General features: G+C 74.9%; 59 protein-coding genes. 37 read left to right on the forward strand and 22 right to left on the reverse strand.

The window, feature by feature from the left end:
• Positions 1-5 precede the first annotated feature (5 nt).
• On the reverse strand, positions 6-353 hold the full coding sequence (locus ACFVSN_RS27005) for a DUF4180 domain-containing protein (protein WP_380443732.1): 348 nt from the start codon (positions 351-353) through the stop codon (positions 6-8).
• Position 354: 1 nt separating this feature from the next.
• Positions 355-774, reverse strand: coding sequence for a helix-turn-helix domain-containing protein (locus ACFVSN_RS27010; protein ID WP_387590951.1), 420 nt, complete (start codon positions 772-774; stop codon positions 355-357).
• A 237-nt stretch (positions 775-1,011) separates the two neighbouring features.
• Between ACFVSN_RS27010 and ACFVSN_RS27015 the strand changes: the two genes are divergently transcribed.
• From ACFVSN_RS27015 to ACFVSN_RS27030, 4 genes are all read left to right on the forward strand, one after another.
• Positions 1,012-1,329 (forward strand): SAV_915 family protein, encoded by a 318-nt coding sequence (locus ACFVSN_RS27015; protein ID WP_387590948.1) that lies wholly within the window; start codon positions 1,012-1,014, stop codon positions 1,327-1,329.
• The gene (locus ACFVSN_RS27020) at positions 1,326-1,652 is read left to right on the forward strand and encodes a hypothetical protein (RefSeq protein WP_380443738.1); all 327 of its coding nucleotides are present in this window, start codon (positions 1,326-1,328) and stop codon (positions 1,650-1,652) included. The genes ACFVSN_RS27015 and ACFVSN_RS27020 overlap by 4 nt, the downstream gene beginning before the upstream one ends.
• Positions 1,653-1,808: 156 nt before the next feature.
• Positions 1,809-2,528, forward strand: a complete 720-nt coding sequence (locus tag ACFVSN_RS27025; RefSeq protein ID WP_387590944.1) for a hypothetical protein — start codon at positions 1,809-1,811, stop codon at positions 2,526-2,528.
• A gap of 17 nt (positions 2,529-2,545) precedes the next feature.
• Positions 2,546-3,115 (forward strand): hypothetical protein, encoded by a 570-nt coding sequence (locus ACFVSN_RS27030; protein WP_387590941.1) that lies wholly within the window; start codon positions 2,546-2,548, stop codon positions 3,113-3,115.
• Between the two features lie 6 nt (positions 3,116-3,121).
• On the opposite strand, the gene ACFVSN_RS27035 is transcribed toward ACFVSN_RS27030, so the two are convergent.
• Positions 3,122-3,979: a DMT family transporter gene (locus ACFVSN_RS27035; protein WP_387590938.1), complete on the reverse strand. Its 858-nt coding sequence runs from the start codon at positions 3,977-3,979 to the stop codon at positions 3,122-3,124.
• 264 nt (positions 3,980-4,243) lie between these two features.
• Here ACFVSN_RS27035 and ACFVSN_RS27040 point away from each other — a divergent pair, with 264 nt between their 5' ends.
• Positions 4,244-5,170, forward strand: a complete 927-nt coding sequence (locus ACFVSN_RS27040) for a serine/threonine dehydratase (RefSeq protein ID WP_387590935.1) — start codon at positions 4,244-4,246, stop codon at positions 5,168-5,170.
• 67 nt (positions 5,171-5,237) lie between these two features.
• On the opposite strand, the gene ACFVSN_RS27045 is transcribed toward ACFVSN_RS27040, so the two are convergent.
• Positions 5,238-6,779, reverse strand: a complete 1,542-nt coding sequence (locus tag ACFVSN_RS27045; RefSeq protein ID WP_387590932.1) for an MFS transporter — start codon at positions 6,777-6,779, stop codon at positions 5,238-5,240.
• A 118-nt stretch (positions 6,780-6,897) separates the two neighbouring features.
• Here ACFVSN_RS27045 and ACFVSN_RS27050 point away from each other — a divergent pair, with 118 nt between their 5' ends.
• Complete coding sequence (locus ACFVSN_RS27050) at positions 6,898-7,755, forward strand: helix-turn-helix transcriptional regulator (protein ID WP_380447727.1); 858 nt, start codon at positions 6,898-6,900, stop codon at positions 7,753-7,755.
• Here the strand turns inward: ACFVSN_RS27050 and ACFVSN_RS27055 are convergent.
• Positions 7,745-8,947 (reverse strand): MFS transporter, encoded by a 1,203-nt coding sequence (locus tag ACFVSN_RS27055; RefSeq protein WP_387590928.1) that lies wholly within the window; start codon positions 8,945-8,947, stop codon positions 7,745-7,747. The two genes, ACFVSN_RS27050 and ACFVSN_RS27055, sit on opposite strands and share 11 nt — an antisense overlap.
• Positions 8,948-9,001: 54 nt before the next feature.
• Between ACFVSN_RS27055 and ACFVSN_RS27060 the strand changes: the two genes are divergently transcribed.
• Positions 9,002-9,760: an AraC family transcriptional regulator gene (locus tag ACFVSN_RS27060; protein WP_387590925.1), complete on the forward strand. Its 759-nt coding sequence runs from the start codon at positions 9,002-9,004 to the stop codon at positions 9,758-9,760.
• A 27-nt stretch (positions 9,761-9,787) separates the two neighbouring features.
• Here the strand turns inward: ACFVSN_RS27060 and ACFVSN_RS27065 are convergent, their stop codons facing one another.
• Positions 9,788-10,393 carry an SGNH/GDSL hydrolase family protein gene (locus ACFVSN_RS27065; protein ID WP_380491677.1) on the reverse strand — a complete coding sequence of 202 codons (606 nt, stop codon included), beginning with the start codon at positions 10,391-10,393 and terminating at the stop codon, positions 9,788-9,790.
• A gap of 378 nt (positions 10,394-10,771) precedes the next feature.
• Between ACFVSN_RS27065 and ACFVSN_RS27070 the strand changes: the two genes are divergently transcribed.
• A complete protein-coding gene (locus tag ACFVSN_RS27070) occupies positions 10,772-12,433 on the forward strand; it encodes an APC family permease (RefSeq protein ID WP_380447719.1) in 1,662 nt (553 codons plus the stop codon).
• Positions 12,434-12,703: 270 nt separating this feature from the next.
• Here ACFVSN_RS27070 and ACFVSN_RS27075 read toward each other — a convergent pair whose 3' ends face one another.
• Complete coding sequence (locus ACFVSN_RS27075; protein WP_387956708.1) at positions 12,704-14,329, reverse strand: FAD-dependent oxidoreductase; 1,626 nt, start codon at positions 14,327-14,329, stop codon at positions 12,704-12,706.
• Between the two features lie 308 nt (positions 14,330-14,637).
• Between ACFVSN_RS27075 and ACFVSN_RS27080 the strand changes: the two genes are divergently transcribed.
• From ACFVSN_RS27080 to ACFVSN_RS27120, 9 genes are all read left to right on the forward strand, one after another.
• Positions 14,638-15,807 carry a SchA/CurD-like domain-containing protein gene (locus tag ACFVSN_RS27080; protein WP_380447715.1) on the forward strand — a complete coding sequence of 390 codons (1,170 nt, stop codon included), beginning with the start codon at positions 14,638-14,640 and terminating at the stop codon, positions 15,805-15,807.
• A gap of 29 nt (positions 15,808-15,836) precedes the next feature.
• The gene (locus ACFVSN_RS27085; protein WP_380447713.1) at positions 15,837-16,280 is read left to right on the forward strand and encodes a cupin domain-containing protein; all 444 of its coding nucleotides are present in this window, start codon (positions 15,837-15,839) and stop codon (positions 16,278-16,280) included.
• A complete protein-coding gene (locus ACFVSN_RS27090) occupies positions 16,277-17,533 on the forward strand; it encodes a beta-ketoacyl-[acyl-carrier-protein] synthase family protein (protein WP_380447711.1) in 1,257 nt (418 codons plus the stop codon). Before ACFVSN_RS27085 ends, ACFVSN_RS27090 begins: the two co-directional genes overlap by 4 nt.
• Before the next feature lie 5 nt (positions 17,534-17,538).
• The gene (locus ACFVSN_RS27095; RefSeq protein ID WP_380447709.1) at positions 17,539-18,780 is read left to right on the forward strand and encodes a beta-ketoacyl synthase N-terminal-like domain-containing protein; all 1,242 of its coding nucleotides are present in this window, start codon (positions 17,539-17,541) and stop codon (positions 18,778-18,780) included.
• A gap of 28 nt (positions 18,781-18,808) precedes the next feature.
• Entirely contained in the window at positions 18,809-19,069 is a 261-nt protein-coding gene (locus ACFVSN_RS27100; protein ID WP_387590913.1) for an acyl carrier protein, read from the forward strand.
• 1 nt (position 19,070) lies between these two features.
• Complete coding sequence (locus ACFVSN_RS27105) at positions 19,071-19,526, forward strand: SRPBCC family protein (RefSeq protein ID WP_380447704.1); 456 nt, start codon at positions 19,071-19,073, stop codon at positions 19,524-19,526.
• Between the two features lie 5 nt (positions 19,527-19,531).
• Positions 19,532-19,852, forward strand: a complete 321-nt coding sequence (locus ACFVSN_RS27110) for a TcmI family type II polyketide cyclase (RefSeq protein WP_380447702.1) — start codon at positions 19,532-19,534, stop codon at positions 19,850-19,852.
• Between the two features lie 320 nt (positions 19,853-20,172).
• Positions 20,173-20,601 carry a hypothetical protein gene (locus tag ACFVSN_RS27115; protein WP_387956709.1) on the forward strand — a complete coding sequence of 143 codons (429 nt, stop codon included), beginning with the start codon at positions 20,173-20,175 and terminating at the stop codon, positions 20,599-20,601.
• 112 nt (positions 20,602-20,713) lie between these two features.
• Positions 20,714-21,427 (forward strand): class F sortase, encoded by a 714-nt coding sequence (locus ACFVSN_RS27120; RefSeq protein WP_387956710.1) that lies wholly within the window; start codon positions 20,714-20,716, stop codon positions 21,425-21,427.
• Positions 21,428-21,503: 76 nt separating this feature from the next.
• On the opposite strand, the gene ACFVSN_RS27125 is transcribed toward ACFVSN_RS27120, so the two are convergent.
• Both ACFVSN_RS27125 and ACFVSN_RS27130 read right to left on the reverse strand, forming a co-directional pair.
• Positions 21,504-22,592, reverse strand: a complete 1,089-nt coding sequence (locus tag ACFVSN_RS27125; protein ID WP_387956711.1) for a methyltransferase — start codon at positions 22,590-22,592, stop codon at positions 21,504-21,506.
• A gap of 30 nt (positions 22,593-22,622) precedes the next feature.
• Positions 22,623-23,702, reverse strand: a complete 1,080-nt coding sequence (locus ACFVSN_RS27130) for a nitrous oxide reductase family maturation protein NosD (RefSeq protein ID WP_387956712.1) — start codon at positions 23,700-23,702, stop codon at positions 22,623-22,625.
• A gap of 249 nt (positions 23,703-23,951) precedes the next feature.
• Between ACFVSN_RS27130 and ACFVSN_RS27135 the strand changes: the two genes are divergently transcribed.
• Positions 23,952-24,896, forward strand: a complete 945-nt coding sequence (locus tag ACFVSN_RS27135; RefSeq protein WP_387956713.1) for a deoxyribonuclease IV — start codon at positions 23,952-23,954, stop codon at positions 24,894-24,896.
• Positions 24,897-25,062: 166 nt separating this feature from the next.
• Positions 25,063-27,195, forward strand: coding sequence for an MMPL family transporter (locus ACFVSN_RS27140; protein ID WP_387956714.1), 2,133 nt, complete (start codon positions 25,063-25,065; stop codon positions 27,193-27,195).
• A 49-nt stretch (positions 27,196-27,244) separates the two neighbouring features.
• Here the strand turns inward: ACFVSN_RS27140 and ACFVSN_RS27145 are convergent, their stop codons facing one another.
• Both ACFVSN_RS27145 and ACFVSN_RS27150 read right to left on the reverse strand, forming a co-directional pair.
• Entirely contained in the window at positions 27,245-27,469 is a 225-nt protein-coding gene (locus ACFVSN_RS27145) for a hypothetical protein (RefSeq protein ID WP_359959138.1), read from the reverse strand.
• A 209-nt stretch (positions 27,470-27,678) separates the two neighbouring features.
• Positions 27,679-28,566 carry a polysaccharide lyase gene (locus ACFVSN_RS27150; protein WP_387956715.1) on the reverse strand — a complete coding sequence of 296 codons (888 nt, stop codon included), beginning with the start codon at positions 28,564-28,566 and terminating at the stop codon, positions 27,679-27,681.
• Positions 28,567-28,722: 156 nt separating this feature from the next.
• Between ACFVSN_RS27150 and ACFVSN_RS27155 the strand changes: the two genes are divergently transcribed.
• From ACFVSN_RS27155 to ACFVSN_RS27180, 6 genes are all read left to right on the forward strand, one after another.
• The gene (locus ACFVSN_RS27155) at positions 28,723-28,908 is read left to right on the forward strand and encodes a YegP family protein (RefSeq protein WP_380445528.1); all 186 of its coding nucleotides are present in this window, start codon (positions 28,723-28,725) and stop codon (positions 28,906-28,908) included.
• 104 nt (positions 28,909-29,012) lie between these two features.
• Entirely contained in the window at positions 29,013-30,245 is a 1,233-nt protein-coding gene (locus ACFVSN_RS27160) for a glycosyltransferase family 4 protein (protein WP_387956716.1), read from the forward strand.
• Entirely contained in the window at positions 30,242-31,477 is a 1,236-nt protein-coding gene (locus ACFVSN_RS27165; RefSeq protein ID WP_387956717.1) for a glycosyltransferase, read from the forward strand. The genes ACFVSN_RS27160 and ACFVSN_RS27165 overlap by 4 nt, the downstream gene beginning before the upstream one ends.
• Positions 31,455-32,336 carry an SGNH/GDSL hydrolase family protein gene (locus ACFVSN_RS27170; RefSeq protein WP_387956718.1) on the forward strand — a complete coding sequence of 294 codons (882 nt, stop codon included), beginning with the start codon at positions 31,455-31,457 and terminating at the stop codon, positions 32,334-32,336. The genes ACFVSN_RS27165 and ACFVSN_RS27170 overlap by 23 nt, the downstream gene beginning before the upstream one ends.
• A 276-nt stretch (positions 32,337-32,612) precedes the next feature.
• Positions 32,613-33,713: an NUDIX domain-containing protein gene (locus ACFVSN_RS27175; protein ID WP_387956719.1), complete on the forward strand. Its 1,101-nt coding sequence runs from the start codon at positions 32,613-32,615 to the stop codon at positions 33,711-33,713.
• 34 nt (positions 33,714-33,747) lie between these two features.
• A complete protein-coding gene (locus tag ACFVSN_RS27180; protein WP_380445523.1) occupies positions 33,748-34,137 on the forward strand; it encodes a DUF6188 family protein in 390 nt (129 codons plus the stop codon).
• A gap of 61 nt (positions 34,138-34,198) precedes the next feature.
• Here the strand turns inward: ACFVSN_RS27180 and ACFVSN_RS27185 are convergent, their stop codons facing one another.
• The 7 genes from ACFVSN_RS27185 to ACFVSN_RS27215 form a co-directional block, all read right to left on the reverse strand.
• Entirely contained in the window at positions 34,199-34,573 is a 375-nt protein-coding gene (locus ACFVSN_RS27185) for a hypothetical protein (protein ID WP_380445522.1), read from the reverse strand.
• A gap of 88 nt (positions 34,574-34,661) precedes the next feature.
• Positions 34,662-35,057 (reverse strand): roadblock/LC7 domain-containing protein, encoded by a 396-nt coding sequence (locus tag ACFVSN_RS27190; protein ID WP_380445521.1) that lies wholly within the window; start codon positions 35,055-35,057, stop codon positions 34,662-34,664.
• Positions 35,058-35,139: 82 nt separating this feature from the next.
• Complete coding sequence (locus ACFVSN_RS27195) at positions 35,140-36,375, reverse strand: hypothetical protein (protein ID WP_387956721.1); 1,236 nt, start codon at positions 36,373-36,375, stop codon at positions 35,140-35,142.
• Positions 36,372-36,755, reverse strand: coding sequence for a hypothetical protein (locus ACFVSN_RS27200; protein ID WP_380445519.1), 384 nt, complete (start codon positions 36,753-36,755; stop codon positions 36,372-36,374). The genes ACFVSN_RS27195 and ACFVSN_RS27200 overlap by 4 nt, the downstream gene beginning before the upstream one ends.
• 669 nt (positions 36,756-37,424) lie before the next feature.
• A complete protein-coding gene (locus tag ACFVSN_RS27205) occupies positions 37,425-38,489 on the reverse strand; it encodes an MsnO8 family LLM class oxidoreductase (protein WP_387956722.1) in 1,065 nt (354 codons plus the stop codon).
• A 46-nt stretch (positions 38,490-38,535) separates the two neighbouring features.
• Positions 38,536-39,168 (reverse strand): DUF2269 domain-containing protein, encoded by a 633-nt coding sequence (locus ACFVSN_RS27210; RefSeq protein ID WP_387956723.1) that lies wholly within the window; start codon positions 39,166-39,168, stop codon positions 38,536-38,538.
• A 137-nt stretch (positions 39,169-39,305) separates the two neighbouring features.
• Positions 39,306-40,499 carry a peptidoglycan-binding protein gene (locus tag ACFVSN_RS27215; RefSeq protein ID WP_387956724.1) on the reverse strand — a complete coding sequence of 398 codons (1,194 nt, stop codon included), beginning with the start codon at positions 40,497-40,499 and terminating at the stop codon, positions 39,306-39,308.
• A 343-nt stretch (positions 40,500-40,842) separates the two neighbouring features.
• Here ACFVSN_RS27215 and ACFVSN_RS27220 point away from each other — a divergent pair, with 343 nt between their 5' ends.
• Both ACFVSN_RS27220 and ACFVSN_RS27225 read left to right on the forward strand, forming a co-directional pair.
• The gene (locus ACFVSN_RS27220; protein ID WP_387956725.1) at positions 40,843-42,315 is read left to right on the forward strand and encodes a DUF6271 family protein; all 1,473 of its coding nucleotides are present in this window, start codon (positions 40,843-40,845) and stop codon (positions 42,313-42,315) included.
• Positions 42,312-42,812, forward strand: a complete 501-nt coding sequence (locus tag ACFVSN_RS27225) for a GNAT family N-acetyltransferase (RefSeq protein ID WP_380445514.1) — start codon at positions 42,312-42,314, stop codon at positions 42,810-42,812. The genes ACFVSN_RS27220 and ACFVSN_RS27225 overlap by 4 nt, the downstream gene beginning before the upstream one ends.
• A gap of 16 nt (positions 42,813-42,828) precedes the next feature.
• Here the strand turns inward: ACFVSN_RS27225 and ACFVSN_RS27230 are convergent, their stop codons facing one another.
• Together ACFVSN_RS27230 and ACFVSN_RS27235 are read right to left on the reverse strand one after the other, a co-directional pair.
• Positions 42,829-43,245, reverse strand: coding sequence for a helix-turn-helix domain-containing protein (locus ACFVSN_RS27230; RefSeq protein ID WP_380445513.1), 417 nt, complete (start codon positions 43,243-43,245; stop codon positions 42,829-42,831).
• Between the two features lie 81 nt (positions 43,246-43,326).
• Positions 43,327-43,737 (reverse strand): VOC family protein, encoded by a 411-nt coding sequence (locus tag ACFVSN_RS27235; RefSeq protein WP_380445512.1) that lies wholly within the window; start codon positions 43,735-43,737, stop codon positions 43,327-43,329.
• 307 nt (positions 43,738-44,044) lie between these two features.
• On the opposite strand from ACFVSN_RS27235, the gene ACFVSN_RS27240 reads away from it, so the two are divergent.
• Positions 44,045-45,067, forward strand: coding sequence for a hypothetical protein (locus ACFVSN_RS27240; protein WP_387956726.1), 1,023 nt, complete (start codon positions 44,045-44,047; stop codon positions 45,065-45,067).
• Between the two features lie 23 nt (positions 45,068-45,090).
• On the opposite strand, the gene ACFVSN_RS27245 is transcribed toward ACFVSN_RS27240, so the two are convergent.
• Entirely contained in the window at positions 45,091-45,960 is an 870-nt protein-coding gene (locus ACFVSN_RS27245; RefSeq protein ID WP_387956727.1) for a polysaccharide deacetylase family protein, read from the reverse strand.
• A gap of 173 nt (positions 45,961-46,133) precedes the next feature.
• Between ACFVSN_RS27245 and ACFVSN_RS27250 the strand changes: the two genes are divergently transcribed.
• The 6 genes from ACFVSN_RS27250 to ACFVSN_RS27275 all read left to right on the forward strand — a co-directional run bounded on the left by ACFVSN_RS27250 (position 46,134) and on the right by ACFVSN_RS27275 (position 50,871).
• Entirely contained in the window at positions 46,134-46,814 is a 681-nt protein-coding gene (locus tag ACFVSN_RS27250; protein ID WP_380491629.1) for a response regulator, read from the forward strand.
• On the forward strand, positions 46,811-48,397 hold the full coding sequence (locus ACFVSN_RS27255; protein WP_380505249.1) for a sensor histidine kinase: 1,587 nt from the start codon (positions 46,811-46,813) through the stop codon (positions 48,395-48,397). The genes ACFVSN_RS27250 and ACFVSN_RS27255 overlap by 4 nt, the downstream gene beginning before the upstream one ends.
• The gene (locus ACFVSN_RS27260; protein ID WP_387956728.1) at positions 48,394-48,924 is read left to right on the forward strand and encodes a GerMN domain-containing protein; all 531 of its coding nucleotides are present in this window, start codon (positions 48,394-48,396) and stop codon (positions 48,922-48,924) included. The genes ACFVSN_RS27255 and ACFVSN_RS27260 overlap by 4 nt, the downstream gene beginning before the upstream one ends.
• 55 nt (positions 48,925-48,979) lie before the next feature.
• Entirely contained in the window at positions 48,980-49,618 is a 639-nt protein-coding gene (locus ACFVSN_RS27265) for an alpha-ketoglutarate-dependent dioxygenase AlkB (protein WP_387956729.1), read from the forward strand.
• Positions 49,619-49,702: 84 nt separating this feature from the next.
• Positions 49,703-50,455, forward strand: a complete 753-nt coding sequence (locus ACFVSN_RS27270; protein WP_387956730.1) for a VOC family protein — start codon at positions 49,703-49,705, stop codon at positions 50,453-50,455.
• Positions 50,456-50,541: 86 nt separating this feature from the next.
• Positions 50,542-50,871, forward strand: coding sequence for a hypothetical protein (locus ACFVSN_RS27275; protein WP_387956731.1), 330 nt, complete (start codon positions 50,542-50,544; stop codon positions 50,869-50,871).
• A 9-nt stretch (positions 50,872-50,880) separates the two neighbouring features.
• Here the strand turns inward: ACFVSN_RS27275 and ACFVSN_RS27280 are convergent, their stop codons facing one another.
• Positions 50,881-51,483: an extracellular solute-binding protein gene (locus ACFVSN_RS27280; protein ID WP_387956732.1), complete on the reverse strand. Its 603-nt coding sequence runs from the start codon at positions 51,481-51,483 to the stop codon at positions 50,881-50,883.
• 274 nt (positions 51,484-51,757) lie between these two features.
• Between ACFVSN_RS27280 and ACFVSN_RS27285 the strand changes: the two genes are divergently transcribed.
• The 3 genes from ACFVSN_RS27285 (at position 51,758) to ACFVSN_RS27295 (ending at position 54,191) form a co-directional block, all read left to right on the forward strand.
• Positions 51,758-52,570 carry an IclR family transcriptional regulator gene (locus ACFVSN_RS27285; RefSeq protein WP_380491612.1) on the forward strand — a complete coding sequence of 271 codons (813 nt, stop codon included), beginning with the start codon at positions 51,758-51,760 and terminating at the stop codon, positions 52,568-52,570.
• 439 nt (positions 52,571-53,009) lie between these two features.
• Positions 53,010-53,729 (forward strand): alpha/beta hydrolase, encoded by a 720-nt coding sequence (locus tag ACFVSN_RS27290; protein ID WP_387590858.1) that lies wholly within the window; start codon positions 53,010-53,012, stop codon positions 53,727-53,729.
• 21 nt (positions 53,730-53,750) lie between these two features.
• Positions 53,751-54,191: an SMI1/KNR4 family protein gene (locus tag ACFVSN_RS27295; protein WP_387590855.1), complete on the forward strand. Its 441-nt coding sequence runs from the start codon at positions 53,751-53,753 to the stop codon at positions 54,189-54,191.
• Positions 54,192-54,472 lie beyond the last annotated feature (281 nt).

Genomic DNA, 54,472 nt, shown 5'->3' on the forward strand with positions numbered 1-54,472 from the left:
GGGGGCTAGCCCGCGGCGAACCTGGCCGCCAGCTCGGTCTCGTCGGCCAGGAACCAGAGCTGGGTGCCGCGGTTGCTCTCCCGGACGAAGTCGCGCAGGGCGTTGCTCCCGGCCACGTGGTGGGCGATGTCGCCGAGGACGACGAGACCCATCCGGTAGTTGACGAACTTCTGGACGATGCCGCCGGCGACGCGGGTGCTCAGCGCGAAGAAGTCCGGGTGCAGCCGGGCCGCGGGCACGATCACCCAGGTCGCCTCCCGGCCCCAGGCGTCGGCGATCGCGTCCATCGCGTCCTGCTCGCTGCGGAGCGGGGCGCCGTCGGCGGCCAGCCGGAGGAACGTCGGGTCGGACATGTCACAACTCCCTGGTCAGCGTGTGGACGATGGTGAGCAGCGCCGCGGTGTCGGCCGGATCGCCGAGGATGACGAGCCGCAGGGTCTGCGCCTCCTCGTCGAGGACGGTCTCCACGTGCAGCGGCCGGCCGCCCTCGCGCGGGCCGGCGATGGCCGCGAGCACGGTGGTGGTCAGCCGGTCCGCCCGCGCGCGGTCGATCTCCTCGATCCGCACGACGGACGAGACCTCGGCGCCGCGCCCCCTGGTGCTCTCCGCGACGACCGGGGCGCCGGTGAGGGCTTCCAGGTCGGCGCGGGCGATCCGGTACTGCTTGCCGATCCTGGTCGCCGCGAGGCGGCCGTCACGGATGTAGCCGCGGACCGTGCGCACATGGAGGCCCAGCAGTTCGGCCACCTGTTCCACCGAGTAGTACTGCGCCACCTGCAACCATCCTTCCCGACTTCCCTATCATCGCGCAAACTATCATTCGATGCGGATGTTTGGGGAAGGATACGGAGTGGTGTAGTCCAGTTGGGTGAGTCGGCCGTCAGGAGTGCGTCAACACGCCACCTCATTCGGTCAACGCTGCGTCAGGACCGGCGACGCGCGGCCGATCCCGGCCTAGCTTCGAAGGGAGCAGTTCCGGCAGGCACCACCACTCCATTGGGGAGCACCCGCATGGCCCGCGTCGTCTGGCACGTTCCGGTCACCGTCAACCACCTCGGTCACGGCACCGGAAGCACGAACGCCCTCCGCCTCTTCCGCCTGCGCGACGGCCGCCGCTGCGCCGTCGGTTTCTCCACCCCCGAGGCGCTCACCGCCCTCCTCGGACCGGACCAGGCCCACACCGAGCTCGGCGAGGCCGCCCTGCGCGAGCTCACCGCCCCGCTCGGCGTCGACGCCCTCGTCCTCGACCCGCGGCTGGTGGCCCCGCCCGTCGCCGTCCCCGCCGCACAGCCCGCCCCGGCCCCGACCGCACAGCTCCAGCACCGGTGACCGCCCTCCAACTGGTCCCGGGCGACGAGGAGCCCGCCGCAGGACGGCCCGAACCGGCCCGGGCCCTGCACGCGATCGCCCGGGTCAGCTTCGGGCCCGTCCCCCTCGACTTCGACCGCCTCGCGGCCGAGCACCCGGCCGTCCAGAGCGGCCTCGCCCTGGCCGGCGACGCCGACCTCGAACTCCGCCTCTCCTGCACCGGACCGGAGGAGCTGCGGGCCGTCGCCGCCGCCCTCCAGCGGGCCGGCGCGGCGCGCGTCCGCATCGACCTGGTCCTGCGCGCCCTCACGCCGGGGCCGCCGACCCTGCGGTCGGTGACCTGAGATCATTGGAGGCGTCAATCCCACTCGGCCGAAGGGAAGTTGGGAGATATTCCAGTAGCGGGCGGCCGTCCACCGCGCATAGTGTGCGTCCGTCCGCCATGGACACAGCCAAGGACCGTCTCCCAAGGCCCCTCTTCCTAGGAAGCTGGTGAGGACTTGTCCCGCTCCGCGCTCCGCCCCGCCCTCGGTACGGCAGCCGTCCTGGCCGCCCTGATCCTGGCCGCTCCCTCCGCTCTCGCCGCTTCCCCGTCCGCACCGGCGCCGGACCGGACCGACGACGCCGGCGTGTCCGTCGCGGTCTTCGGCGACGACACCCTGACCGAGGGCCGGCAGCTGACCGTCGACGAGCTGACCCGCGACCACGGCGTCGCCCCCGGCCTCCTCCAGGCGTACGCCCGGGGCACCGCGCCGGACGACTCCGACGACTCCGCCTCCGACGACTCGGCCTCGGACGATGCCCCGGGCGCCGCCGCCCTCACCCCGCGGCTCGCCGGCGACCCGGCCTACGACCTGGTGGCCAGCTGGACCTCCAAGGACCACCGCACGGTCAACCTCCGCCGGGGCACCGCCACCTGGGGCTACACCAAGATCCAGCAGAAGCACAACCTCACCGTCAGCGCGGTCCGCGCGACCACCCGCTACCCCGAGCCCGGCTGGCCGAAGCAACAGTCGGCGACCACGTGGAACTACCTCACCCTGGTCAACCACGTCCGCTGCTCCGGCTGGGCCTGGTGGCGCACCTGCAAGGTCGTCGACTTCACCCACGTGCAGGTGACGGTGAACTACGGCAACGTCAAGGGCGTCATCACCGCCTACTGCATCGGCTACGCCGACCGCTGCCCGGACTGGGTGAAGAACGCCGTCAACGGCGCCTGACGATCGTTCCCACCGGTATGGAGCGACAACCCCGACTGCGACGCGGCGGCTTCCTGCGCGAGGCCGCCGCGCTCCAGCGCACCAACACCGACGGCACCCGCCGCCTGACCCGGATCGCCTTCCCCGCCGGCGGTGACGTCGCGATCACGACGACGGGCCCGGACCCGGCCGCCCACCTGCCGGTGACCGCCACGCGCGACGACCTCCACGCCGCCCTCGCGCCCGAGGGCGGCTGGGCCGCGCCGGACCCGGGCCCGCTCACCCGGCTCCCGGCCACCGCCCCGGCGCCGCCGCTCCTGGTCTGGGCCGACCTCCTGGACGACCTCGGCGACCTCCTCTTCACCCTCACCGGCTATCCCGCCGACGTCGGCCGCCCCGACCTCGTGCCCCGCCTGGACGCCGTGTGCCTCACCGGCGCGACGACCGCCGTGGTCGAGGTGACCGCCCTCGGCGCCGCCCACCGGGTCCGCATCCCCCTCGACTCCGGCGTCCCCCTGGTGGCCGTCCCCCTGGAGATCGCCGAACACCTGCTGACCGTCGACGGAACGGCCGCGACGGAGTGGGAGTACCCCGTCGCGGCCTCGTAGACCACGTCACTCCCGGGCGAGGGCCGCGATCGCGACGAGGAGCAGGGCCGAGCCAGCCAGCAGGCCCGCGGTGAGCGGCTCGCCGAGGAAGGCCACGCCGATCACCGCCGCCGTCGCCGGTTCGAGCAGCACCAGCACGGCGGCCGTGGTGCCCGGGACGACGGCCAGGCCGGTGAAGTACCAGCGGTAGGCGAACAGCGTGGGCACCGTCCCGAGGAACAGCAGCGCTCCCCCGGTCAGCGCCGGGTCCCCCGCCGTCGGCAGGACGCCCTCGACCGCGGCGAGCGGCAGCAGGCAGAGCAGCCCGGTCGTGAACGCACCGGTGCCAGCCCGCGCCGAGCCGCCGCCGCGCGCCCACAGCGTGAGCCCGCTCTGCCCGGCGCCCGCCAGCAGCGCCAGGCCGACGCCCAGCGCCGGACGCGGCCCCGCCGCCGGCGCGGCCACCAGCAGGGCCAGCCCGCCGAGCGCCGACACGACGGCGACGGCGGCCCGCCGGGTCAGGCGCTCGCCCAGCAGGACGTGCGCGCCGAGGCTCGTCAGCACCGGGCCGGCGCCGATGGTGATCAGGGTGGCGAGACCGAGCCCCGCGAAGCGGACCGAGCCGAAGTAGGCGCACTGGCTGACCGCCAGCCCGATCCCGGTCAGCACGGCGGCCCGGCGGGGTGTCCTCCGGCGTTCACGGCGTGGCAGTACCGCCAGGCAGAGCGCCGCGACGGCGAAGCGCCAGAACGAGACGGCCACCGGGCCCAGCCCGCTGGTGCGCAGCAGCAGGGCTGCAACGGCCCCGCCCACGCCCCAGGCGACGGCGGCGGCCGAGATGGACAGCAGTCCGTGCCGGAACGGCACGGCGGCATGCGAGGTCATGCGTCGTTTCTCCACGATGAGGTGCCGGTCGGATTCCGCGGATGACGCGGGCGGCACCGACCGCCCCGACGGCGAGCAGAAGGCCGCCGGGCGGTGATTCAGTGGAGAGGGCCGCCCGCTAGCGGACGGGCGGCGGGAGGATCACGAGACGCATGGAGCCAAGCCTACGCCTCACCCCGCGTCCGGATGATCGTGATCTTTCCTCCGGCCGCCGCTCCGACGTACGGTCGTCACCGTGGCGGCTGGAGCGAAGGAGCGGGCGCGATGGAGCAGTTGACGTACGACGCGGTGAAGGCGGCCGGGCAGCGGATCGCCGGGCGGGTGCGGCCGGTGGTCGTGGCGCGCGGGGACGAGGGCGAACGGACGTGGCTGGCGCTGGAGTTCCTGCAGCACACCGGGAGCTTCAAGGCGCGCGGCGCGCAGAACTTCCTCCTCGCCCACGCCGAGGCCGGCACCCTCCCCGACGCCGGCGTGACCATCGCGTCGGGCGGCAACGCCGGCCTCGCCTGCGCCTGGGCGGCCTGTGAACTCGGCGTCCGGGCCACGGTGTTCCTGCCCGAGACGGCCTCGCCGGTGAAGCTGGGCCGGCTCCGCTCGTACGGCGCCGAGGTGCGGCTGGTCGGGCGGGAGTACGCGGAGGCGCTCGCCGCGTGCGAGGAGTTCGCGGCGACCGGCGGGGCCCTGGCCTCGCACGCCTACGACCACCCCCTGATCGCCGCCGGCGCCGGGACCGTGCTGGAGGAGATCCGCGCCCAGGTGCCGGGCCTGGACACGGTGGTGGTGTCGGTGGGCGGCGGCGGGCTGTTCGCCGGGGTCGCCGTGGCGGCGCGCGAGCACGGGATCCGCGTGGTGGCGGTGGAGCCGGAGGGCAGCCGGGCGCTCAACGCGGCGCTGGAGGCGGGGCGCCCGGTGGACGTCCCGGTGGCGTCGGTGGCCCAGGACGCGCTGGGCGCCCGCCGGGCGACCGCCCTCGCCGTCGCGGCGGCCGCGCACGAGGGCGTGCGGTCGGTGCTGGTGCCCGACGAGGCGATCGTCCGGGCCCGGCGGCGGCTGTGGGACGAGCGCCGGATCGCCGTCGAGTTCGCGGCCTCCACGGCCTTGGCGGCGCTCGACGGGGTGGCGGGCGAGCGCGTCGCCGTCCTGCTGTGCGGGGCGAACACCGACCCGTCCGACCTGGTCGAGCGGGGGTAGCGAACGTAGCGGGCGTAGCGGGACCCTCACCGGCCATGCGACCGCCCGTCCACGACACGGAGTCGGCCTACCCGACAAACCTCTCCCTCGCCGGCCCGAGCCCCTCCACCGGCCTCGCCGAGGACGGCGCCGCCTCCGAACCCCCGGCCCGCGGCCTGCGCCGAGGGTCCAGCGCGACGTACGTGAGCACCGCGCCCAGCGCGGACAGGACGGCGAGCAGCAGGCCGAGGGTGTGCAGCGCGCCGGTGAACCCGTCGGCCAGGGCGGCGCGCCGGGCCGCGTCCACCTGTCCCTGGACGGCCCGGCCCGCGAGGTGCGCCGCCTCGCCGGGCGGGAGGCCCGGCAGGCGGGCGGCGGTCAGCGTGGTCAGGAGCGCCGCCGCCCCGGAGACGGCGACGGACTCGCCGGCGATCCGCATGGTGTTGAAGATCCCGGCGGCGGCGCCCGCGTGCTCGACCGGGACGGTGCCGACGGCCGCGTTGTCCATCACCCCGAACGCCAGCCCGACGCCGGCCCCGAACGGCAACAACGACGACCACAGCGCCTCGAACGGCACGACGGCGAGCAGCAGCGCACCCGCCGCGATCAGCACGGAGGCGGCGGTCAGCACCGCCCGTACCGAGGTCGCCGCCGCGAGCCGGCCCGCTACGAGGGGCAGCAGCAGGACGGGCGCCGTCATCGGCAGCAGGAGGAGCCCGCTGGCCAGGACGCTCCGGCCGCCCACGCCCTGGAGGTAGGCGGGGAGGTGGACCAGCAGCACCACGAAGCCGAGGGTCACGGTGAAGGGCTGGCACACGACGGCGAGGAACTCGGGCCGCCGGAACAGCCGGACGTCGAACATCGCCCGCCCGGCCCGGCGGAGTTCCACCGCCCCGAACAGCACCACCAGCAGGACGGCGCCGCCGAGCGGCAGCAGCGTGCCCGGCGCCGTCCAGCCGGCCGCCCCCGCCCGGACGAGCGCGTAGGACAGGGCGGCGAGCCCGGCGGTGAAGCAGAGCAGCCCGGCGAGGTCGAAGCGCGGGCGCTCGGGGTTGCGCGACTCCGGCGCCCGGGTCGCCAGCAGCCAGGCCGGCACCGACCCGGCCGCGACGAGCAGGAAGACCGCCCGCCAGCCGGCCGCCTCCACCAGCGCGCCCGCCGCCAGTGGCCCGACGGCCAGGCCCGTCCCGAAGGACGTGCCCAGGATCCCGAACGCCAGTTGCCGGCGCCGCCCGGCCGTGGAGTGGGCCAGCACCGCCGCGCCCGACGCCAGGACGGCCGCGGCCCCGCACCCCTGCACCGCCCGCGCGGCGTCGACGACCGCCATCGACGGCGCGAGCGCGATCAGCAGCGACAGCGCGCCGACCAGTGCGATGCCGGTGAGCAGCACGCGGCGCCGGCCGAGCCGGTCGGCGAGGGCGCCCGCGGCGAGCGGCAGGGCGGCGAAGGTGATGTTGAAGGCGTTGAGCATCCACTGGGCGGCACCGACGGAGGCGTCCAGGTGCGCGGCCATGGTCGGAAGCGCGACGGCGGCGCCGGTCACCGAGAACGGCAGCATCGCGCTCGCGCCGCCGACCGCGCCGACCGTCGCCCAGTAGCCGTCCCGGCTCCGGGAGTTGGGGGTAGTCATGCGTCGATCGTTCGCCAGGCCGGGCCGTGGATGAAGGGACTGCCACACCCCCGGGCCGGCGTTCCCTGGGACTGACAGGTCCAGGCACGCCCGCCGCTCCACGCCCATACTGGACCGCATGCCCGACCCGACCACCCTCGCCGGCAGCCTCGGCGACTACCTCCGCGCCCGCCGCGCCCTGGTGTCCCCCGCCGACGCGGGCCTGCCGCCCACCGGCCGCCGCCGCGTACCGGGGCTGCGCCGCGAGGAGGTCGCCGAACTCGTGGGCCTCAGCACCGACTACTACGTGCGCCTGGAGCAGGGCCGCGCCGACCGCCCGTCCGACGAGGTGCTCGACGCGCTGAGCCGCGCCCTCCGGCTCGGCCCCGCCGAGCGCGCCCACCTGTACGACCTGGCCCGACCGCCCCGCCGGACGGCCGCCGGATCCCAGCGGACCGACGTGCTGCGCCCGGCACTTCGGAGCGTCGTGGAGGCCATGCCGACCACGCCCGCCGTCATCATGAACGACCGCAGCGACGTCCTCGCCTGGAACCGGCCGGCCGCCGCCCTGATCGCCGACTTCCCCCGACTCCCGCCGGGCGAGCGGAACATGGCCCGCCGGATCTTCCTCGACCCGCACGCCCGCGAGGTCCACCTCGACTGGGAGGAGGCCGCGCGCACGACCGTCGGCATCCTCCGCATGGCCGCGGGGCGCCGCCCGCACGATCCCGGGCTCGTCCGGCTGGTCGGCCAACTCTCGCTGGGCAGTGCCGAGTTCCGCACCCTGTGGGCCGGGCACCACGTGCACGAGAAGAGCCACGGGCCCAAGCGCTTCCGGCACCCCCTGGTCGGCGACGTGACGCTCGACTACGAGACCTTCCAGGCCCCGGGCGCCGCGCACCACATGCTCGTCGTCTACACCGCGCCGCCCGGGAGCCCGGCCGAGGAGGCGCTGCGCTTCCTCGGCAGCTTCACGGCCGACAGCTTCACGGCCTGACCGGCACCGCCTCCGGCTCCGCCGCGACCGCCCGCGGCACGGCCGGTTCAGGCAGGGTGCGGATCGCCAGCCAGGAGACGACGGGCAGCACGATCAGCGGTACGAGCGCCGTCCGGAGCGAGGTCGCGTCGGCAGCCGCGCCGAGGACCGGGCTCACGACACCGCCGACGCTCACCGCCAGGCCGAGCGTCACGCCGCTCGCCGTGCCGACGCGGCTCGGCAGGTAGTCCTGCCCGAGCGTCACGTGGAGCGAGAAGGGCACGTAGAGCCCGGCCGAGGCCAGCGCCACGAACAGGAAGAACGCCGGCCCCGGCACGTACACGATCCCCGCGACGGCGAGGGCGCTCAGCAGGTACGAGCGCCGCACCACGGTGACGCGGTCCCGGCGCTCCGCCAGCCGGCCACCCAGCACCGTGCCGACCGCGCCGCCGGCGTACAGCACGAACAGCGCCGCGGTGCCCGCCGTCGTGCCGCCGCCGGTCCGCTCGCGGGCGTAGAACGTGATGAACGTGCTCAGCCCGATGAACACCACGGACCGGCAGACCACCGCCACCGACAGCCGCAGGAACGAGCGCACGTCGTCGGCCCCCGCCGGCCCGGCAACCGCACCCGCACCCGCCGTCGGCCGTGCCACGCCCACCGCACGCAGCGCGGGCAGGCACAGCGCACCGCCCACGACGGCCGGCACGACGAGCAGCGGCGTCCACCGCAGGCCGCCGGTGGCGACCACCGCGGACACCAGCAGGGGCGCCAGCGCGAACCCGACGTTCCCGCCGACGGAGAACCAGCTCATCGCCGTGTGGCTGCCCCGCCCGGCCTTGCGGGCGACCCGCGCCGACTCCGGGTGGTAGGCGGCGACGCCCAGGCCGGACACCGCGACGAACGCGAGCGTCAGCGCGTAACTGTCGCCCAGGCCGCTCAGCGCGATCCCGAGCCCGCCGAGGAGGGTGGCCACGGGCAGCAGCCAGGGCAACGGGCGGCGGTCGGTGAGCGCTCCGAACAGGGGCTGCGCCACGGAGGAGAGCAGAGAGGCCGCGAGCACGATGCCGGAGGCGGCGGCGTACGTGTAGGCGCGCTCGGCGACGAAGAACGGGACCAGCGCGGTCACGGCGCCCTGGTAGACGTCGACGCAGGCGTGGCCGACGGCGAGGAGGGGGATGGCGCGCTCGGGCGCCTTGTCGTTGGTGGGCACGCCCTCATGCTCACGCCGCGCCCCACTGTCGGGCTTCCGATAATCTGCCAAGCAATGACGGAAATCCGCCACACGCCCGTGGCCCCCACGAGCACCCGCCGGCTCACCCGCGGGGCGGCCATCGACGCCCACCGCCACGACGACCACCAGATCGCCTACGCCGGCCGCGGCGCCCTGGCCATCACCACCCACGCGGGCACCTGGGTGGCACCGGCCGACCGCGCGATCTGGGTCCCCACGGGCACGGTCCACTCCCACCAGGCCCACGGCGAGCTGGAGTTGCACCTGGTCGGCCTGCCCGCCGACAGCAACCCGCTGGCCCTGGACAGGCCCACGGTGCTCACCGTCAGCCCCCTGCTCCGCGAGCTGATCCTGGAATACACGCGGTACCCCGACGAGACCGGCGACACCCCCGACACCCCGCCGCGCGCCCGCCTGCGAGCCGTCCTGCTCGACCAGCTGAGCGTCTCGGCCCAGGAGCCCCTCCACCTGCCGGCCCCCACCGACCCGACGCTGACCGCCGTGTGCGACCTCCTGCACGCCGACCCGGCCGACGACCGCACCCTCGCCGCCCTCGGCCGCGAGGTCGGCGCGAGCGAACGCACCCTGTCCCGGCTCTTCCGCACCGACCTGGGCATGACGTTCCCCCGCTGGCGCACCCACCTACGGCTCTACCACGCCCTCACCCTCCTCGCCGAGGACACCCCCGTGACCACCGTGGCCCACCTGTGCGGCTGGTCCTCCGCCAGCGCCTTCATCGACGCCTTCCGCCACACCTTCGGCCACACCCCGGGCACCCACCGCCGGCTCTGACCCGAGCCGGCGGCCGAAACCCGTACCTCACAGGTCGGTGAGCTCCCCCAGTCCGAGGGTGCGCAGCGTGTGGTTGGCCATCTGCAGGTGCCCGACCGCGTTCGGGTGGGCCGGGTCGTCCAGCCACGCGATCGGGGCGACGTCGCCGAACTCGGCGCGCCAGTGGGCCTCGTGGTCGACGAGCAGCGCCCCGGTCCCGGCGGCGAGCTCGCGGACGGCCTGGCAGTAGGCGGGCAGCTCGGCCCGCGCCGGCAGCGCGTCCTGACTGACGAGCAGCGGCGTGTGCAGCACGATCTGCGCCCCGGCGGACCGCTCGATGATCTCCCCCATGGCGTCGCGGAACTCCCCGAGCCCGGCGAGCCCGGCCCGCACGTCGTTGGTGCCGAGCGACAGCGACAGCACGTCCGGCCGGAACCGGCCGATGACGAAGTCGTACGCCCCGAGCACGTCGGTGGCCCGCCAGGCCGAGACGCCGGAGTTCACGACGATGTCCGTCAGCCGGTCGAGCTGCCAGCACACGCGCTCCTGCACGTGCTCCACCCACCCCCGGGCCCCGTGCGTGTGCAGGACGGCCTGCGTGATGCTGTCCCCGGCCATGACCCAGGTCATCGGCCTGTCGGCGAGTTCGATCATGTGGTGCTTCCCCCTTGCGTTCGTATGGACCGGAGGAAGTTGATCACACGCCCGCGGGCGACTCAACGGTGTCCTGGCCGGCCATCCACCCGGGCTGGCTGCATCACTATGCAGGGATCACCATTTCTATAAAACGGCGTGTCGACCATGATGCATGATCGACCACCCGAAGCTCAATTCCGGCTCAAATAGTGAACCTACTGACGAGTCACGTAATGCGCCCGAAACCCTCACACCCCCTACCAGCGAGAATGTCCGGAAAAGTAAGTAAACATTCAGTAATGAAATCTGTGCATAGGCCTATGAATAGCCCTACTGTGTGGCAACTCTCCAGAGCTGCTCCGCCTGCCGGGGCCCCCACACACAGAGAGAATTCCCATGGTCTCCACCAACCAGGTATCCCCGCCGGGACAGAGCACCGGCTCCGGGTCCGGTACCACCCACCGGACGCTCCGCCGGAACGTCGGTCTCATCGGCCTCATGTGGGCCTCGGTCGGCTCGATCATCGGCTCGGGCTGGCTGTTCGGCGCCAAGAACGCCGTCACCGCCGCAGGCCCGGCCGCGATCATCTCCTGGGGCATCGGCGCCGTCGCGATCGTCCTGCTGGCGTTCGTGCACGCCGAACTCGGCGGGCTCTTCCCGGTCTCGGGCGGCACCGCGCGCTACCCGCACTACGCCTTCGGCGGCCTCGCCGGCATGTCCTTCGGCTGGTTCTCCTGGCTCCAGGCCGCCACCGTCGCCCCGATCGAGGTCGAGGCGATGATCGGCTACGCCAAGCACTGGTCCTTCGCCGACGGCCTCCAAAACGCCAACGGCACCCTCACCACCAGCGGCTTCGTCGTCGCGACCGCCCTGATGGCGGTGTTCGTCGCGGTCAACTTCCTCGGCGTACGGGTCCTTGCGCGTACGAACAGCGTGGCGACCTGGCTGAAGATCTTCGTCCCGCTTTTCACGATCTTCGTCCTCGCGATCACCAGCTTCCACAGCTCGAACTTCACCTCGCACGGCTTCGCGCCGTTCGGCGCCAAGGGCGTGCTCGCCGCGATCAGCACCAGCGGCATCATCTTCGCGCTGCTCGGCTTCGAGCAGGCCATCCAGATCGCCGGTGAGAGCCGCAACCCCCGCCGCGACATCCCCCGCGCCGTGCTCGGGTCGGTCGCCATCGGCACCCTGATCTACACCCTGCTCCAGGTCGTCTTCATCGGCGCCCTGCCGGTCAGCGCCTTCGCCAACGGCTGGGCCAAGCTCGACTTCCCCGGCATCGACGGCCCCTTCGCGGGCCTGGCCACCCTGGTCGGCCTCGGCTGGCTGTCCTGGGTGCTGTACATGGACGCCATCATCTCCCCCGGTGGCACCGGCCTGATCTACACCACCGCCACCTCGCGCATCTCCTACGGCCTGAGCCGCAACGGCTACGCCCCGCAGAAGTTCGAGCGCCTGGACAAGAACGGCGTGCCGTGGTTCGGCCTGATCATCTCCTTCGTCACCGGCGTCGTCTGCTTCCTGCCCTTCCCCAGCTGGCAGGAGCTGGTCGGCTTCATCACCTCCGCCAGCGTGCTGATGTACGCCGGCGCCCCGCTGGCCTTCGGTGCCCTGCGCCGCCGGCTGCCCGACCGTGAGCGCTCCTACCGCCTCCCGGCGGGCGGGGTCGTCTCGCCGGCCGCGTTCGTGGTCGCCAGCCTCATCATCTACTGGTCCGGCTGGCAGACCCTGTCCCGCCTGGGCATCGCCATCGTGCTCGGCTACGTCCTGCTCGGCAGCTACGCGGCCTACGCGATCAAGAAGGGCCTGCCGAACGCCCCGCGCCTGAACTGGAAGGCCGCGCAGTGGCTGCCGGTCTACCTGATCGGCCTGGGCCTGGTCTCCTGGCAGGGCGGTTTCGGGGACGGCACCGGCCGGATCCCGATGTGGTACGACATGGGCATCGTCGCGGTCTTCGCGCTCGGCATCTACTACTGGGCGATCCGCGTCGCCCTGCCGGCCGAGGAGATCGAGCGCGAGGTCGCCGACGTGGAGGTGGTCGACGCGGGCGGTCACTGATCCGCGGGGCGGGGCTGACTCCCCGCTCCCGATCGGCCGCTCCCGGCCCCGGGGCCCCACCACACGGCCCCGGCCGCCGGAACCCGGCCACGAGATCCTGACCGAACGCCCCTGAACAACCCGAGCCTTACGCACCCCAACGGCGGGCCCGCCGGTCGAGCAGCGACCGACGGGCCCGTCCGTGTGCGGCATCCGTGCCCGCCGGAGGCCGTGCGCATCAGGCCGTGCGCATCAGGCGTGCACGTCATCCGTGCGCGTCACCTTCGCCCGTCAGAGGTCGAGCACGGCCTTCAGCGCCGCCGCCACCGCCGCCTGCGGATCGTCGACCGCGCCTGGCGAGCGCCACGCGACGAAGCCGTCCGGGCGCACCAGCACCGCGCCGTCCGGGCCGATGCCGTGCAGCTCGGCGAAGTCCGTGCCCGGCTCCGGCGCCAGGTCGTCCTCCGCGTCGTCGCCGATCCGGTACGCGTCCATCGGGACGGCCAGCGCGTCCGCCGCCCGCCGGGCGCCCGCGCGCCAGGCCTCGCCGTCCGGCCCGGTGAGCAGCACCATCGCCTGCTCGTACAGGTCCAGCGTGGACAGCCGGACGCCCGCGCACACCAGCCACTGGTGCGGCGCGCGGCTGCCGGGCTCGCCGGCCGACTCGAACTTCTCCGGGACGACCTCGCCCGCCGGGTCCGCCCCGGCCACCGCGCCCCGCGGGTAGCGGTAGCCCAGCGCCACCGCCAGCACCCCGGCCTGCCGCCCGACGCCCGGCACGACCGCGTACCCGGGGTGGCTGTGCTCGGCCGAGCGGGCCGAGGCGCGCTCGCCGGTCACCCGCGCCACCGGCCGCCGCTCCCGCCCGTACGTCTCCAGCAGGCCGGGCCCGGCCCAGCCGCACAGCACGGCGGCCAGCTTCCAGGCCAGGTTGTGCGCGTCCTGGATGCCGGTGTTGGAGCCGAACGCGCCGGTCGGCGACATCTCGTGCGCCGAGTCCCCGGCGAGGAAGACCCGCCCGGTGCCGTAGCTCTCGGCGACCCGCTCGGCCGCGTGCCACGGCGCCCTGCCGGTCACCTCGACGTCCAGCTCCGGCATGCCGACGGCGGTGCGGATGTGCCGCTCGCACCGCTCGTCGGTGAACGCCTCCAGCGGCTCGCCGTGCTCGGGGTGCCACGGCGCGTGGAAGACCCACTCCTCCCGGTTGTCCACCGGCAGCAGCGCGCCGTCCGCCTCCGGGTTGGTGAGGTAGCAGGCGATGAAGTGCCGGTCGCCGACGGCCTCGGCCAGCCGCTTGGCCCGGAAGGTGATGCTGACGTTGTGGAACAGCTCGCCCTTGCCGGTCTGCCCGATGCCCAGCCGCTCGCGGACCGGGCTGCGCGGGCCGTCCGCCGCCACCAGGTACTCCGAGCGCACCACCCGCTCCTCGCCGGTCTCCCGGCTGCGCAGCACCGAGGTGACGCCGTCGGCGTCCTGCTCGAAGGAGACCAGCTCGGTGCCGAAGCGGATGTCGCCGCCGAGGTCGCGGGCCGCGCGCAGCAGCACCGGCTCCAGGTCGTTCTGGCTGCACAGGCACCACGAGCTGGGGCTGAAGGCGGCCAGCCGCCCGCCCGGGTCGATCTCCCGGAACAGCCACTCCTGCTCCTCGCCGGTCAGCGAGGGCGCCTGGAGGATGCCGTGGTTCGGGGCCAGCACCGAGGCCGCCTCGCGGATCGCCGGCTCGATCCCGGCCACCCGGTACAGCTCCATGGTGCGGACGTTGTTGCCTCGGCCACGCGGGTGACGCGAGGTGTCGGTGTGCTTCTCGACCACGAGGTGTCTGACCCCCAGTCGGCCGAGGAAGAGCGAGGCCGACAGCCCGACCAGCGAGCCGCCCACGATCAGGACCGGCACCCGGTCGTCTACCTTCGGATTCATCAATTGCTCCACCCTGTACGGGGATTCCGCGGCCCGGCACGTGGGCCCGGCGCCGCCCTCGAAGGGGCCCGCAGCGGCGGCCGCCCCGGTCTTCCATCCCCCGCCGGAGCCGGCTTGTGCCGCCCCTTCGCCCGGATGGCCCGCAAATCTCGCGCGCCCCCGGACGCGCCGCGCACGATCGACCTCAGGCCTGGCGCCGACGGCCCGGGCCGACCGCCATCGCACCGCCCTCCCCCGGGCCGGGAGCGCCCTGCCGGACGCGGCCGGAGTACGGCCCGCAGCGTGCGGCCCAGAGCAGAAAGTGGATCATGACAACTCTGTCCGAACCGCAGGCGCCGCAGCACGCCGAGTCCGAGACCCGGCTGCGGGTCGTCCTGATGCTGGAGATCCAGGACGGCGCGCAGCAGCGCTTCCTGGACGTCTACGAGCAGCTGCGCCACCAGGTGGCCGCGGTGCCCGGCCACGTCAGCGACCAGCTGTGCCAGTCGATCAACGACCCCCGGCAGTGGCTGATCACCAGCGAGTGGGAGGACCAGGACACGTTCCTGCAGTGGGTCGACAGCGACGCCCACCGGGAGATGGTCAAGCCCATGCACGGCTGCGTCAGCGACAACTTCCGCTCGATGCGCTACGTCGTCCTGCGCGAGACCTCCGCCGCCGGCGGCGCCACCGGCACCCGGGCCCCGGTGGAGGTGCCGCCGGGCCTGCCGCGCAGCGAGCCCGTCGGCCACGTCGGCCCGCCCAAGGCCGAGCCCGGCCCCGACGGGGTCGTCCGCCACGCGCTGACCTTCACGGTCAAGCCCGGCAGCGAGCCCGAGGTGGCCCGGATCCTGGCCGGCTACACCTCCCCCAAGGCCGACGTGGACGAGCACACCCGGCTGCGCCGCACCTCGCTGTTCATGCACGGCAACCGGGTCGTGCGGGCCGTCGAGGTGACCGGCAGCCTCGGCGACGCGCTGCGCCACGTCGCGATGCAGCCCGAGGTGCGGGCCGTCGAGGAGGCCATCAACCCGTACCTGGAGGAGGCCCGGCAGCTCGGCGACCCGCAGTCCGCGCGCGCCTTCTTCGCCCGCGCCGCGCTGCCGGCCAAGGAGCAGGCGATCGCCACCGCGCCGTCGTCCGGGCGGCTGCACCGGCACGCCGTGCTCTACCCGGTCCGCCCGGGCTCCGGCACGGCCGTCACCGAGCTGCTGGCCGGCCACGACGACCTCGCCACCGCCGACCCGACCGGCCCGGTCGCGGCGAGCACCGTGTTCCAGCGCGACGACGTCGTCGTGCGCCTGGTGGACCTGCGGGTGCCCGCCGAGGCCGACCCGGGCGCCGCGCTCGGCGTGGCCGGCGACGCGGAGGCCGCGGCGCTCGCCCGGCTGCTCGACCTCGGCGCGGAGTGCGACCTGCGCACCGTCGCCGGCCTGCGCGCGTTCCTCGCCGCCCGCGGCATGACCCCGATCACCGACCGCAGCTCACAGTCGAACTGACGATCCGTCACATTCCCGGAGGAAACACCATGTCCACGCAGTACCCACGGATCGTCCACGTCGACGAGGCTCCGGAGAACCGCCGCCACGGCGCCGAGCTGCGCACCATGCTCACCCCGACCACCTGCGGGGCGACCAGCGGCTTCATGGGCCTGGCCATCGTCAAGCCCGGGGAGCGGATCGCCGAGCACTACCACCCGTACTCCGAGGAGTTCGTGTTCGTCGTCTCCGGCGACCTGGAGGTGGACCTGGACGGCGAGACCCGCGCCCTCAAGCCCGACCACGGCCTGATGATCCCGATCAACATGCGCCACCGCTTCCGCAACGTCGGCACCACCGAGGCCCGGATGGTCTTCCACCTCGGGCCGCTCGCCCCGCGCCCCGACCTCGGCCACGTGAGCACCGAGGAGCACGCGGGCACCGACGGGTCCGCCGCGTCCGGCCCGCCGGAACACGCCAAGGTGGCCTCGTGACCCGGCGGGTCGCCGTCACCGGGATCGGCGTGGTGGCGCCCGGCGGGGTCGGGGTCCCGGCCTTCTGGGACCTCCTCACCTCCGGCCGCACCGCCACCCGGGGCATCACGCTCTTCGACCCCACCGGGTTCCGCTCCCGGATCGCCGCCGAGTGCGACTTCGACCCGGCGGCGCACGGGCTCGGCCCCGAGGACGTCCAACGGGCCGACCGCTACGTGCAGTTCGCGATGGTGGCGGCCGGCGAGGCGGTCGCCGACGCGGGCCTGGACCTCGCCGCCGAGGACCCGTGGCGGATCGCCGTCTCGCTCGGCACCGCCGTCGGCGGCACCACCCGGCTGGAGCACGACTACGCCCTGGTCAGCTCGGCCGGCGCCCGCTGGGACGTCGACCACCGGCAGGCCGAGCCCCAGCTGCACCGGGCGTTCGCGCCCAGCACGCTGGCCTCCGCGGTGGCCGAACGGATCGGCGCGCACGGCCCGGTGCAGACCGTCTCCACCGGCTGCACCTCCGGCCTGGACGCGATCGGCTACGGCTTCCGGGCCGTCGAGGAGGGACGCGCCGACATCTGCGTCGCCGGCGCCTCCGACTCCCCGATCTCGCCGATCACCGTCGCGTGCTTCGACGCCATCAAGGCCACCAGCGAGCGCAACGACGACCCGGCGCACGCCTCCCGCCCCTTCGACGCCCACCGGGACGGCTTCGTCCTCGGCGAGGGCGGCGCCGTCCTGGTGCTGGAGGAGCTGGAGCACGCCCGCCGCCGCGGCGCCCGCGTCTACGGCGAGGTCGGCGGCTTCGCCACCTACGGCAACGCCTACCACATGACCGGCCTCACCCAGGAGGGGCTGGAGATGTCCCGGGCGATCGACGACGCGCTCGCCCACGCCCGGGTGAACACCACCGACGTCGACTACGTCAACGCGCACGGCTCGGGCACCAAGCAGAACGACCGGCACGAGACCGCCGCCGTCAAGCGCTCGCTCGGCCGGCACGCCTACGGAACGCCGATGAGCTCGATCAAGTCGATGGTCGGGCACTCGCTCGGCGCGATCGGCGCCATCGAGGTCGTCGCCTGCACGCTGGCGCTCGCCCACGGCGTCGTGCCGCCGACCGCCAACTACGAGACTCCCGACCCGGAGTGCGACCTCGACTACGTGCCGCGCACCGCGCGCGAGCTGCCGCTGAGCCACATCCTCTCGGTCGGCAGCGGATTCGGCGGATTCCAGTCCGCCGTCGTGCTCAAAAGAACGGGGTGAGATCCATGACGTCACGTCAGCAGGGCCGCCGGGCGGTGGTCACCGGCATCGGCGTGGTGGCACCGAACGGTGTCGGGGCCGACGCCTTCTGGAAGGCCACCAGGCAGGGCGTGAGCGTCCTCGACCGGATATCCCGCGAGGGCTGCACCGCGCTGCCGCTGCGCGTCGCCGGACAGGTGCGGGACTTCGACCCGCAGGCCGTGATCGACAGCCGCTACCTGGTGCAGACCGACCGCTTCACGCACTACGCGATGGCCGCCGCCGACCTGGCCGTGGCCGACGCCCGCTTCACACCGGACCCGGAACAGCCCTACGCCGTCGGCGTGGTGACCGCGGCCGGCTCCGGCGGCGGCGAGTTCGGCCAGCGCGAGCTCCAGCAGCTCTGGGGCCAGGGGCCCCGGTTCGTCGGCCCCTACCAGTCCATCGCCTGGTTCTACGCGGCCAGCACCGGACAGATCTCCATCCGCGGCGGCTACAAGGGCCCCTGCGGGGTCGTCGCCAGCGACGAGGCCGGCGGCCTGGACGCGCTCGCCCACGCCGCCCGCTCGATCGAGCACGGCGCCGACGCGGTGGTGGCCGGCGCGGCCGAGGCCCCGCTCGCCCCGTACTCGATGGTCTGCCAGCTCGGCTACCCCGAGCTCAGCCTCGCCGAGCAGCCCGACCGGGCCTACCTGCCGTTCACCGCGCAGGCCTGCGGCTTCTCCCCCGCCGAGGGCGGCGCGATGCTGCTGCTGGAGGACGAGCGGACCGCGCGTCGTCGCGGGGCCGCCGTCCGCGCCCACCTGGCCGGGCACGGCGCCACCTTCACCGGCGCCTCCCGGTGGGAGGAGTCCCGCGAGGGCCTGGCCGCCGCGATCCGGATAGCCCTGGACGAGGCCCGGATCGCACCCGAGGAGGTCGACGTGGTCTTCGCGGACGCACTCGGCGTCCCGGCCGCCGACCGGGCCGAGGCCCTCGCCCTCGCCGACGCCCTGGGCCCGGCCGCCGAACGCGTCCCGGTCACCGCGCCCAAGACCGGCACCGGCCGCGCCTACTGCGGCGCCCCGCTGCTGGACGTCGCCGCCGCCGTCCTCGCCATGGAGGACGGCGTCCTCCCGCCCACCCCCAACGTCACCGAGGTCTGCCACGACCTCGCCCTGGTGACCGGCCGCGCCCGGCCGGCCGAGCTGCGCACCGCACTGGTGCTCAGCCGCGGGCTGATGGGCTCCAACTCCGCGCTGGTGCTCCGGCGCGGTGAGCGGCCCTGAACCACCCCGTTCTGAGAAGGGACACCCCGTGAGCAACACCCTCAGTTACCCCGAACTGGCCGCCCTGCTCCAGGCGCGGGCCGGCGTCACCGTCGAACCCGGCGAACTGGAGCGCCCCGGCTCCTACTTCGACGACTTCGGCGTCGACTCGCTCGGCCTGCTCGGCGTCGTCGGCGAGCTGGAGAACCGGCACGGCCTCAAGGTCACCTCGGGCGCCGAGTCCGCCAAGACCCCGGCCGAGTTCGTGCAGCTCGTCAACGCCTCCCTCGCGACGAAGGCCGGTGCCTGACATGCCCGGACACACCGACAACGAGATCGTCATCGCCGCTCCGCTCGACCTGGTCTGGGAGATGACCAACGACCTGGAGAACTGGCCGGAGCTGTTCAGCGAGTACGCCTCCGTCGACGTCCTGGAGCGCGACGGCGACAGCGTCCGCTTCCGGCTCACCATGCACCCGGACGAGAACGGCCAGGTGTGGAGCTGGGTCTCCGAGCGCACCACCGACAAGTCCTCGCTCGCGGTGCGCGCCCGCCGGGTCGAGCCCGGCCCGTTCGAGTTCATGGAGATCCGCTGGGAGTACGCCGAGGTCCCGGCCGGGACGAGGATGCGCTGGATCCAGGACTTCGCGATGAAGCCCACCGCCCCGGTGGACGACGACGGCATGGTCAACCACATCAACAAGAACTCCCGGATCCAGATGCAGCTGATCCGCGAGAAGGTCGAGCTGCGGGCCGGGGAGAGGTGAGCGGCGTGCACCGCGCTCTGATCGTCGCCCGGATGAAGCCGGAGGCGGCCCCCGACATCGCCGAGGTGTTCGCCGAGTCCGACCGCGGCGACCTGCCGCACCTGATCGGCGTCACCGGCCGCAGCCTCTTCCAGTTCGGCGACGTCTACCTGCACCTCATCGAGGCCGACCGCCCGCCGGGCCCGGCCGTCGCCAAGGTCGTCGGGCACCCGGAGTTCCGGACCGTCAGCGACCGCCTCACCGCCTACGTCCAGGCGTACGACCCCGCCACCTGGCGCGAGCCCAAGGACGCGATGGCGCGCGAGTTCTACCGCTGGGACCGCTGAGCTCCGCAGCGCCCCCGCGACCCTTTGGGCCCGCCCCCGGCCACCCGCCGGGGGCGGGCCCACGCGTGCCCGGAGCCGCCCTCGCGCACCGACGGCCCGTGGCCGCCGTAACCCCCGTTCACCCGGATCGCCCGCGCACCCGGGTGAACACGCCCGGGAGTCCATCCGAAAGGCGCACCGGGCGCGCGGGCCCCGCACGCCTCCGGTGGCAGGCGTCGGCACGGTGGTTGACGGTGGATCAGGCGCGCATTCCCCGCGAGTCCCCTTGCCCGGCAACCCCGCCGGGCGTCGCGGGCCGGCGCGCCGGAAGGATCATCCTCATGCGTTCTGCACGCACGCTGCTCGCCGGGGCGGCCGTCGCCGCCGTCCTGACCGTCGGCACCCCCATGGCCTTCGCGGACGGATCCGCCGACCAGGGCAAGAACCTCACCTGGCAGGAGAAGCAGCCCGACAAGGGCACCGGCTCCGACAAGGGCACCGGCTCCGACGAGCACAAGGGCACGAGCGACCACAAGGGCTCCTCCTCCACCGAGGAGCACAAGGGCTCTGAAGAGCACAAGGGCAACGACGCCTACGGCGACAAGGGCGAGGAGCACAAGGCCCCGCACGGCGGCGTGCACACCGGCGGCGGCGGGCTGTCCCTGTCCGGCGGCGGTCTGGCCTCGGGCGCGGTCCTGCTGCTCGGCGGGATCGGCGCGGGCGCCCTCGCGCTGCGCCGCGGCCGCCGCACGGCCGGCGCCGTCGCCTGACCCCCGCCGCCGCCCCTGGGCGCCGCCCCGCCACCGCGGGGGGCGCACGGGGGCGGCGGGCCGTCCCGCGGGCGCCGTCCCGCGGACGCCGTTTCCGGAAAGGTGGGCCTCGGTGCTTCCCGTCCCAGGTACGTCCCGGCTGCTGCGCGTCGGCATGAGCGCGGCGGCGGTCGGCGTGCTGCTGATGTACAACTCGGTGGACTCCCGGACTGCCGACGAGTCCTCGTCCGCCGAGGCCGCTCCCCCGACCGCGACCGCGCCGGCCGCGCCCGGCCCGTCGGCACCGGCACCGGCCGCGGCCGCCAAGCCGGGCCCGACGGCCGCCGCGGGCGCACCAGCCGCCGCGGGCGCACCGGCGCTGAAGCGGTCCAAGCCGGCCCGGCTGCGGATCCCGCAGATCGCCGTGGACGCCCCCTTCACCGAGCTGACGCTCGGTCCGGCGGGCCAGCTCAACGCCCCGCCGCCGGACGACAAGAACCTGGTCGGCTGGTACAACGGCGGCGTGACCCCGGGCGAGCGCGGCAGCGCCGTCGTCGCCGGCCACGTCGACACCACCAAGGGCCCGGCGGTGTTCCTGCTGCTGAGCCTGCTCCTGCCGGGCAACAAGGTCGAGGTGGCGCGCGCGGACGGCACCGTCGCGGTGTTCTCGGTGGACTCCGTCGAGACCTTCGCCAAGAACGCCTTCCCCGACCAGAAGGTGTACGGGAAGACGCCGGACGCGCAGCTGCGGCTGATCACGTGCGGCGGCGTGTACGACAAGAAGCGGCGGGACTACCTCGACAACGTGGTCGTGTTCGCGCACCTGGAGTCGTCGCACCGGGCCTGAACGCCGAACGGCCGCTGCTCCCCGGCGAGTCGGGGAGCAGCGGCCGTTTCGCGCGGTGGGCGGCGCGGTGGGCGGCTCAGCCGCGGACGGTGGCCTCGAAGGCGTGCAGGTAGGGGTTGACCGAGCGGACGTCGGACACCGCCAGACCGGCCTCCTCCATCAGCCGGACGAGGCTGTCCTTGGAGTGCTTGGCGCCGCCGACGTTGAGCAGCAGCATCAGGTCCATCGCGGTGGTGAAGCGCATCGACGGGCTGTCGTCGACGAGGTTCTCGACGACGACGACGCGCGCGCCCGGCCGGGCCACGGCCACGACGTTGCCGAGGGTGCGGCGGGTGCTCTCGTCGTCCCACTCCAGGATGTTCTTGATGATGTAGAGGTCGGCGCGGACGGGGATGTCCTTGCGGCAGTCCCCGGGCACCAGGCGGGCCCGCGCGGAGAACGCGCCGCCGTCCTGGAGCCGCGCGTCCGCCCCGGCCACCACCTTGGGCAGGTCGAGCAGGGTGCCGTGCAGCGCCGGGTGCTTCTCCAGCAGGCTGGCGAGCACGTGGCCCTGGCCGCCGCCGATGTCCGCCACCGAGTCGACGCCGGTGAGGTCCAGGTACTCGGCGAAGTCCCGGGCGGACTGCCGGCTGGAGGTGGTCATCGCCTTGTCGAAGACCTTCGCCGAGTCGTGCGCGTCGCTGTGCAGGTAGTCGAAGAACTCCTTGCCGAACAGCTCGGGGAAGACGTTGCGGCCCGAGCGCACCGCCTCGTCCAGCTTCGGCCAGGCCTCCCAGGTCCACGGCTCGGTGCACCACAGGGAGATGTAGCGCAGCGAGTTGGGGGCGTCCTCGCGCAGCAGGCGGGACATCTCGGTGTGCTCGAAGCGCTCCTCGCCGGGCACGGTGGCCGCGGTGGTCGCGCCGGGCTCGCCGGTCGCGGTCGTCGCGGTGGTCTCGGCGAAGATGCCGTAGCAGGTGAGCGCGCGCAGCAGGCGGCGCAGCGGGCGGGGTTCGGTGTCGAGCGCGGCGGCGAGCTCGGTGACGGTCATCGGGGTGTCGCCGAGCGCGTCGGCGACGCCGAGCCGGGCGGCGGCCCGGACGGCCGCGGCGCAGGCGGCGCCGAAGACGAGCTCGCGCAGGCGCATCGCGGCCTGGGGGCTGGTGTGGGCGGGTGCGGTGGTCATGGGCGGTCCTTACGGGTGGAAGCGGCGGTGTCAGCAGCGGCCGGAGGGCTCGGAGACGGCGCAGGTGTTGCGGGCGAAGGTGTTGCCGGTGCCGGTGTCGCGGTCGGCGAGGTCCGCGGGGCCGTTGCCGCTCAGCGTGTTGCCGGTGACGGTCGCACGGGTGTTGGGGATGCCGACGACGCTCTTGAACAGGACGATGCCGCCGGAGAAGTCCGTGCGGCCGGCGTTGTCGTGGACCTCGTTGTCGGTGACCCGGGTGTCCTCGGTGCCGGTGAGCACGATGCCGGCGCCCTGGATGGCGCCGAGGCGGGGATTGGCGGGGCAGAACTTGTTGTTGGCGACCACCCGGTTCTTCCTGACGTCGAGGTCCCCGGCCCGGGGCACGCCCTCGTCGCCGACCACGAAGACCCCGCTGCAGTTGCCGGTGATCTCGTTGCCCTGGACGGTCAGCACGCGCAGCCGGCGGACGGTGACGCCGACCCGGTTGCCGGAGAGCTCGTTGCCTTCGACGCGGGTGCCCCCGGTGTCGGGCGCGCCGCCCTCGCGGTAGGCGTAGTTGGCGAGGAAGACGCCGGACTGGCCGTTGTCGGTCGCGCGGTTGCCGAGGATGACGGCCCTGGTGGAGATCTCCTGGCTGATGCCCTGCTGGCCGTTGTCGTGGACGTAGGTGGCGCGGACGGTCAGGCCGGTGGTGCCGCTGGCGTCGATGCCGTTCTTGGCGAAGCCGGTGACGGCGAGGGCCTCGATGGTGACGTCGGGCAGCGGGGCCGCCTCGGTGCCGTCCACGCAGACGCCGTGGCCGGCGGCGGCGCACGCGTTCTCGGTGCCGTCGCCGCGCACGATCACGCTGGCCGGGCCGGCGCCGCGCAGGGTGAGGCCGGGGGTGGTGATCCGGACGCTGCCGCGGTACGTGCCGGGCAGGACCTGCACGGTGTCGCCGGGCCGGGCGGCGTCGACGGCCTGCTGGATCGATTCGCCCGGGTGGACGAGGAGCAGGGCGCCTCCGTCCGCGTGGGCGGGGGTGACGGCGAGGACGGTGGTCAGGGCGGTGGTCAGGGAGCAGACCGCGGCGGTGGCCGCGGCGAGGTGGTGGACCCGACGCGTGGGCATGTGTGGTGACCTGTTTTCTTCCTCCGCGCAAGGTCCGGGCCGTGGGCGCGGGGCGGTTCTCACGCGGTGTGGGGGGCTCGTGACAGCCGGTGGGGATGACCGAACCGACGCTATGGGCGCCCGGGTGGGCCCGCCACCAGGGCTGGGCTGCGGGACTGACGGGGCGTCGGCCGGGCGGGCGAACGCCGTCCCCGGGGTGGACGGGGCCCGTTTTCGGGACACGCCCGGCCGCGTGGCATGCTCGGGGCCGTGAACAGCACCGCTCTCGTACCGCCCGCCGCCACCGCCCGCAACCCGATCGGCGCCCACGTGCCGGTCGCCGCCCGCGGGCTGGCCGGGACCGGCCTCGCGTACGCGCGGCGGGTCGGCGCCGAGACGGTCCAGGTGTTCGTGGCCAACCCGCGCGGCTGGGCCACGCCCCCGGGCAACCCCGCGCAGGACGAGGAGTTCCGCGCCGCCTGTGCCGAGCAGGGCGTCCCGGCCTGGGTGCACGCGCCCTACCTGATCAACTTCGGCTCGGACAACCCCGCGACGAGGGAGCGCTCCGCCGTCTCGCTGCGCCACTCGCTGCTGCGCGGGCGCGCGATCGGCGCCCTCGGCGTCGTCCTGCACACCGGCTCCGCCGTCGGCACCGCGCCCGGCGGCGGATCCCGCCGGGCCGAGGCGATGGCCCAGGTGCGGGCGGACGTCCGGCCGCTGCTGGACGAGCTCGACGCGCTCGGCGACGACGCGCCCTGGCTGCTCCTGGAGCCGACGGCCGGTCAGGGCAGCTCGCTCTGCTCCCGCATGGAGGACCTGGCCGAGTACGTCGAGGCGCTGGAGGGCCACCCGAAGGTCGGCGTCTGCCTCGACACCTGCCACGCCTTCGCGGCCGGGCACGACCTCGCCGCGCCGGGCGGCGTCACCGCGGCGCTGGACGCGCTGGTCGCGGCCGCCGGTCCCGGCCGGCTGCGGCTGATCCACGCCAACGACTCCGAGGACGTCGTCGGCGCGCGCAAGGACCGGCACGCCAACATCGGTGCGGGGATGATCGGCGCGGAGCCGTTCCGCGAGCTGTTCGAGCACCCGGCGACGGCCGGCGTGCCGCTGGTCGTCGAGACGCCCGACCGCAAGCACGGCGGGGACGGCACCGGGCACGCGATGGACATCACCGCCCTCAAGGAACTGCGCGAGCGGGCCGCCGTCCGCGTGTAGCCGACCCGGGCGTGGCCGCCGTCCGGGTGCAGCCGCCGTCCGGGTGCGGCCGGGCCGGGCATGGTCGACCCGGGTGCCGTAGCGGGGCCCCGCTCGGGCTGCCGGTCCGTACCGGCGGTGCGAGGCTGGATCGACATCACCGCCACCGGCCCCTGGGGGTCCCGCCATGACCGCGTCCCGACCGACCGCGCGGACCGCCGCGACGACGATCGCGACCCGGCTCGCCGCGCTGCCGTGCGGCCGCCGCGGCAAGTGGGTGGTGCTGGCGGTCTGGCTGATCCTGCTGGTCGCCACCGGCCCGCTGGCCGGGAAGCTCATGGGCGCCGAGGACAACCAGGCGTCCAGCTGGCTGCCCGGCAACGCCGAGTCGACGAAGGTGCTGAACGAGCAGCGCGCCTTCCAGCCGATCGAGACCGCCCAGGCCGTCGTCGTCTACGACCGCCCCGGCGGCCTCACCCCCGCCGACCGCGCCCAGGGTGCGCGGGACGCGGTCACGTTCGCGACCGCCCCGCACGTCCTCGGGCCGGTCGTCGGACCGGTGGTCTCCGGCGACGGACAGGCCATGCAGACGATCGTCCCGATCGACGTCGGCACCAACGGCTGGAACGACCTGCGCCCCGCCGTCGACAGCCTGCGCGCCACCGCCGCCGCCGACAGCCACGGCATGACCACCCACGTCACCGGCCCGGCCGGGGTCGGCGCCGACCAGGCCAAGGCGTTCGCCGGCATCGACAGCTCCCTGCTCGCCGCCACCGTCAGCGTCGTGATCATCCTGCTGCTGCTCACCTACCGCAGCCCGGTGCTCTGGACCCTCCCGCTGATCTCCGCCGCCGGCGCGCTCGTCGTCTCCGAGGCCGTCATCTACCTGCTGGCCAAGCACGCCGGACTCACCGTCAACGCGCAGAGCGCCGGCATCCTGGTCGTCCTCGTCCTCGGCGCGGGCACCGACTACGCCCTCCTGCTCACCGCCCGCTACCGCGAGGAGCTGCGCCGCCACGAGGACCGCCACGAGGCGATGGCGTTCGCCCTGCACCGGGCCGGGCCCGCCATCCTGGCGTCCTCGGCGACGGTCGTCGCGTCCATGCTGTGCCTGCTGATCGCCGAGATGAACTCCACCCGCGGCCTCGGACCCGTGTGCGCCATCGGGGTGCTGGTCGCGCTGACGGCCATGCTCACGCTGCTGCCCGCACTGCTGGTGATCATGGGACGGTGGGTGTTCTGGCCGGTCAGGCCCGCCTACGGCACGGCCGAGCCGACGAAGACGGGCCGCTGGGCGCACATCGGCGCGTGGATCGCCCGCCGCCCGCGCAAGGTCTGGGTCGGGACGGCGCTCGCCCTCGCGGCCTGCTGCGCGGGGCTGGTGTCCCTCAACGCCAACGGGCTCGGCACGGCCGCCTCGTTCACCGGCACACCGGACTCCGTCGTCGGCCAGCAGGTGCTGGAGCAGCACTTCCCGGGCGGCACGGGCTCACCCCTCACCGTCATCTCGACGGCGGCGGACGCCGGCGCCGTACGGGCCGCCGCGCAGTCGACGCCCGGCGTCGCCGGGACGTCCGTGCCCGTGACGCACGCCGGGCAGGCCCTCTTCCAGGCCACGCTCACGGACCCGCCGGACAGCCAGGCGGCGAAGGACACCGTGGACCGGGTCCGCACCGCCGTCCACGCCGTCCCGGGCGCCGACGCCAAGGTCGGCGGCAACACCGCGGTGATCCTCGACGCCGGGCGGGCCGCCGGCAACGACAACCGGGCGATCATCCCGCTCGTCCTCGGCGTCGTCCTGGTGATCCTGGCGCTGCTGCTGCGGGCCGTCACCGCGCCGCTCGTGCTGATCGCGACCGTCGTGCTCTCGTACGCGGCGGCGCTGGGCATCAGCGTGCTCTTCTTCGAGCACGTCTTCGGGTTCCAGGGCGAGGACAACGCGTTCCCGCTGTTCGTCTTCGTCTTCCTGGTCGCCCTGGGCATCGACTACAACATCTTCCTGATGACGCGCGTCCGCGAGGAGTCCGCCCACCGCGGCACCCGCCAGGGGGCGGTCGCGGGCCTCGCCGCCACCGGCGGCGTCATCACCTCGGCGGGGCTGATCCTCGCCAGCACCTTCGCCGTGCTCGGCACCCTGCCCGTCGTGGGCCTGGCCGAGATCGGCTTCGCCGTCGCGCTCGGCGTGCTCATCGACACCCTGGTGGTGCGGTCGGTGCTGGTCACCGCGCTCACCGTCGACCTCGGCCGGCACATCTGGTGGCCGAGCCCGCTCTCCCGGCCGGCCGACGTCCGGCAGATGGAGCCGAGCGGACACGCGTGAGCCCGGGGAGCGCCGAACACTCCCCGGGCCCACGGCCGGATCAGCTGGATCAGCAGTCCCCGATGCAGGCGTCCTCGCTGTGCTCGTGGACGTTGAGCCAGTTGGCGTGCGGGCCGAAGAGGCCGACGCCGGCCGAACCCGACTCCAGGCTCTGGCCGGACGACGAGTCCGACGCGTGCCAGTGCGCCATCGCCGGCGCCGGCGCCGCGAAGGCGGCGGCACCCGTCACGGCCGCGATCACGGCGAACTTGCGGATGTTTCCACGAAGCGACATCAGATGTCCTTTGGGTGGTCTCTGGTCTCTGGCATGAAGGCGCGCCCGGGGCCGGCCACACGCACACCCGGCCGCCCCGCGGGCACCAGCACAGATTTGCACACGAACCCGCACGAACCCGCCCACGCCGCAACCCCGCTGAGACAACCGGGTGACCGATCTCCCTCGCCCGGGTGAAGGCGGACCGCCGGGCCTCACCCGAACGGCCGTCAGTGCTGCCGGGTGGGCGCGAGGGAGAAGTCGGCGAACTCGACGTGCTGCGCGCTCGCCGGGCCCCACGTGGTGTCGTGGCCGCCGTAGAAGGTGGAGAAGAGCACGCCGGAGAACGGGATCCCGGCAATGCCCTTGGCCACGCCCGGCGCCGCGTACACCTGCTCGGCGTCGTACCAGACCGTGACGTCACCGGTGCCGCGGTCCACCAGCTGCTCGACGGTGTGCCACCGGCCGTCCGCCTGGAAGCGCCAGTCGCCCAGGCCCTCGTCGACGCCGTAACCCGTCGGGCCGGCACTGGTCGGCGTGTAGAGGTAGACCTCGCCGTTGTCCGGCACGCCCTTGGCGCCGCGCCACATGTACCGCGTCGACCACCCGTCACCGTGGTTCCCGCCCGACTCCGCGCCGATCCGGCCGCCGTAGAGCCCGGGCAGCTTGCCGGCCCTGCCCCAGTCGCGCCCGACGGGGAACTTGACGGCGTACCGGAGGTCGAGGGTCGTCCCGTCGGCGAGGCCGGACAGGCCGAGCGCGTCGAGGCTGGTGTAGAACTGCCCGCCCCCGGGATTCGGGCAGTCGGCGCACTGGTTCGCGGACGAGCCCGCCCCGTACGCGACTTGGAGCGCCGACCCGCCGCCGCCCGGCACCGACGGATCGTCGACGGCACTCAAGTCGGCGCCGCCCCAGGCCCCTTGGTCGGCCACACCCCACGCACGCCGCCACTGGTCCGTCCCGTACCCGCGGAAGTCCCCCTTCCAGGACCCCGCCGCGGCAACGGCGTTCGACGGCGCGGCCGGCTTCGACCGGGCGCGGGCCGGCGCGGCGGAGCACCCGGAGACGGCGGCCAGCACGAGGGCGCTCAGAACGACTGCGGCGGTGGTGCGCTTCACGGGACTCCTCGGTCCGGGGATCGGCCAACCGCCCGATCATGCCGGACGGCGCGGCGGCGGGCGCCACTCGGACGGGTCCGGTCGGCGGGCGGGGGGTGGGGGTTGTGACTACGGTGCGGTGCGAGGGGGTCACCGAGCGAGAGGCGAGTGGGTTTCATGGCCGGCAAGTTCGAGCTGTACACCGACGAGACCGGGATGCACCGGTTCCGGCTCAAGGCGAGCAACGGGTCGATCGTCGTGACGAGCGACCCGCAGGAGAGCCGGGACGACTGCATCCGGAGCATCGAGTCGATCCGCAAGCTCGCGCCGTACGCGGAGCTCAAGGAGGCGGCCGCCGGATAGCGGACCCCCGTGTGCGGGTCGGCGGTGCAAATCGCCGACCCGCGTTCGTTTGTACGACAGATCCCTTTGGCCGAATACATGCCGGGCCCGGTCACAACACTGACATGCGCGTCGTCATCGTCACCGAGTCGTTTCCGCCCGAGGTCAACGGAGTCGCCCACAGCGTGCTGCGGACGGCCGAGCATCTGGTCCGCCGGGGCCACCACCCCCTTGTCATCACTCCCGCTCCCGCGCGCGGCGCCGAGTGCCCGCCGCACACGTTCGGCGCCGGCACGGACGCGGCGCAGCTGCCCGTCGTGCGGATACCGTCCGTGCCGCTGCCCGGCTACCCGCAGGTGCGGGTGGCGCTGCCGAGCCGGCGGCTGACCGCCGCGATCGCGGCGCACCGGCCGGACGTCGTGCACCTGGCCAGCCCGTTCGTCCTCGGGGCGCGCGGGATGCAGGTCGCGGCCCGGCTCGGGGTGCCCGCCGTCGCCGTCTACCAGACCGACCTCGCCGGGTACGCGCACGCCTACCGGGCGGGGCGCGGGCTCGGGGAGGCGGCCGCCTGGCACCGGATCCGGACCGTCCACCGGGCCGCCGCCCGGACGCTGGCGCCGTCGACGCCCGCCGTCCAGGACCTCACCGCGCACGGGGTGCCCCGGGTGCAGCTGTGGCCGCGCGGGGTGGACTCGGTGCGCTTCCACCCCCGGCACCGCGACGAGGCCCTGCACCGGGCGCTGGCCCCGGGCGGGGAGGTGCTGGTCGGGTACGTGGGCCGGCTGGCGCCCGAGAAGCGGGTCGACCTGCTGGCCGCCGCCTCGGCGCTGCCCGGGGTACGGGTGGTGGTCATCGGGGACGGGCCGTCCGCCCCGGGCCTGAAGGCCTCGATGCCCGGCGCGGTGTTCCTCGGGCGGCGGACCGGCGAGGAACTCGCGCGATGTTTCGCCACGCTGGACGTGTTCGTCCACACCGGCCCGCTGGAGACCTTCTGCCAGACCATCCAGGAGGCGATGGCGAGCGGCGTGCCGGTGGTCGGACCGGCCGCCGGCGGGCCGCTGGACCTCGTCAGCCACCACCGGACGGGCCTGCTCGTGCCGCCCAGGGACGGCGCGGCCGTCGCCCGCGCGGTGGCCGGGCTGGCCGCCGACCCGGAACTGCGGGCCGCGTACGGCCGGGCCGGGCGCGCCGACGTGACCGCCCGCACCTGGGAGGCGGTCGGGGACCTGCTGCTGCGGCACTACGCGGAGGTGCTCGCGGAGCACCGCGGGGTCGCCGTCCCGTCGCCCGCCGCTCCGCCGGTGGTGGACGTGCCGCAGGCCGGGCCGGCCGCCGTCACCGAGGAACTGCCGGCATGAACGGGGGCACGGACGGGGGCACGGACGGGACCACGGACGGGTCGCTGCGGATCGTGCGGCTCGCCAACTTCGTCACCCCGGTGTCGGGCGGGCTGCGGACGGCGCTGCGGCACCTCGGCGCCGGGTACCGCGCGGCCGGGCACCGGCCGGTGCTCGTCGTGCCCGGCGAGCGGCGCTCCGAGGAGGAGACCGAGCAGGGCCTCGTCGTCACGCTGCCCGGGCCGGTGCTGCCGGGCAGCGGCGGCTACCGGCTGCTCACCGACCGCCGGGCGGTGGCCGCCGAGCTCACCAGGCTCTCCCCCGACCGGCTGGAGGTCTCCGACCGCACCACCCTGCGCTGGACCGGCGGCTGGGCCCGGCGGCACGGGGTCCGCTCGGTGATGGTGTCCCACGAGAGCGCCGCCGGGGTGCTCGGCACGTGGGGCGTGCCCGGTCCGCTCGCCGCCCTGGCCGCCGACCGGCTCAACGCGGCGACGGCGCGCGCGTACGACACCGTCGTCTGCACGACCGACTGGGCGGCGGCCGAGTTCCGGCGCCTCGGCGTGCCCAACCTCGCGCGCGCCCCGCTCGGCGTGGACCTGGACACCATGCGCCCCCTGTCGGCCCCCGCGCGGGCGCACGAGCGGGCCAGGTACGCCGACCCGGACCAGGCGCTGCTGGTGCTGTGCTCGCGGCTCTCGCAGGAGAAGCGGCCCGAGCGCGCGATCGAGGCGCTCGCCGAACTGCGGGCCCGGCGGGTGCCCGCGGTGCTGGTGGTCGCGGGCACCGGCCCGCTGCGGGAGCGGCTCGCGGCGCGGGCCGACCGGCTGCGGCTCCCGGTGCGCTTCCTCGGGCACGTGAGCCGCCGGGAGGCGCTGGCCCGGCTGCTGGGCTGCGCGGACGCCGTGCTCGCGCCCGGTCCGGTGGAGACCTTCGGGCTGGCCGCCATGGAGGCGCTCGCGTGCGGGACACCCGTGGTGGCCAGCCGCTCCTCGGCGCTGCCGGGGCTGATCGGTCTCGCGGGCGTGGCCGCCGCCGACACCGGCGAGGGATTCGCCGCCGCGGTGGGGCGGTTGCTGGCGCGGCCGGAGGACGCCCGGCGCGCGGCCGCCCGGGCGCGGGCGGAGCGGTACGCGTGGCCGGCGGCGGTGGCCGCGTTCCTGGCGGCGCACGGGGTGCCCCGCTCCGGCGCCGGGAGGCCGGATGCCGGCACCGGGGAGGGGGTCCGCGATGAGCGTGCTCGACACGCGTGAGTGGACGGCGGACGGGCGGCGGCCCGCGGGCGGGCCGGTGCGGTTCGTCGCGCTCGGCGACTCGCTCACCGAGGGCGTCGGCGATCCCGTCGGGGACGGCTGGCGCGGGTGGGCCGCCGTGCTGGCCGGGTCGCTGGCACCGGAGGGGACGGCCGTCGAGTTCACGAACCTCGCCCGGAGCGGCGCCCTGACCGTCGATCTGACGACGAGTCAGCTACCGGCGGCGCTGGAGCGCAGGCCGGAGCTGGCGGCGGTCGTGGTCGGCGGGAACGACACCCTGCGGGCCGGCTTCGACATCCGCCGCACCGCCCTGGAGCTGGACGCCACCCTCGGCGAACTGTCCGGCCACGGCGCCCGGTTGCTCACCGCCTGCCTGCCGGACCCCGGCACGCTGCTGCGCCTGCCGGCTCCGCTCGCGCGGCCGCTCGCCCGGCGGATGCGGGCGGTCAACACCGTCGTGCACGCCCTCACCGCGCGCCACCACGCCCTGCACCTGCACATCGCCGACCTGCCCTGGTGCGAGGAGCGGCGGCTGCTCAGCGTCGACCGCCTGCACCCCAGTGCCGAGGGACACCGGCTGATCGCCCGCCGCTTCCACGAACTGCTGGCCGCCGACGGCCGCGACCTCGGCCCCGCGCCCGGCGGCGAACCCGCCGAACGCCCGCCCGGCCGGGCCGCCGACGTGTGGTGGATGGCCACCCGGGGCACCCGCTGGGTCGCCGCCCGCAGCACCGACCTCCTCCCGGGGCTCCTGGCCCTCGCGGCGACCGAGGGCCTCGCCCGCCTGCGCGGCGCGACCGGCCGGCACGACGAACAGATGGCCCGGGCGGCGGCCCAGGCCCTGGCCTCCCTGGGCTGAGGGCGCTTCCCCAGGCCGGGGCCTCCCTGGGCCGGGGCCTCCCTGGGCTGAGGGCCGCTTCCCCGGGCCCTGGCCTCCCCGGGCCGGGGCCTCCCTGGGCTGAGGGCGCTTCCCCGGGCCGGGGCGCTCGGGCGTGTCCTTCGGATCGGGCGGCCACTGACGGGTGATCACCGGTGGCGCGCGCGTGGAACCGGGCAGGTATCCGGCGGTGTCGTCCGGAGGGACGTGATCACCGAGCCGGACCGGAGGGAGTGCCGAGTGGAGGCGTCATCGAGGGTGGAGGCATCGCCGACGAGCGGGCGGGAGCTGCTGGCGGCGGCGGGCGTGCTGTTCCCGGACGAGCAGGGGCGGGTGCTGGTGGTGCGGCTGCCGTACGACCGCAAGCACCCGGTGGCGATCCCCGGCGGCGGCTGGGAGCCGACGGACCTCTCGCCGCGTGGGACCGCGCTGCGCGAGATCGCCGAGGAGCTCGGGTTCACGCCCCGACTCGGGCCGCTGGCCTGCATCGACTGGACGCTCGACGACCACCGTCCGCCGATCGCCGCCCACCTGTACTGGGCGGAGCCGATCGGCTCGGCGCAGGCGGCGGCGATCCGGGCGGACGCGGCGGAGGTCGGCGGCTGGGTCTGGCTGTCGCCGGAGGCGGCGGCGCACGCGCTGCCGCCCAGGCTGTCGCGCCGGGTGACGGCGTGCCTGCGGGCACCCCGCACGGCCGGCCCGCTGGAACTGGAGGACAGTTGGCCGGCCGGCCACTCGCTCGAACACCTCCCGGCCGCGCCGCCGCCGCCCGAGTACACCGGGCCGGCCGGGATCCCCGAGTTCCAGGGCCACGGGGAACCGGACCCGGCACCGCCGCTGGACCGGGCCGCCTTCATCGCCTCCCGCCCCCGGATCCGGGCCAAGGCGCGCGCGGTGTTCACCGACGGCGCCGGGCGCGTGCTGCTCGTCCGGCTGAAGCCGTGGGACGGGCCGCGCGGACGGGTGCCGTACTGGACGCTCCCGGGCGGCGGCATCGAGGCGGACCGCGAGCTGCCCCGGGCGGCGGCCCGCCGGGAGGTCCGCGAGGAGCTGGGGTGGGAGGTCGAGCCGGGGCGGCTGCTCGTCCTGGACTGGCTGCCGTCCTCCGCCGCCGATCCGGCGCTCGACCGGGACACCGCCGTCCTCGTCTACGTCTACGACGGCGGTACGGTGACGGACCGGATGCTCGCCGCGATCGCCCTCGCCGAGGACGAGTTGGTGGACTGGCGCCTGTGCGAACCGGCCGAGGCCCGGGCCCTGCTGTCCGCGCCCTCGTGGGACCGGACGGCCGCCGCCCTGGCCGCCCGGGAACGCGGCGGCGGCCCGCTCGAACTGGTCGACGGGCGGCCGGTGGGATAGCAGCCGGGCGGCGGTGTGATCCACACTGGGAGGCATGCAGAACGTGATCGGAGAGGTGCTGGCCGGCCGTCGGGTGGCGTCGGTCAGCGGTGGCGGCCGGCTGGACCTCACGCTGGACGGCCCGGTGACCGTCCGGGTGGCGCACGAGTTCCGGTTCGCGGCGCCGTCCTTCGCCGCGCCCGCCGAGGTGGAGCACTTCTTCCCGGCCCTGACCGTCCGCCCGACGGCGACGCTGCTCGCGCTCGTCGGCCGGACCGTCGGCTCGGCCCGGGTCACCCCGGCCGGCGGCCTGGAGCTGGACTTCACGGGCGGCGGTGCGCTGTCCGTCCCGCCGCACGCGGTGCTGGCGCCGTGGAGCGTGGTGACGCCGGAGGGCGAGCTGTGCGCGGCACTGCCGGGCGGCGAGGTCAGCTGGGCGGGGTGAGCCGGGGCGGGGCCGGGCCGGCGGACGGTGATCCGCCGGGCCCGGGGCCCTCGCGTCCGGGTCAGACCTCCATGTCCGCCTCGATCTTGACGAGCTGGTGGCGGGCCATCGCCAGGTTGGCGCGGCCCTTGTCCAGCGCGAGGTAGAGGAACAGGCCCTTGCCGGTGCGGCCGGTGAGCGGGCGGATCAGGTGGTACTGGCTGCTGAGGGTGATCAGGATGTCCTCGATGCCGTCCTGCAGGCCCAGCATGTCCATGGTGCGCATCTTGGCGCGGACCACGTCGGTGTTCCCGGCGGCGGCCACGTTGAGGTCCAGCCCGCCGGGGCCGTCGAGGGTGGCGAGCGCCATGCCGCTGTTGTAGTCGACGAGCGCGGCGCCGATGGCGCCCTCGATGGAGGTCATGGCCTGCTTGAGGGCGCCGGCTGCGTCGGTCATTTCGTGACTCCGTTTCGGTGGTTCGGTGATGGGGTGGTCGAACAGGGGCAGGGGGTCAGGGGCAGGGACAGGGGCGGCGGACGGTCGGTCAGCCGGCCTCGCGCGGGTCCTTGGGCACCAGGGCGTCGGTGAGCAGCCCGGCGATCCGCTGGGCCGAGCGGCGGGCCTCCAGGTGCAGGCGGCCGACGTTGACGTCCGGGTGCGCCAGCAGCGTGAGCACGCAGCTGCCGCCGGCCGCGTACGTGGCGACGTAGCCGTGTTCGCCGCGCACGAGGGACTCCCGGAACTCGCCCTGGCCCGTCGTGTCGGCGAGCCGCTGGGCGAGGGAGAGGGAGGCCGCCGTCATCGCGGCGAGGCCGGACGGCTCGGTCCCGTGGGTGTCGTGGGCGACCAACAGGCCGTCCACGCTGGCCACCAGACCGCCGGCGAGGTGCGGGATGCGGTGTTTGACGGCGCGGAGCTCGGCGAGCAGCTCGGTCTCCAAGGCGATCAGTTGTCTCCTTCCGACACGCTGCTTGAGCGCCCGCCTCATGGCCGGTACGGCGGGGTCGCGGGCGGAGAGTGGCTCAAAGTCGGGCCTCCAGGAGGGTCAGGACCCGGGTCAGCAGCGCGATGTCCGGGTCGGGCACGGTCAGCGGATGGGCCGCCGCCGGGATCGGCGGGCGGTCGGAACGGGGGGCGGCGCCGGGTGCCGGGGCTCCGCGCTCCGGAGCCCCGGCCGCGTGGGCGCCGAGTGCGTGGGCGCCAGCCGCGTGGACGCCGAGCGGGCGGGGCCCGGGTGCGGTGGATCCGGCCGCCGGGACGCTCGTCGCGGCTCCGGCTGCGACGACTCCGGGTACGACGGCTCCGGGTACGACGGCTCCGGACGCCCCGGCGCCGGTGAGGGTGGCGCCGGGGATCCGGCGGTGCAGGCCGCCGACGCGCGGGACTTCGGGTGCGGGTGCCGGTCGTGCCGCCGGTGGCGGTGGGAGTGGCGACTGCGCGGGGACGGCCGCGACGACGGGCCCGGGCCCGGGGACCGACACGGGAACGCCTACCGGCGCCGGGCCGGGCGCGGCGGCCGGGCCGGGTACGGGGACCGGCCCCGGCACCACCGCCGGAGCGGCGTCGAGCAGCCCCGCAGCGGCCAGCCGACGGACGTCCGCCGTCACGCCGAACCCGGACCGGCCGAGCAGCCGGGCCAGTTCGGCCGGGGTTCTTCGGCCGTCCGCGTGGTCGAGCAGCTCCCGCCGGCGGCGGCCGGGCGGACGGCGGGACGGCCGGCGGGCGGCCTCGGCCGGGCGGACCGGCGCGGTGTCGAGCTGCGCCCAGGGCCAGATGCCGTCCAGCAGGTGCCGACGGCGCTCGGACTCCCGGCAGACCCGTGCCGCGTCGACCGCCGCCACCGGGCCGAGCCAGTGCCGGGCTCCGGTCTCGAACCGCCAGAGGCCGCCGCCGGTGTCGGCGAGGACGAAGAAGGCGGCGTCGAACAGGGTTTCCAGGTGGCCGAGTTCGAGCTCCCCGCGGGTGATCCGGCCCTGGTCGACCAGCGCTGCCGCGACGCGGGCCTGCGGGCCGTGGAGCTCGACGAGTTCGCGCCACTCCCCCGGGGCGAGCCGGCCGCAGCCGGTGAGGAGGTCGCCCAGGTCGGGGGCGCGGTCGGACTCGGCGTGGGTCACCAGGCCGTCGGTGAGGTAGACACTGCCGAGCGGGCCGCGCAGGGCGCCGGTGGCCTCGCGGGCGGCGAGCAGGCCGACCGCCTCGCCCGGCGTCCGCGGAACCGTCGGTGGCAGCACGGCCGTCGGGGCCGCGTGCGCGCTCACCCGAGCACCAGCTCCTCGGCGAGCGCCTGGAGGCGGTAGCGGGCACCGGCGAGGTTGCCCTCCTCGCGGTCCAGCCACAGGTGCAGGACGAGCCGGCTGTCGAAGACGGTGTCGATGAAGCAGATCAGGTGGTAACTGCGGCCCGCAGTGACGATGATGTCCTGCAGCGGTGCCCGACGGTCCTCCGACGCGGTGAAGGTCTGGCTCTCAACGGCCGCCCGTACCAGGTCGGTTGCCTCGGCCGCCGTGGTCTCGTGCTCGCCGGCCGGGCTCTCGCCCAGGCTGCCGAGCGCGAGCCCGCTGCTCCAGTCGACCAGGCTCGCGGAGCGGGCGCCGGTGATCGCCATCGCTCCGGAGAGGCAGTCGTCGATACCCGGCACACCGGCTCCTTCGTGGGGGGTCGTCCATCGCACGGGGGAATGCTGCGCGGCCGGGCGCGCAGCGCGGCACCGGCCGGACCGCCACGACGAGTGGCGGGTTCGACACGGAAGGCTACTGCCGGATTCCGTATGACGAACATTCCAATGGCATATTCACACCAGTAGCAGTGAGTTCCGGCCATGCTGTGACGGACCATCAACTCTCCGTCGCCATCGAAACCCGCTGGCCGTGGTACCGCTGCCGCCCGCCGCTCACCGGCCACCTGGAACGGGACCTTGGCCGATAGTCGGCCACGCCGGAGGGTTTCGGTCACCGAATGCGATAGAGGAGCCGGACGGCCGGAACGGGCGGTGGACGCTGAGAGGCGGCAGCGGGAACGGCCGCGAATGCGGGGTGCGAGCGACAGCGCCGAGGGACGGCTCAGGGGGTAACTCAGGGGGGTAGCTCAGGGCGACCCGGGGACGATCCGGGGACGGTCCAGAGGCGGGCCGGGAACGGCCAGGGAACGGCGAAGGGGCCCGTTCCGCTGGACGGAACGAGCCCCTTCGAGTGGAGCGCCAGGCCCGGGTCGCACGGACTCTCCCCACTGAAAGTGGGACGTGCTCTGGTAGCACCGCTGACGCCTGTCCGGGAGGTCATTTCCTCCCGACGAGAAGAACAGTAGCAGGTCAGCGCCCCTGTTCAGAAATCACGTCAGGGGCGCCCGGGGCCGCGGGGCCGGTCCGGGCGGACAGCCCGGCCGCCTCAGCCAGCAGCCGGTAGGACTCCGTCATCGCGGCCCGGTCGAAGGTGCTCGTGGTGACCAGGAACTCGTCGGCGCCCGCGCGGGCCACCAGCGCGGCCACCTCGGCGGCGGCCTGCGCCGGGGTGCCGGCGATGTGGCCCGTGAGCGACTGCTCGTACGCGGCCCGCTCGCGCGCTGTCATCGACCGGGTGAGGACCTCGGCGGCCGGGGCGAGCGGCGGGAACTCGCCGTGCGTCCGGGAGTACGCGCCCGACCAGGCCTCGGGGACGAGCAGTTCGTGCGCCCGCTCGACCGTGCCGGCCACCGCGACGGTGCCGGAGACCACCACGTACGGCTCGGCGGCGTGCGCGGAGGGGCGGAAGCGCGTGCGGTAGCGGTCGATGGCCTCCAGCATCCGCTCCTCCCCGCGCGGGGCGGCGATCACCAGCGGCAGCCCGGCCTCGGCCGCCAGATCGGCGCCCGCACCGGTGGCGAGGACGAACGGCGGCACCCGCAGGCCCTCGGCCGGGCGGGCGTGGACGCCGCGGTGCGCCCGCTGGGTGCCGTCGAACCAGCCGAGCAGCTCGGCCAGCTGCGCGCCGAAGTCGTCGGCGGCGTCCTTCTCCCGCCCCAGCGCCCGCCGGACACCGTCGGTGAAGCCCACCGACCGCCCGAGGCCCATGTCGATCCGGCCGGGGAAGAGCGAGGCCAGCACGCCGAACTGCTCCGCCACCACCATCGGCTGGTGGTTGGGCAGCATCACGCCGCCCGTCCCGACCCTGATCCGGGAGGTGGCCGCCGCCACCGCCGCGGCGAGCACCGTCGGCGCGGAACCGGCCACCCCCGGCACGCCGTGGTGCTCCGAGACCCAGAAACGGTGGTAGCCGAAGGCCTCCGCCTGCCGGGCGAACCCGACCGTGCTCCGCAAGGCCTGCGCGGGATCCTCCCCTCGCCTGGTGCGGGAGCGGTCCAGCACGGAGAGTCGGAGCGCGGGCTGTGCAGTGGTCACGTCCGGGGACAACGCGGCCACACCACCCGGGTATTTCCCCGGCCGCTCACCGCCGACGCGACCGACGCGACCGAGGCAGCCGAGGCGGCCGAGGTATTCGCGGCGCCCTTCGGCCCCAGGGCTTGTGGACGGACAGCACCACCATGAACAGGTAGAGCGACAGCGCCACGGACGGGACGATCACCACGTTGTACCGCACGAAGCCGAGCTCCGCCGCGGTGATCGGCCCGACCGGATGTGCGTCCACCGCCCGCACCGCGTCGTGCAGGCGGTCCGGGAGCGCGAACGCCGACGCGCCCAGGGCTGCGAGCGTGAGCCAGAACTTCGTGCTCACCCAGTAGTGGCGGAACAGCCCCCAGGTCGTGCCCAGCCCGAGCGCCACCCCACTGGCGAAGGTCAGCAGGCTCAGCGGCAGGACCAGGACGTCCCCGAGCAGTCCCATCGCCCGGTAGGCCGCGCGCACCCGCTCGGCGTCGTCCGTCGCGAGCGCCGCCGCGGCGAGGGTGAGCAGGCAGAGCATCAGCGCCAGCCAGCCCACCGACGCCACCAGGTGCACGGCCACCAGCCACTTCCGCGCGGCCGGGGACAGCCGGCGGCGCCGAGGTGCTGCAGAAGCGGCCGAGCGCGGGGGCGACGGCGAACCCCCCGCCGCTGCCGAGGACTCCGGGAGCGAGCGCATCCGTACCTCCTTCGATAGAGGCCCATCAGAACGCGCTCAGCCTCCCCCGCCCTCCTCTCATCCGGCATCTGCCGGCGGGAGTAACTCCGACTACTCCCGGCCGAGTACGGCGGACGACACGAGGGCGCCCGCCCGCCTCACCCGGTCACGGTGAAGTCGTGCGCCGCGCCGAGCCGTTGGAGCGAGTCGGCCCCGGGGACGCCGTCCGCGTCCGGGTCGGAGTACCCGCAGCGGCGCTGCCAGCCGGCGTAGGCGGTGACCGTCAGGCTGCCGAACGAGCCGTCGACCCACCGCTGTTCGAGCAGCCCTTCGTCCGCCAGCGCCTGTTCGACGATCGCGACCTCGGCGCCGTACGTCCGGTGGCCCTGCTCGGCGCCCGGGTCGGTGCCGGCCGCCGCGACGACGTGGGCGAGCGAGACGGTGCGCGGGCCGGGCAGGTAGCCGAGCAGGCGCAGCAGCGAGGCCGGGCCGGGGACGCCGTCCGCCGCAGGGCCCGAGTAGCCCAGACTCCGCTGGTAGTCGGCGTAGTTGAGGGTGTCGGCGTCCGTCCAGTCCGGGCCGGGGCCGGACCGGTAGTGCCCGCCGAAGCCCTGGGCGACGAGCGCCCGGCCGACGGCGGTGACCTGGTAGCCGTGGGCGCCGTAGCCGTACCGGAGGCCGTTGACGGCGACCTGGTAGCGCGCCGGGACGGGTTCGGCGGGCGGGGTGGGCCCGTCCGGCGGCGGGGGCGGGAGGGACGGGCCGCCGGTGAAGTCCGGCCAGGAGCCCGGGTCGGTGTGGTCGTTGTCGGGGACGTGGGCGTGGGCGTACCAGCCGCCGCGGGTCTCCCACACCCGCTCGTCGCGCCGGCCGGCGAAGTCGGTGGGCCGGCCCATCGGCCAGACGTCGGGCACGCCCCACGAGGCGATCCAGGCGTGCAGGCGGCCCCAGCCGGCGCACGGGGTGTCGACGAGACGCGGGTAGACCGTGCCCCGGTGGCGGCAGTAGGGGAAGAAGACCGCCTCGATCTGGAGGACGACCCGCCCCGCGCGGTTGGTGCGGGTCGGGATCCCGGGCGGGCTGAGCAGGCTCCTGGAGCGGGAGTCGGCGGGGAACAGCTGGGCCGTCCGGCCGCTGAACGGGTCCCAGACGAGGTGCGGGGCGTCGCCGGCGCCGCTGGTGGTGAAGTAGGTGACCAGGTCGTCGAACGTGCACCAGTCCTGCGGGGCGGCGGCGCTGGCGTCGCGGTCCCAGGTGATGTGCGCGATGGCCTTCGGCGGGTACTGCTGGTCGGTGGGGGCGTGATCGCCGAGGTCGTGGACCTCGGCACCGGGCAGCCACAGCTCGGGCATGGCGTGTCCTCCGGACGGAGTGGGGGAGTACGGAGTGACGGGGCACGGACATCGTTGCCGTTATCGGCAGGTCCATGCCTCCGGATGACTCCGGCACGGGGCGGAGTTCCGCTGAACCCCCAGGGACCGCTTGCCCGTTCGGATATTCGGTGGGCAATCGCAGGTCCGTACGGTTTGTGCGCCCCCTGTGGCGCGCGCGGCGAATCCCACCCCCTCACGGTCCGTCCTGTCAATCGTTGACTTCGACATTGGTCTAGTCCACGGTGTTGGCGAGGCCGGACCGACCGGAGGAAGACGTCAACTGGCCTCGAAGCCAGTCGAGTTCGACCGACGGAGAACCTGCATGAGACGAGTCTGCCTCGCCCTGCCCACCAACCGGGCCTGCGCCGGCACCATCACCGCGCTCGCCGAGGAAGCCGCCCACGCCGCCGCGCACTTCGATGTCGAGGTGCACCTGCTGATCCTCGACACCTCCGACGGCTCCGGCGGCTTCGACCGCCCCGGCACCTTCGACGGCTCCGACCGCTCCGACACGTCCGTCTGCCCCGGCACCTCCGACGCCGCGGGGGCGCCGGAGGCCGCCGAGGGCAGCGGGGCCACGTCGTTCGCGCGGAACGCGGCCGCCGTCGCCGCCCTGGCCCCCGCCCCGCGCGTGGTCGTGCACCACCTCGACGAGGCGTGGCAGCGCGCCTTCCTGGAGCGGGTGATCCGGCGTTCCGGCGCCCCCGGTCCCGAGCTGCTGCTCGACCTGATGCTCCCCGGCGCCGTCTCCTACGGCGCCTGCACCAACCGGGTCTTCCTCGTCGCCGCCGCGCTCGGCTGCACGTCCGTCCACCGCCGGGACTCCGACGGCGACTACCAGCTCCTGGACGGGCGCAAGGTGTTCCCGATCGACCACGAGCTGCGCGCGCTCGGGCGGCGGGCGGGCGATGTCGCGGCGGACGCCACCGCCGTCACCAGGAACGAGCTGGACCCGGCCCACGGCGACCGTCCCGTGGTCCTGGTCGGCGGCTCTTTCATCGGCGAACTGTCCGTCGACGTCGGCGGGATCCGGGAGCTCGACCCCGCCGTCTACCACGACGTGGTCGGCCTCTGGGCACCGCCGGTCTGGTCCGACGAGGAGAAGCGCGAGCTGGTCGAGGAGTCGTTCACCGGCGGCGGCACCGAGCCGTTCCGCGCGGACGAGACGGTCCTCGGCCCGCCCGACATCCGGCGGGTCGACATGTGCAACCTCGGCCTGGACCACCGCGTCTACGAGCGGCTGCCGCTGCCGCCCGCGACCGACACCATCGGCAGCGACTACTTCCTCCTGCACGTGGTCCTCGACGCCGGCCTGCCGGGCGTCGTCCACAACCGGCACATCGTCAACTACTACACGTCCGAGCGCCGCACCGGACCCGGCTTCACCGCCTACCAGGTGCGGTTCGCCAAGTTCCTGCTGTCGATGCTGTACCTGCACCCGGTCTACGGCGAGATGATGGCGCTCGGCGAGGACCTGCTCGACGAGCGGTACGAGGTCCGCACCGCGCCGGTCCTCGACTCCGTGCGCCGCAGCGCCGACTGGGACCCCGCCGAGAACGTCCGCCGGCTGGACGTCCTCGACCGCTCCTACCGCCGGCTCGGCGGCACGTACGCGGACTTCGCCGACCACCTGGCGCCGCTGCGCGAGCGGCTCCTCGCCGAGGCGCGGGCCGACGCCGAACGCTTCGCGCTGCTCATCGACGCGTGGGGCGCGCTGGTCGCCGCGGCGCACGCCGAACCGGCCGCAGCCACCGCGGAACCCGGGGCAGCCGCGGCGGCTGGGGCGGCCGGATGAGCGACGACGACCTGCGCATCCGCCCGCTCACCGAGGACGACTGGGACACCGTCGTCGCCCTGGAGCACGACGCCTACGCGGCCGACGGCCTCTCCGAGGGCCGGGCGGCCCTGGAGTCCCGGGGCCGCAGCTCGCCCGGCACCTGCCTCGTCCTGGAGAGCGGCGGGAAGGTCCGCGGCTACCTGCTGAGCCTGCCCTACCCGCCGCTGCGCTGCCCGGACCTCGCCCGCCCGGAGGGCACCGCCCACCGGTCCCGCAACCTGCACGTGCACGACCTCGTCATCGCCGAGGACCTGCGCGGACGGGACGTCGCGCTGCGCTTCATGCACCACTTCCAGGACCGCGCGCGGGAGCAGGGCTTCGAGCGGATCTCCATGGTCGCGGTGCGCGGCACCGACATCATCCTGCGGCTGCTCGGCTACCGCGCCCACCGCGAGGTCGCCGTCCCGGCCTCGTACGGCAGGCGGGCCGTCTACATGTCGATGCCCGTCGGCTAGCGGCCCGCCGGGCCGCTCACCCGGGCACGGTCGCGCCGACGCCGACGCCGACGCGGGTGCCGGCACGGGCGCAGCCGGCGGCGAACTCCGCGGGCGCCGCACCGACGAGCCCGGTGAAGCGGTCGCGGAGGACACCCGGCGTGGCGCAGCCGACCGCGGACCACACCCCGGCCGGGTCGCCGCCGCCGAGCAGGAGGGCGACCGCGCGCTCGACGCGGCGCGCCGTCAGGTACGCGTACGGCGAGGCCCCGTACGCGAGCCGGAATTCGCGGCTGAGCTGCCCGGCGGGCATCCGGGCGGCGCGGGCGAGCGCCTCGACGTCCAGCGGGCGCGCGTACTCGCGGTCGATCCGGTCGCGCACGCGGCGCAGCCGTGCGAAGCCGCTCAGGCGCTGCGCCGCGATGCGTGCGCGCGCCCATCCGGGGTGGCACATGGAAGACCCCCTTCGCCGACGGCGTCCGTGCGTCCGTCGGCTCTCGTCAGTGGCCGCGAACGAGCCGTCCGGGCGGACGGCTCAGCGGAGTTCCTGGATGCGGACGAGGTTGCCCGCCGGGTCGCGGAAGGCGCAGTCGCGGACGCCGTACGGCTGCTGCGTCGGCTCCTGCACGACCTCGGTGTCGCCGGCCTGCACCTTCTCGAAGGTGGCGTCGAGGTCGCGGGTGGCCAGCAGGATCCAGCCGTAGGTGCCCTTGGCCATCATCTCGTCGATGGTGCGGCGTTCGTCCTCGGTGACGTTGGGGTCGGCGGCCGGGGGCGCGAGCAGGATGGAGGTGCCGGACCCGCCGGCCGGCCCCACGGTGATCCAGCGCATCGTGCCCTGGCCGACGTCGCTGCGGACCTCGAAGCCGAGGACGTCGCGGTAGAAGGCCACGGACGCGTCCGGGTCGACGTGCGGGAGGACGGTGGTGTGAATGGTGAGGTCCATGCCGACGATGCTAGGGGCGGCCGGTGGACCGCGCTTCTCGATTCCTGACCGAATCCCGGCCGCCTCCCGGGCCGGTTTCCGGCCGCCTCCCGGGCCGGCTTCCGGCCGCCTCCCGGTCTCCGCCGCCAGAACGCGTACCGCACACCTCGCCGGCGCGTCGCCGACACCTCGCAGGCACGTCGTCGGCACGTCCCGGGCCCGTCCGAAACCCGTCGCGGTTCCGTCCCCGTTCTCGTCGACCGGGGTCCGCAATCGCCCGGATTCCGGGATGGTGGTGTCAACGACGCCTACGCTGGGGGGAGTTGTCATGGGGAACGGCCAGGAACTGGTGACCGCGACCGTCGACGCGCTGGTCCGCGCGCCCGGCTCGGCGGTGGCCGAGCTCGTGCGCACGCGGCTGCGGGCGGTGCCCGGCGGCGAGGAGGCGGCGGTCTCGGCCGCGGCGGATCCGGCGGACCCGCGGGCGCGGGCCGCGCTCACCGCCGCCGTCGGCCGGCTGCTCGCCGAGGACCCGGCGTTCGCCCGCTACCTGCTCTCGACGGAGCTGGGCCCGCCCACGAGCCCCTCGACGGTCCAGCTCCGGACGGCACCGGCGGACCCGCCGACCGTCCACCTCCAGGCGAGACCCGGCGACGGCGGGACGGTCCAGCTCCGGCTGAAGCCCGCGTCCGGCCGCCGCGCCACCGGCGGGATCCTGGGGACGCTCGCCCTCGTGGTGGTCGCGTCCCTGGTCGCCCTCGGGATCAACCTCGGCGACCGGCCGCTCCTCCAGCCCGGCGTCCACGGCTTCGACCACGCCGCGACGGCGCTGCGCGACCCCGCCCGGGCACAGGGCGTCCTGCCCGACCCCGCGGCGATGCCGGGCGGCTGGCGGATCGAGACCGCGCCGCAGTCCGGGACGAGCGCGGGCGACGGCGTCCCGTGCTTCGTCCAGGACGCCTGCGACCAGCAACTCGCCTACGCCACCGTGACGTTCCGCGCCGGTCCGCGGCACAGCGCCAAGTTCATCGTGGTCACGTTCGCGACCGCCGCGACGGCCGGCCGGGCCTTCGACACGATGCTGGAGCGGGTGGGCGGCACCGGTGCGGCCGCGGCCGTGCCGCTCCCGTCGATCGGCGACCAGAGCGCGGCCAGGTCGCACGGCGCGGACGGCATGGAGGCCCTGGTCCGGGTCGGCACGACGCTCCTGTACGTCGGCGACTCCGGCGCGGACGCGACCGCGGCCGACGCGCCCGCCCTCACCGCCTTCGCCCGGCTCCTCGCCGCCCGCGCCCAGCAGGCGCAGGACGGCCGGACGCCCGACGCCGCCGTACCCGGTTCCAAGGCCTGACCCCCGTTCGGTTCCCCTCCCGCTCACCGCTTGGGGAAGCTGAAGGCGTACCCGTTGGCCCGCAGCCACGGCAGGAGCCGCTCCAGCGCCTCCACCGTCTGCGCCCGGTTCCCGCCGCCGTCGTGCAGCAGGACCGTCGGGCCGCGCCGCAGCTGCTCCTTCGCGGTCTCCACGATCCGCTCGACCCCGGGGCGTTCGAAGTCCCGGGTGTCGACGTTCCAGCCGAGCGGCCGCATGCCGTGGGCGGCGGCGATCTGGCGGCTCTCGGGCGTGAACGCGCCGCCGGGCGCCCGGTAGTACGGCACGGGGGCGCCGCCGGTGGCGTCCTGGATCATCCGCAGGCCGTCCACGATCTCCTTCTCCTGGTGGGCGACGTCCTTGTGGTCCATCGCGGTGTCGTGGCTCACGCTGTGGTCGCAGAGGCGGTGGCCGGCCGCGACGACCTGCCGGGCGAGCTCCGGGTGGGCGGTGGCGCTCGGTCCGAGCATGCAGAACACGGCCTTGGCACCGTTGCGGGCGAGGACGTCGAGGACGCGCGGGGTCCACTGCGGGTCGGGCCCGTCGTCGATGGTGAGGTTGACGGTCCTCCCCCCGTCCTCGGACTCGCGCGAGATGCTCAAGTCCACCGTCGGCGCGGGCAGGGAGGCGTCCGGCGCGGTGGCAGAGGGCTCGGGCCCGGACGGCGCGACCGGGGAACCGGCGAGCCGGGACAGCGGGTCGGGCCCCTTCATCAGCACCCCGGCGGCACCCAGCAGCGTCACCACGACCGCCCCCGCCGTCACCGCGCGCAGGACGGCGGTGCGGCGGGCATGTGGCCGGCCCGCCGGGTCCAGGCGCGGGTACCAGCTGTTCGGAGTGCTCTCGGGGGTCCGGGGTTCGTCGTGGTGGCTCACGGTGGTGCTCCTCGTCAGGGGGTGGACGACCACCACCCTCGGCCGCGCGCTTGCGGGCCCTGTGAGCCGCGTATGACCGTTTCGCAACAACGTGCGACAGGTTTCGCAACAACTGGCCGCCCGCCCCGCGCCGTGGTCCGGAGCACGCCTGACCAGCGCCGATACTGGCAGACATGCCACGAGTACTGCTGATCGAGGACGACCCGTCGGTGCGCGACGCGCTCGCGCTGGGCCTGCGCCGCCAGGGCCACGCCGTGCGCTCCGCCGCGTCCGGCGAGGAGGGGCTGGCCGAGGCCCACCGGGAGCCGCCCGAGATCGTGGTGCTCGACCTGATGCTGCCGGGCATCGACGGCCTGGAGGTGTGCCGCCGCCTGCGCGCCGACGGCCCCACCCCGGTGATCATGCTGACCGCCCTCGGGGACGACGTCGACACCGTCCTCGGCCTGGAGGCCGGCGCCGACGACTACGTGGTCAAGCCCGCGCAGTCCCGCGTCCTGGACGCCCGGATCCGCGCCGTGCTGCGCCGCGCCGGCGGCCCCGGCCCCGAGCCCGTCCGCGAGACGCTCGGCGACCTCGTCCTGGACCGCGCCGCGCTCACCGTCACCAAGCACGGCGTCCCCCTGCTCCTCGCCGCCGGCGACCTGCGCCTGCTGCTGGAGCTCGCCGCCGCGCCCGGCCGCGTGTTCAGCCGCGAGCAGCTCCTGGAGTCGGTGTGGGGCCTCGGCCGCCAGGACGACATCCGGCTCGTCGACGCCGGGGTGAACCGGCTGCGCGCCAAGATCGAGGACAGCCCGGCCGCGCCCCGCTACGTCCAGACCGTCCGCGGTTTCGGCTACCGCTTCGGACCGCTGTGAACGGCGCCCGCCGGAACCCGCCGGCCGACGACCCCTCCGGCAGAACCGCCGCCGGGCCGCCCCAGGCCGAACACCCCGGCGCCGGACGGCCGTCCCGGCCCGGACGGCACCGGCTGCTGCGCCTGCGCCGCGCCGTCGCCGGGCTGCGCCCGCGCATGCTCGCCGCGTTCCTCGCCGTCGCCGCCATCAGTGCGCTCGCCACCGCCGCCCTCACCTACCGGGCCGCGACCAACTCCACCCTCGACCTCACCCAGGACACCACCCTCGACGAGCTGCGCCGGCGCATCGACGTCCTCTCCCCCGCCCTGCCCTTCCCGCCGACCCAGGCCGAACTCGACCGCCTGGCAGGGCAGTTGTCCGGCACCAACGGCTTCCGCGACTGGCGCGTCCTGGCCTCCTACGGGACGATCCACTCCGAGTGGACCCAGCCCGTCGCCGTCCCGCCCGGCCTGCAGGCCACCGTCGGCTCCGGCCGCGCCGCGTTCCAGCGCTTCGCCGCCGACGGCCACCCGTGGCTCGCCGCCGGGGTGCCCGTCACCTACGCCCCGTCCGGCGTGACCACCGGCGTCCCCACCAGGACGCCGCCCGGCTCCGGCACCCCCTCCGGCCTCACCGTCTACGCGGTCCTCCCCCTCGACCGCGAACAGGCCGCCGCCGACGAGGTCCTCGCCGGTGCCGCCGGCGCCGGCGTCTTCGCCGCCGTCCTCGCCGCCGGACTCGCCCTGTTCGCCGCCCGGCAGGTCCTGCGCCCGGTCCGGGCCCTCGGCGACGCCGCCCGCGCCCTCGCCCAGGGCCGGCTCGACACCCGGCTCACCGTCACCGGCCACGACGAACTCGCCCAGCTCTCCAAGACGTTCAACCACACCGCCCGCACCCTCCAGGGCACCATCGAGGAACTGCGCGCCATCGAGAGCCAGGGCCGCCGGTTCGCCGCCGACGTCTCCCACGAACTGCGCACCCCGCTCGCGGCCATGCTCGCCGTCACCGACATCCTCGACGAGGACGCCGAACAGCTCCCGCCCGACACCGGCACCGCACTGCGCATGATCAGCAACGAGACCCAGCGGCTCACCCGCCTCGTCAACGACCTCATCGAGATCTCCCGCCTCGACGCCGGCGCCGCCCCGCTGCGCACCGAGGACGTCGACGCGGCCTCGGCCGTGCGCGAGACCCTCGACCTGCGCGGCTGGTCCGAGCGGATCGAGACCGACCTGCCCGCCGCCCTGCCGGTGCGGCTCGACCCGCGCCGCTTCGACGTCATCGTCGCCAACCTCGCCGGCAACGCGCTGCGCCACGGCCGCCCGCCGGTGCGCCTCGGCCTGCGCGAGGCCGACGGCGAGCTCGTGCTCACCGTCACCGACCGCGGCCCGGGCATCCCGCCCGCCGAACTCCCGCACCTGTTCGACCGGTTCTACAAGGCCGACAAGTCCCGCGCCCGCTCCGAGGGCAGCGGGCTCGGCCTCGCCATCGCCCAGGAGAACGCGCGCCTGCACGGCGGCATCATCGAGGCCGCCAACTCCCCCGCGGGCGGAGCGGTGTTCACCCTCGTCCTGCCCCTCGGCACCCCTTCGGAGGACCAGTGACGACAGCCCGCCGCCAGGCCCCTCGCCAGGTCCCCCACCAGGCCCGCCGCCACCCGGCCGCCCGCCGCCTGACCGCCGCCGCGCTGCTCCTGCTCGCGTGCGGCTGCTCGATCCCGAGCACCGGTCCGGTCCGCAGCGGCCTGCCCGCCACCGGCATCGAACCGGGCACCCGGCTCTACTTCCCCGGCCCGCAGGGCATCCGGCTCGCCATCCGCCCCGGCGGCCGGCGCGAGGACCTCCAGCAGACCCTCGACAGCCTGCTCACCGGCCCCGACCCGGCCGAACGGCGCACCGGCCTCTACAGCGACCTGCCCGCCACCGGCAAGGTCCAGGCCACCGCCACCCCCGGCGCCGTCACGCTGCGCCTGTCCTGGCCGACCGCCTCGCTCAGCACCACCGCCATCCAGCAGCTCGTCTGCACCACCGAGGACGCCCCCGCCGTCGGCCCGGCGCCCCACGTCTCCATCGTGAGCAGCGACGCCCCGAGCGCGATCCAGCAGCAGTGCGACCTCCACCGCAACGGCTGACCCCGCCGGCCCTCATATTCGAGCACACGTTCGAATTGGGGCGTACGCTGGTGCCATGCCCGGCACCCTTCACCTCCAGCCCTCGCTGTTCGACGACCCCGGCGACGACGTCCGCCTCGGGCCGCTGCGGGGCGTGCGGCGGGTGGTGCTCGGGGACGGGGCGTGGCTCGACGTGCTGCCGGGGTGGCTGCGCGGGGCCGACCGGGTGTTCGAACAGCTGGCGGCGGAGGTGCCCTGGCGGGCGGAGCGCCGCGAGATGTACGAGCGCACGGTGGACGTCCCGCGGCTGCTCGCGTCCTACCCCGAGGGCGCCGAGGCCCCGCACCCGGTGCTGGCCGAGGCGCGCGAGGCGCTGAGCGCGCACTACGCCGAGGAGCTCGGCGAGCCCTTCCGGACCCTGGGCCTGTGCTACTACCGCGACGGGCGGGACAGCGTCGCCTGGCACGGCGACCGGATCGGGCGCGGGAACCACGACGACACCATGGTCGCGATCCTGTCGGTCGGCGAGCCGCGCGCCCTCCTCCTGCGGCCCCGGTACGGCGGGGGAGCCGTCGTGCGGCACCCGGTCGGGCACGGGGACCTCGTCGTGATGGGCGGCTCGTGCCAGCGGACCTGGGAGCACGCGATCCCGAAGACGGCGCGGCCGGTGGGCCCGCGGATCAGCGTCCAGTTCCGGCCGCGCGGCGTGGCCTGAACCCCGGTTGCCGTCGGCGGACCGGGCGTGGAGGCTGGCCGGAGGGGACGGTCCCCGAACGCGGGCCCGAGCGCAGGAGGCGGCATGCCGAAGGCGGGCAGGTACCGCGAGGGCGTCCCCTGCTGGGTGGCGCTCGCGGTGCCCGACGTCGAGCGGGCGCGGCGCTTCTACCGCGGGCTGTTCGGCTGGGACTTCGTCCCGACCGGCCCGGCCGAGGCCGTCGCCACGCTGCACGGCGCCCAGGTCGCGGCCGTCGGGCCGCCGTCCGAGCCGCCCGCCTGGCTCACCTGCCTCGCCACCCCCGACGTCCGCCGCAGCGCCGCCGCCGTCCGCGCGGCCGGCGGGCGGCTCCTGCGCGAGCCGTACGACGTGCCCGACCAGGGCCGGGCGGCGCTCGCCGCCGATCCGCAGGGCGCGCACTTCGGGCTCTGGCAGGGCGGGCCGGTCCCGGGCGCGGGGCTGGTCAACGAACCGGGCACGCTCACCTGGAACGAGCACCTGTCCCCCGACCCGGACGCCGCGCGCGCCTTCTACCGGCAGGTGTTCGGCCTCACCCACGACCACCCCCGCGACGGCTACACCGTGTTCCGCGCCCAGGGCCTCCCGGCCGGCGGGATCGGGCCCTCGCCCTCGGACGACGCCCGCGCCGCGTGGCTGACCTCGTTCGCGACCGACGACGCGGACCGCGCCGCCGACCGGGTGCGCGCCCTCGGCGGGACCGTCCTCTCCGGCCCGGAGCCGACGCCGTTCGGCCGCTCGTCGCTGGTCCGGGACGACGGCGGCGCGGTGTTCACCCTGGTCGCCGTCCCGCCCGACGAGTCCGCGGAGGCGGCCTGACCCGACGAGGAAGCCGGCGCGACCAGGAAACCGGCACGACGAGGAATCCGGCACGACGAGGAGACCAGCACGGCGAGGAGACCTGCATGACGAAGAAGACGACTCCCGAGGAGCGATTCGCCTCCCTGGTAGAGGAGTTGACGCGCCTGGACGGCGTGGAGCCGCCCGGCACCGGCCGCCGCTTCGGCTCCGACGCGCTCAAGGCCGACGGCCACATCTTCGCGATGCTGTCGGCCGGCCGCCTCGTCCTCAAGCTCCCCCGCGCCCGCGTGGACGAGCTCGTCGACGCCGGGGAGGGCGAGCACTTCGACGCGGGCAAGGGCCGTCCGATGCGCGAGTGGTTCGCGCTCGACCCGGCCTCCGTCCTCACCTGGGACGGACTCGCCCGCGAGGCCCACGCGTTCGTCCACCGGTGAGCGGAACGATCAGTCCTTGACCGCGCCCGCGAGGCCGGACACCAGCCGCGTGGCGGCGACGAGTTCGGCGTAGGAGGTCGGCGGGGCGAGCCCGGCCTCGGTGAACAGGTCGGTGCGGTAGTACAGCGAGCGCACCGCGACCCACCACGGCACGCCGTACGTCTTCCCGTCCACGACGGCCGTCTTCGCGATCACCGGGTCGAGGTCGCCCTTGCTCTGCCACCCGGCCAGGTCGGCGCCGATGTCGGCGAGACCGCCCGCGGCGACGTAGCCCGGCAGGTCGGTGTTGCCGAACTCGACCAGGTCGGGGGCGCTGCCGGGGTCGTTGAACGCGCCCTTCATCTTCGCGGCGCGGGCCGAGGCGTCGGTGTCGATGTAGCCGACGTCGACGGTGACGCCCTGGTGGGAGGCCTGGAACTCGGCCACGGCCCGGCCGACCACGGCCTCCTTCGCGGCGTTGCCTGCCTCGTTGAACAACCAGACCCGCAAGGCGCCCGTCCGGTCGTCGGCCCCGGCACCGGCCGGCGCCGAAGTGCCCGGCGCGCAGGCCGCCGCGGCCAGGCACCCGGCCGTGAGCACGGCGGCCGCGGCCGTCCGTCCGATGAATCGCATGGTGGAGACCTCCCCTCCCGGCAGCTGCCGCCGGGACGTGCGCCGCTGGGGACGGGCACGTCGAAGCAGGCCCTGACCGGGGCCGGTGGTGGGTGGGTTGCGGGGGTACGGCAGGGCGGGTTCCGACGGGCGGGGGATGCCGTCGCCTGCTCGATGGCAGGGACGTTAGGCGCGGCCGCGCGCGGCCAACAAGAGGCGGTTCACGAAGTTTTGCACTGCACAACGTTGTGTCGAGAACGCGGCGATCCGCGCGCGAACGGGTACGTTCTGAGCCATGACGGACCCAGGAGCAGGGCCCAGGAAGCCCGCGCCCGAACGCAACCAGTCCTCGTCGCTGCGCCGCGCCCTCGCCGTCCTCGGCCACGTCCGCGACCACGGCGACGGGCGCGGCGTCCCGCTCGCCCAGCTCGCCGAGGCGCTCGACCTCAACAAGAGCACCGTGCTGCGCCTGGCCGGCCCGCTGCTCGACGAGCACCTGCTGGAACGCGACCGCGAGACCGGCTGGTTCCGCCTCGGCCACGGCTCACTGCGGCTCGGCCAGGCCTACCTCTCCACCCTCGACCTGCGCAGCGTCGCCGCCGAACACCTGCGCCGCCTCCAGCGCGAGGCCGGCGAGACCGTCCACCTGACCGTCTGGCAGGCGCCGGGCATCGTCTACCTCGACAAGGTCGAGGACGAGACCAACGTGCGGATGGCCTCCCGCGTCGGCAGCCGGGCCCCCGGGTACTGCACCGCCACCGGAAAGGCGATCCTCGCCTGGCTGCCCGACGAGGCCGTCACCGAGGTCGTCGCCGCCGGCCTGCGCCCGGTCACCGCCTGGACCATCTCCGACGAGACCCGGCTGCGCGCCGACCTCGCCCGGATCCGGGCCCGCGGCTACTCCATCGACGACCGCGAGAACGAACCCGAGGTCCGCTGCGTCGCCGCGCCCATCTTCGACCACACCGGCGAGGTCACCGCCGCCCTGTCCGTCTCCGGCCTGACGTCCCGGATGACCGCCGCCCGCGTCCGCGCCCTCGGCCCGGTGGTCGCCCAGGCCGGCCTGCGGATCTCCCGCGAACTGGGCTCCGACCGCCAGCCGGCGTGACCGGGGGAATTCGCCGGAAAAGCGGACGAGGCCCGGCACCCGAATGGGTACCGGACCGCGTCCGACAATAGAGCGCCAGGCCCGGATCGCACGGACTCTCCCTACTGAAAGTAGGACGTGCTCTGGTAGCACCACTGACGCCTGACGAGGAATCATCTCCCTCGCGACAAGAAGAACACTAGCAGGTCGAAATCCCTGCCGCGAAACCCGCCCCACACCACCGGAAAACCCCCGGAAAAACGAACAAGGCCCGATACCCGAAAGGTACCGGACCTCGCCCGACAATAGAGCGCCAGGCCCGGATCGCACGGACTCTCCCTACTGAAAGTAGGACGTGCTCTGGTAGCACCACTGACGCCTGACGAGAGATCATCTCCCTCGCGACGAGAAGTACAGTACCAGGTCGGCGGCCATGGCCCGAACCGGAGGGGAACACCGCATGACCAGCATGGAATTCGATCGCCTCGACGTCGTCGAGTACGCCGACGGGAGGCCGGTGGACGTCCACCGCCCGCCGGCCGGGACGGCCGGGCCGGTGCCCGTCGTCCTGCTGTGGCACGGCCGCGGGCCGGACGAGCGGGACGTCCTGCGGCCGCTCGCGAGGGAGGCCGCCGGGCACGGGCTGCTCGTGTTCGTGCCCGACTGGCGCTCGGACCGGGAGGACGGCGGCCGGGCCGAGTTGCTCGCCTCCCTCGCACACGCCCGTGACACCGCCGCGCAATTCGGCGGCGACCCGGACCGGCTCGTCCTCGCCGGCTGGTCGCTGGGCGGCCGGGAGGCCGTCGCCGTGGCGATCAGCCCCGGCACTCCCGCCGGACCACGGCCGATCGCCGCGGTGGGCATCTCCTCCAGCTACGCCCGCCCGGCCGTCACGAACGGCGTCGTGCCGGTCGAGCTCCTGGCGGAGGCGCCCTCCCCCGTCCCGCTCTGGCTGGTGCACGGCACCGAGGACGACGTGCTGGGGCCCGAGCACACCCGACTGCTGGCCGGCGTGGCCACCTCGGCCGAGCTGCTCGAACTCCCCACCGACCACGCGGGCACGGTGATGACGGAGTACAGCCCCGAGGCGCAGCGCTGCGTGCCCGCCACCGCGGGGAGCGCACTGGACGCTGGCCGCCGCGTCGCCGCCGTGCTCGCGGAGGCGGCTGGACTGTCGTAGGGCCGTGCCACGATCCTCACCATGGACGGAATGCCGGTCGACGAGGACGAGTTGATCGCGCGCGTTCGCCGACGGGCGGTCGCGGACGGCACCCCGCCGGCCGCGCCCGCCACGGCCGAGTCGGTCGCGGCGGTGGAGGCGGCCCTGGGCCTCGCCCTCCCGCCGCTGCTCGTCCGGCTCTACCGCGAGGTGGGCGACGGCGGATACGGCCCGGACGGTCACCTGCTCTGGCCGCTGCGCCGGATCGTGGCCGCCAACCCGCGCCGCACCGCGTCCGGGGGCCGGCCGGTCGGCGTCGTGTCGGTGCTCGACTGGGGCTGCGCGATGTCGGCCGTGGTGGACTGCCCGCGCCCCGGCGCCCCCGTCCTCCTCCACGAGCCGAACGCCGGGCCCGAGGACCCGGCGGACACCTGGTTCGAGGACTGCCCGTCGCTCGCCCGGTGGCTAATAGGGCGTGTCTGACAATTCCCGTCTGCGGGGCGACGCCGGGGCACGCGCCTCGCCACGTTGTCGTCGGTCGCCGATGTCCCCCAGCCTGGCGGCCGGGAGGTGCCCCCACCGCATGGACTCCCTCCTCCGCCTTGCGATGCACGCACCCCAACGCCGCCCCGCCCGCCCTCCGGGCGGACGACGGGAATTGCCAGACACGCCCTACTCGACTGGCTCGACGGGCGCGCGTGGTGGGAGGAGCACGTGATGATGGACGAGCGGGACGGCGAGATGCTCCCGCACTGGCCGGACGC

The organism is Kitasatospora sp. NPDC057904 (assembly GCF_042887925.1).
GTDB lineage: Bacteria > Actinomycetota > Actinomycetes > Streptomycetales > Streptomycetaceae > Kitasatospora.

Bases quoted from the DNA above. Each gene is read 5' to 3' on its own strand.
- ACFVSN_RS27005 (WP_380443732.1), bottom strand. From the start codon at position 353: ATGTCCGACCCGACGTTCCTCCGGCTGGCCGCCGACGGCGCCCCGCTC.
- ACFVSN_RS27015 (WP_387590948.1), top strand. From the start codon at position 1,012: ATGGCCCGCGTCGTCTGGCACGTTCCGGTCACCGTCAACCACCTCGGT.
- ACFVSN_RS27030 (WP_387590941.1), top strand. From the start codon at position 2,546: ATGGAGCGACAACCCCGACTGCGACGCGGCGGCTTCCTGCGCGAGGCC.
- ACFVSN_RS27035 (WP_387590938.1), bottom strand. From the start codon at position 3,979: ATGACCTCGCATGCCGCCGTGCCGTTCCGGCACGGACTGCTGTCCATC.
- ACFVSN_RS27040 (WP_387590935.1), top strand. From the start codon at position 4,244: ATGGAGCAGTTGACGTACGACGCGGTGAAGGCGGCCGGGCAGCGGATC.
- ACFVSN_RS27045 (WP_387590932.1), bottom strand. From the start codon at position 6,779: ATGACTACCCCCAACTCCCGGAGCCGGGACGGCTACTGGGCGACGGTC.
- ACFVSN_RS27050 (WP_380447727.1), top strand. From the start codon at position 6,898: ATGCCCGACCCGACCACCCTCGCCGGCAGCCTCGGCGACTACCTCCGC.
- ACFVSN_RS27060 (WP_387590925.1), top strand. From the start codon at position 9,002: ATGACGGAAATCCGCCACACGCCCGTGGCCCCCACGAGCACCCGCCGG.
- ACFVSN_RS27065 (WP_380491677.1), bottom strand. From the start codon at position 10,393: ATGATCGAACTCGCCGACAGGCCGATGACCTGGGTCATGGCCGGGGAC.
- ACFVSN_RS27070 (WP_380447719.1), top strand. From the start codon at position 10,772: ATGGTCTCCACCAACCAGGTATCCCCGCCGGGACAGAGCACCGGCTCC.
- ACFVSN_RS27075 (WP_387956708.1), bottom strand. From the start codon at position 14,329: ATGAATCCGAAGGTAGACGACCGGGTGCCGGTCCTGATCGTGGGCGGC.
- ACFVSN_RS27080 (WP_380447715.1), top strand. From the start codon at position 14,638: ATGACAACTCTGTCCGAACCGCAGGCGCCGCAGCACGCCGAGTCCGAG.
- ACFVSN_RS27085 (WP_380447713.1), top strand. From the start codon at position 15,837: ATGTCCACGCAGTACCCACGGATCGTCCACGTCGACGAGGCTCCGGAG.
- ACFVSN_RS27095 (WP_380447709.1), top strand. From the start codon at position 17,539: ATGACGTCACGTCAGCAGGGCCGCCGGGCGGTGGTCACCGGCATCGGC.
- ACFVSN_RS27105 (WP_380447704.1), top strand. From the start codon at position 19,071: ATGCCCGGACACACCGACAACGAGATCGTCATCGCCGCTCCGCTCGAC.
- ACFVSN_RS27115 (WP_387956709.1), top strand. From the start codon at position 20,173: ATGCGTTCTGCACGCACGCTGCTCGCCGGGGCGGCCGTCGCCGCCGTC.
- ACFVSN_RS27125 (WP_387956711.1), bottom strand. From the start codon at position 22,592: ATGACCACCGCACCCGCCCACACCAGCCCCCAGGCCGCGATGCGCCTG.
- ACFVSN_RS27130 (WP_387956712.1), bottom strand. From the start codon at position 23,702: ATGCCCACGCGTCGGGTCCACCACCTCGCCGCGGCCACCGCCGCGGTC.
- ACFVSN_RS27140 (WP_387956714.1), top strand. From the start codon at position 25,063: ATGACCGCGTCCCGACCGACCGCGCGGACCGCCGCGACGACGATCGCG.
- ACFVSN_RS27145 (WP_359959138.1), bottom strand. From the start codon at position 27,469: ATGTCGCTTCGTGGAAACATCCGCAAGTTCGCCGTGATCGCGGCCGTG.
- ACFVSN_RS27155 (WP_380445528.1), top strand. From the start codon at position 28,723: ATGGCCGGCAAGTTCGAGCTGTACACCGACGAGACCGGGATGCACCGG.
- ACFVSN_RS27160 (WP_387956716.1), top strand. From the start codon at position 29,013: ATGCGCGTCGTCATCGTCACCGAGTCGTTTCCGCCCGAGGTCAACGGA.
- ACFVSN_RS27165 (WP_387956717.1), top strand. From the start codon at position 30,242: ATGAACGGGGGCACGGACGGGGGCACGGACGGGACCACGGACGGGTCG.
- ACFVSN_RS27170 (WP_387956718.1), top strand. From the start codon at position 31,455: ATGAGCGTGCTCGACACGCGTGAGTGGACGGCGGACGGGCGGCGGCCC.
- ACFVSN_RS27180 (WP_380445523.1), top strand. From the start codon at position 33,748: ATGCAGAACGTGATCGGAGAGGTGCTGGCCGGCCGTCGGGTGGCGTCG.
- ACFVSN_RS27185 (WP_380445522.1), bottom strand. From the start codon at position 34,573: ATGACCGACGCAGCCGGCGCCCTCAAGCAGGCCATGACCTCCATCGAG.
- ACFVSN_RS27210 (WP_387956723.1), bottom strand. From the start codon at position 39,168: ATGCGCTCGCTCCCGGAGTCCTCGGCAGCGGCGGGGGGTTCGCCGTCG.
- ACFVSN_RS27215 (WP_387956724.1), bottom strand. From the start codon at position 40,499: ATGCCCGAGCTGTGGCTGCCCGGTGCCGAGGTCCACGACCTCGGCGAT.
- ACFVSN_RS27220 (WP_387956725.1), top strand. From the start codon at position 40,843: ATGAGACGAGTCTGCCTCGCCCTGCCCACCAACCGGGCCTGCGCCGGC.
- ACFVSN_RS27225 (WP_380445514.1), top strand. From the start codon at position 42,312: ATGAGCGACGACGACCTGCGCATCCGCCCGCTCACCGAGGACGACTGG.
- ACFVSN_RS27230 (WP_380445513.1), bottom strand. From the start codon at position 43,245: ATGTGCCACCCCGGATGGGCGCGCGCACGCATCGCGGCGCAGCGCCTG.
- ACFVSN_RS27235 (WP_380445512.1), bottom strand. From the start codon at position 43,737: ATGGACCTCACCATTCACACCACCGTCCTCCCGCACGTCGACCCGGAC.
- ACFVSN_RS27240 (WP_387956726.1), top strand. From the start codon at position 44,045: ATGGGGAACGGCCAGGAACTGGTGACCGCGACCGTCGACGCGCTGGTC.
- ACFVSN_RS27250 (WP_380491629.1), top strand. From the start codon at position 46,134: ATGCCACGAGTACTGCTGATCGAGGACGACCCGTCGGTGCGCGACGCG.
- ACFVSN_RS27265 (WP_387956729.1), top strand. From the start codon at position 48,980: ATGCCCGGCACCCTTCACCTCCAGCCCTCGCTGTTCGACGACCCCGGC.
- ACFVSN_RS27270 (WP_387956730.1), top strand. From the start codon at position 49,703: ATGCCGAAGGCGGGCAGGTACCGCGAGGGCGTCCCCTGCTGGGTGGCG.
- ACFVSN_RS27275 (WP_387956731.1), top strand. From the start codon at position 50,542: ATGACGAAGAAGACGACTCCCGAGGAGCGATTCGCCTCCCTGGTAGAG.
- ACFVSN_RS27280 (WP_387956732.1), bottom strand. From the start codon at position 51,483: ATGCGATTCATCGGACGGACGGCCGCGGCCGCCGTGCTCACGGCCGGG.
- ACFVSN_RS27285 (WP_380491612.1), top strand. From the start codon at position 51,758: ATGACGGACCCAGGAGCAGGGCCCAGGAAGCCCGCGCCCGAACGCAAC.
- ACFVSN_RS27290 (WP_387590858.1), top strand. From the start codon at position 53,010: ATGACCAGCATGGAATTCGATCGCCTCGACGTCGTCGAGTACGCCGAC.
- ACFVSN_RS27295 (WP_387590855.1), top strand. From the start codon at position 53,751: ATGGACGGAATGCCGGTCGACGAGGACGAGTTGATCGCGCGCGTTCGC.